The 57,671-nt window shown below is 62.4% G+C and carries 56 protein-coding genes (1 of these 56 only partly in view); 17 read left to right on the forward strand and 39 right to left on the reverse strand.

What is annotated here, in order from left to right:
* Positions 1–97 precede the first annotated feature (97 nt).
* The 8 genes from IE127_RS08460 to IE127_RS08495 all read right to left on the reverse strand — a co-directional run bounded on the left by IE127_RS08460 (position 98) and on the right by IE127_RS08495 (position 6,740).
* Positions 98–619, reverse strand: a complete 522-nt coding sequence (locus tag IE127_RS08460) for a CreA family protein (protein ID WP_189425223.1) — start codon at positions 617–619, stop codon at positions 98–100.
* 64 nt (positions 620–683) lie between these two features.
* The gene (locus IE127_RS08465) at positions 684–1,499 is read right to left on the reverse strand and encodes an amino acid ABC transporter permease (protein ID WP_189425225.1); all 816 of its coding nucleotides are present in this window, start codon (positions 1,497–1,499) and stop codon (positions 684–686) included.
* A 17-nt stretch (positions 1,500–1,516) separates the two neighbouring features.
* Positions 1,517–2,308 carry a transporter substrate-binding domain-containing protein gene (locus tag IE127_RS08470; protein WP_189425227.1) on the reverse strand — a complete coding sequence of 264 codons (792 nt, stop codon included), beginning with the start codon at positions 2,306–2,308 and terminating at the stop codon, positions 1,517–1,519.
* A gap of 96 nt (positions 2,309–2,404) precedes the next feature.
* Positions 2,405–2,680 carry an Rdx family protein gene (locus IE127_RS08475; protein WP_189425229.1) on the reverse strand — a complete coding sequence of 92 codons (276 nt, stop codon included), beginning with the start codon at positions 2,678–2,680 and terminating at the stop codon, positions 2,405–2,407.
* 64 nt (positions 2,681–2,744) lie between these two features.
* Positions 2,745–3,542: a glycosyltransferase family 32 protein gene (locus tag IE127_RS08480; RefSeq protein WP_189425230.1), complete on the reverse strand. Its 798-nt coding sequence runs from the start codon at positions 3,540–3,542 to the stop codon at positions 2,745–2,747.
* A 5-nt stretch (positions 3,543–3,547) separates the two neighbouring features.
* Positions 3,548–4,435 (reverse strand): glycosyltransferase family 8 protein, encoded by an 888-nt coding sequence (locus IE127_RS08485; RefSeq protein ID WP_189425232.1) that lies wholly within the window; start codon positions 4,433–4,435, stop codon positions 3,548–3,550.
* A 5-nt stretch (positions 4,436–4,440) separates the two neighbouring features.
* Positions 4,441–5,697 carry an O-antigen ligase family protein gene (locus IE127_RS08490; protein ID WP_189425234.1) on the reverse strand — a complete coding sequence of 419 codons (1,257 nt, stop codon included), beginning with the start codon at positions 5,695–5,697 and terminating at the stop codon, positions 4,441–4,443.
* 5 nt (positions 5,698–5,702) lie between these two features.
* Complete coding sequence (locus IE127_RS08495; protein ID WP_189425235.1) at positions 5,703–6,740, reverse strand: aldo/keto reductase; 1,038 nt, start codon at positions 6,738–6,740, stop codon at positions 5,703–5,705.
* 77 nt (positions 6,741–6,817) lie between these two features.
* Between IE127_RS08495 and trhO the strand changes: the two genes are divergently transcribed.
* On the forward strand, positions 6,818–7,864 hold the full coding sequence (trhO, locus tag IE127_RS08500; RefSeq protein WP_189425237.1) for an oxygen-dependent tRNA uridine(34) hydroxylase TrhO: 1,047 nt from the start codon (positions 6,818–6,820) through the stop codon (positions 7,862–7,864).
* Positions 7,865–7,866: 2 nt separating this feature from the next.
* Here trhO and IE127_RS08505 read toward each other — a convergent pair whose 3' ends face one another.
* The 4 genes from IE127_RS08505 to IE127_RS08520 are packed head-to-tail and all read right to left on the reverse strand — an operon-like array spanning position 7,867 to position 12,626.
* The gene (locus IE127_RS08505) at positions 7,867–9,129 is read right to left on the reverse strand and encodes an OpgC family protein (RefSeq protein ID WP_189425239.1); all 1,263 of its coding nucleotides are present in this window, start codon (positions 9,127–9,129) and stop codon (positions 7,867–7,869) included.
* On the reverse strand, positions 9,116–10,903 hold the full coding sequence (gene mdoH, locus IE127_RS08510; protein WP_244640159.1) for a glucans biosynthesis glucosyltransferase MdoH: 1,788 nt from the start codon (positions 10,901–10,903) through the stop codon (positions 9,116–9,118). The genes IE127_RS08505 and mdoH overlap by 14 nt, the downstream gene beginning before the upstream one ends.
* Positions 10,894–11,034, reverse strand: coding sequence for a hypothetical protein (locus IE127_RS08515; RefSeq protein ID WP_189425241.1), 141 nt, complete (start codon positions 11,032–11,034; stop codon positions 10,894–10,896). Before IE127_RS08515 ends, mdoH begins: the two co-directional genes overlap by 10 nt.
* Complete coding sequence (locus IE127_RS08520) at positions 11,031–12,626, reverse strand: OpgD/OpgG family glucan biosynthesis protein (protein WP_244640058.1); 1,596 nt, start codon at positions 12,624–12,626, stop codon at positions 11,031–11,033. The genes IE127_RS08515 and IE127_RS08520 overlap by 4 nt, the downstream gene beginning before the upstream one ends.
* A gap of 236 nt (positions 12,627–12,862) precedes the next feature.
* On the opposite strand from IE127_RS08520, the gene IE127_RS08525 reads away from it, so the two are divergent.
* Positions 12,863–13,276, forward strand: a complete 414-nt coding sequence (locus tag IE127_RS08525) for a DUF1810 domain-containing protein (RefSeq protein ID WP_189425244.1) — start codon at positions 12,863–12,865, stop codon at positions 13,274–13,276.
* Here the strand turns inward: IE127_RS08525 and tsaE are convergent.
* The 9 genes from tsaE to IE127_RS08570 all read right to left on the reverse strand — a co-directional run bounded on the left by tsaE (position 13,273) and on the right by IE127_RS08570 (position 23,901).
* A complete protein-coding gene (gene tsaE / locus IE127_RS08530) occupies positions 13,273–13,701 on the reverse strand; it encodes a tRNA (adenosine(37)-N6)-threonylcarbamoyltransferase complex ATPase subunit type 1 TsaE (protein WP_308430295.1) in 429 nt (142 codons plus the stop codon). The two genes, IE127_RS08525 and tsaE, sit on opposite strands and share 4 nt — an antisense overlap.
* A gap of 1 nt (position 13,702) precedes the next feature.
* Positions 13,703–16,087 carry a sensor histidine kinase gene (locus IE127_RS08535; RefSeq protein ID WP_189425246.1) on the reverse strand — a complete coding sequence of 795 codons (2,385 nt, stop codon included), beginning with the start codon at positions 16,085–16,087 and terminating at the stop codon, positions 13,703–13,705.
* 362 nt (positions 16,088–16,449) lie between these two features.
* On the reverse strand, positions 16,450–17,847 hold the full coding sequence (gene ahcY / locus IE127_RS08540) for an adenosylhomocysteinase (protein WP_189425248.1): 1,398 nt from the start codon (positions 17,845–17,847) through the stop codon (positions 16,450–16,452).
* A gap of 90 nt (positions 17,848–17,937) precedes the next feature.
* Complete coding sequence (locus IE127_RS08545; protein ID WP_189425250.1) at positions 17,938–18,243, reverse strand: HPr family phosphocarrier protein; 306 nt, start codon at positions 18,241–18,243, stop codon at positions 17,938–17,940.
* Positions 18,244–18,260: 17 nt separating this feature from the next.
* Positions 18,261–18,662, reverse strand: a complete 402-nt coding sequence (locus tag IE127_RS08550) for a PTS sugar transporter subunit IIA (RefSeq protein WP_189425252.1) — start codon at positions 18,660–18,662, stop codon at positions 18,261–18,263.
* A 127-nt stretch (positions 18,663–18,789) separates the two neighbouring features.
* The gene (locus IE127_RS08555; protein WP_189425254.1) at positions 18,790–19,254 is read right to left on the reverse strand and encodes an HPr kinase/phosphorylase; all 465 of its coding nucleotides are present in this window, start codon (positions 19,252–19,254) and stop codon (positions 18,790–18,792) included.
* 1 nt (position 19,255) lies between these two features.
* Entirely contained in the window at positions 19,256–20,953 is a 1,698-nt protein-coding gene (locus tag IE127_RS08560; protein ID WP_189426063.1) for a sensor histidine kinase, read from the reverse strand.
* A 121-nt stretch (positions 20,954–21,074) separates the two neighbouring features.
* Entirely contained in the window at positions 21,075–21,788 is a 714-nt protein-coding gene (locus tag IE127_RS08565; protein ID WP_189425256.1) for a response regulator transcription factor, read from the reverse strand.
* A gap of 169 nt (positions 21,789–21,957) precedes the next feature.
* A complete protein-coding gene (locus IE127_RS08570; RefSeq protein ID WP_189425258.1) occupies positions 21,958–23,901 on the reverse strand; it encodes a beta-N-acetylhexosaminidase in 1,944 nt (647 codons plus the stop codon).
* 125 nt (positions 23,902–24,026) lie between these two features.
* Between IE127_RS08570 and IE127_RS08575 the strand changes: the two genes are divergently transcribed.
* Positions 24,027–25,070 carry a DUF2793 domain-containing protein gene (locus IE127_RS08575; RefSeq protein ID WP_189425260.1) on the forward strand — a complete coding sequence of 348 codons (1,044 nt, stop codon included), beginning with the start codon at positions 24,027–24,029 and terminating at the stop codon, positions 25,068–25,070.
* Positions 25,071–25,112: 42 nt separating this feature from the next.
* A complete protein-coding gene (locus tag IE127_RS08580) occupies positions 25,113–26,213 on the forward strand; it encodes a Gfo/Idh/MocA family protein (protein ID WP_189425261.1) in 1,101 nt (366 codons plus the stop codon).
* A gap of 57 nt (positions 26,214–26,270) precedes the next feature.
* On the opposite strand, the gene pheT is transcribed toward IE127_RS08580, so the two are convergent.
* The 8 genes from pheT to IE127_RS08625 form a co-directional block, all read right to left on the reverse strand.
* Positions 26,271–28,688: a phenylalanine--tRNA ligase subunit beta gene (gene pheT, locus IE127_RS08585; RefSeq protein ID WP_189425263.1), complete on the reverse strand. Its 2,418-nt coding sequence runs from the start codon at positions 28,686–28,688 to the stop codon at positions 26,271–26,273.
* Positions 28,689–28,711: 23 nt separating this feature from the next.
* A complete protein-coding gene (locus tag IE127_RS19840) occupies positions 28,712–29,755 on the reverse strand; it encodes an ASCH domain-containing protein (protein ID WP_210310463.1) in 1,044 nt (347 codons plus the stop codon).
* A 4-nt stretch (positions 29,756–29,759) separates the two neighbouring features.
* A complete protein-coding gene (pheS, locus tag IE127_RS08600) occupies positions 29,760–30,890 on the reverse strand; it encodes a phenylalanine--tRNA ligase subunit alpha (RefSeq protein ID WP_189425265.1) in 1,131 nt (376 codons plus the stop codon).
* Positions 30,891–31,008: 118 nt separating this feature from the next.
* Positions 31,009–31,410 carry a 50S ribosomal protein L20 gene (gene rplT / locus IE127_RS08605; protein WP_189425267.1) on the reverse strand — a complete coding sequence of 134 codons (402 nt, stop codon included), beginning with the start codon at positions 31,408–31,410 and terminating at the stop codon, positions 31,009–31,011.
* An 18-nt stretch (positions 31,411–31,428) separates the two neighbouring features.
* On the reverse strand, positions 31,429–31,629 hold the full coding sequence (gene rpmI, locus IE127_RS08610; RefSeq protein ID WP_189425269.1) for a 50S ribosomal protein L35: 201 nt from the start codon (positions 31,627–31,629) through the stop codon (positions 31,429–31,431).
* A 132-nt stretch (positions 31,630–31,761) separates the two neighbouring features.
* Positions 31,762–32,133: a hypothetical protein gene (locus IE127_RS08615; RefSeq protein WP_189425271.1), complete on the reverse strand. Its 372-nt coding sequence runs from the start codon at positions 32,131–32,133 to the stop codon at positions 31,762–31,764.
* Between the two features lie 76 nt (positions 32,134–32,209).
* Positions 32,210–32,626, reverse strand: a complete 417-nt coding sequence (locus IE127_RS08620) for an Rrf2 family transcriptional regulator (protein WP_189425272.1) — start codon at positions 32,624–32,626, stop codon at positions 32,210–32,212.
* A 55-nt stretch (positions 32,627–32,681) separates the two neighbouring features.
* Entirely contained in the window at positions 32,682–33,845 is a 1,164-nt protein-coding gene (locus tag IE127_RS08625; RefSeq protein WP_244640060.1) for a hypothetical protein, read from the reverse strand.
* A 132-nt stretch (positions 33,846–33,977) separates the two neighbouring features.
* Here IE127_RS08625 and IE127_RS08630 point away from each other — a divergent pair, with 132 nt between their 5' ends.
* Entirely contained in the window at positions 33,978–34,418 is a 441-nt protein-coding gene (locus tag IE127_RS08630) for a DUF305 domain-containing protein (RefSeq protein ID WP_189425274.1), read from the forward strand.
* A gap of 12 nt (positions 34,419–34,430) precedes the next feature.
* Here IE127_RS08630 and IE127_RS08635 read toward each other — a convergent pair whose 3' ends face one another.
* The gene (locus IE127_RS08635; RefSeq protein ID WP_189425276.1) at positions 34,431–35,330 is read right to left on the reverse strand and encodes a glycosyltransferase family 2 protein; all 900 of its coding nucleotides are present in this window, start codon (positions 35,328–35,330) and stop codon (positions 34,431–34,433) included.
* A gap of 67 nt (positions 35,331–35,397) precedes the next feature.
* Between IE127_RS08635 and IE127_RS08640 the strand changes: the two genes are divergently transcribed.
* Entirely contained in the window at positions 35,398–35,817 is a 420-nt protein-coding gene (locus IE127_RS08640; RefSeq protein ID WP_189425278.1) for an Hsp20 family protein, read from the forward strand.
* A gap of 14 nt (positions 35,818–35,831) precedes the next feature.
* A complete protein-coding gene (locus IE127_RS08645; protein ID WP_189425279.1) occupies positions 35,832–36,122 on the forward strand; it encodes a DUF1150 family protein in 291 nt (96 codons plus the stop codon).
* A 71-nt stretch (positions 36,123–36,193) separates the two neighbouring features.
* Here IE127_RS08645 and IE127_RS08650 read toward each other — a convergent pair whose 3' ends face one another.
* From IE127_RS08650 to IE127_RS08690, 9 genes are all read right to left on the reverse strand, one after another.
* Entirely contained in the window at positions 36,194–36,661 is a 468-nt protein-coding gene (locus tag IE127_RS08650; RefSeq protein ID WP_189425281.1) for a PTS sugar transporter subunit IIA, read from the reverse strand.
* A gap of 46 nt (positions 36,662–36,707) precedes the next feature.
* Entirely contained in the window at positions 36,708–37,286 is a 579-nt protein-coding gene (gene hpf, locus IE127_RS08655; protein ID WP_189425283.1) for a ribosome hibernation-promoting factor, HPF/YfiA family, read from the reverse strand.
* 198 nt (positions 37,287–37,484) lie between these two features.
* On the reverse strand, positions 37,485–38,987 hold the full coding sequence (gene rpoN, locus IE127_RS08660) for an RNA polymerase factor sigma-54 (RefSeq protein WP_189425284.1): 1,503 nt from the start codon (positions 38,985–38,987) through the stop codon (positions 37,485–37,487).
* A gap of 142 nt (positions 38,988–39,129) precedes the next feature.
* A complete protein-coding gene (lptB, locus tag IE127_RS08665; RefSeq protein WP_308430297.1) occupies positions 39,130–39,903 on the reverse strand; it encodes an LPS export ABC transporter ATP-binding protein in 774 nt (257 codons plus the stop codon).
* A gap of 8 nt (positions 39,904–39,911) precedes the next feature.
* Entirely contained in the window at positions 39,912–40,367 is a 456-nt protein-coding gene (locus IE127_RS08670; protein WP_189425285.1) for an LptA/OstA family protein, read from the reverse strand.
* Entirely contained in the window at positions 40,364–41,023 is a 660-nt protein-coding gene (locus tag IE127_RS08675) for a hypothetical protein (RefSeq protein ID WP_189425286.1), read from the reverse strand. The genes IE127_RS08670 and IE127_RS08675 overlap by 4 nt, the downstream gene beginning before the upstream one ends.
* A gap of 7 nt (positions 41,024–41,030) precedes the next feature.
* Positions 41,031–41,648, reverse strand: a complete 618-nt coding sequence (locus IE127_RS08680; RefSeq protein ID WP_189425287.1) for a ribonuclease D — start codon at positions 41,646–41,648, stop codon at positions 41,031–41,033.
* Between the two features lie 89 nt (positions 41,649–41,737).
* The gene (locus IE127_RS08685) at positions 41,738–42,472 is read right to left on the reverse strand and encodes a helix-turn-helix transcriptional regulator (RefSeq protein WP_189425288.1); all 735 of its coding nucleotides are present in this window, start codon (positions 42,470–42,472) and stop codon (positions 41,738–41,740) included.
* A 30-nt stretch (positions 42,473–42,502) separates the two neighbouring features.
* Positions 42,503–43,528 carry an aldose epimerase family protein gene (locus IE127_RS08690; protein ID WP_189425289.1) on the reverse strand — a complete coding sequence of 342 codons (1,026 nt, stop codon included), beginning with the start codon at positions 43,526–43,528 and terminating at the stop codon, positions 42,503–42,505.
* A 117-nt stretch (positions 43,529–43,645) separates the two neighbouring features.
* Here IE127_RS08690 and IE127_RS08695 point away from each other — a divergent pair, with 117 nt between their 5' ends.
* The 10 genes from IE127_RS08695 to IE127_RS08740 form a co-directional block, all read left to right on the forward strand.
* Positions 43,646–44,707 (forward strand): LacI family DNA-binding transcriptional regulator, encoded by a 1,062-nt coding sequence (locus IE127_RS08695; protein ID WP_189425291.1) that lies wholly within the window; start codon positions 43,646–43,648, stop codon positions 44,705–44,707.
* A gap of 57 nt (positions 44,708–44,764) precedes the next feature.
* On the forward strand, positions 44,765–46,234 hold the full coding sequence (xylB, locus tag IE127_RS08700) for a xylulokinase (protein WP_189425293.1): 1,470 nt from the start codon (positions 44,765–44,767) through the stop codon (positions 46,232–46,234).
* Entirely contained in the window at positions 46,231–47,538 is a 1,308-nt protein-coding gene (xylA, locus tag IE127_RS08705) for a xylose isomerase (RefSeq protein ID WP_189425294.1), read from the forward strand. Before xylB ends, xylA begins: the two co-directional genes overlap by 4 nt.
* 158 nt (positions 47,539–47,696) lie before the next feature.
* Positions 47,697–48,437 (forward strand): ATP-binding cassette domain-containing protein, encoded by a 741-nt coding sequence (locus IE127_RS08710; RefSeq protein WP_244640062.1) that lies wholly within the window; start codon positions 47,697–47,699, stop codon positions 48,435–48,437.
* On the forward strand, positions 48,437–49,474 hold the full coding sequence (locus tag IE127_RS08715; RefSeq protein WP_189425295.1) for an ABC transporter permease: 1,038 nt from the start codon (positions 48,437–48,439) through the stop codon (positions 49,472–49,474). Before IE127_RS08710 ends, IE127_RS08715 begins: the two co-directional genes overlap by 1 nt.
* Positions 49,475–49,561: 87 nt before the next feature.
* On the forward strand, positions 49,562–50,509 hold the full coding sequence (locus tag IE127_RS08720; protein ID WP_189425296.1) for a sugar-binding protein: 948 nt from the start codon (positions 49,562–49,564) through the stop codon (positions 50,507–50,509).
* Between the two features lie 67 nt (positions 50,510–50,576).
* Positions 50,577–52,208, forward strand: coding sequence for a glycoside hydrolase family 43 protein (locus IE127_RS08725; RefSeq protein ID WP_189425297.1), 1,632 nt, complete (start codon positions 50,577–50,579; stop codon positions 52,206–52,208).
* Positions 52,209–52,323: 115 nt separating this feature from the next.
* A complete protein-coding gene (locus IE127_RS08730; protein WP_189425298.1) occupies positions 52,324–53,595 on the forward strand; it encodes an O-acetylhomoserine aminocarboxypropyltransferase/cysteine synthase family protein in 1,272 nt (423 codons plus the stop codon).
* Positions 53,596–53,743: 148 nt separating this feature from the next.
* A complete protein-coding gene (gene mutS / locus IE127_RS08735) occupies positions 53,744–56,452 on the forward strand; it encodes a DNA mismatch repair protein MutS (RefSeq protein ID WP_211198860.1) in 2,709 nt (902 codons plus the stop codon).
* Positions 56,433–57,671, forward strand: partial view of a [protein-PII] uridylyltransferase gene (locus IE127_RS08740; protein ID WP_189425299.1) — the 5' portion only. It continues 1,560 nt past the right edge of the window; the window shows 1,239 of its 2,799 coding nt (coding positions 1–1,239); its start codon is at positions 56,433–56,435; its stop codon lies off the right edge, out of view. The genes mutS and IE127_RS08740 overlap by 20 nt, the downstream gene beginning before the upstream one ends.

Genomic DNA, 57,671 nt, shown 5'->3' on the forward strand with positions numbered 1-57,671 from the left:
AATCGCCGAGATAAGCCGCTTTGGGCGGAATGATTTTACGTTTTGCGCCCTGCCTCCGGCAAAGGGTTGCCTGCTTGGCAGGGCAAGGCAAATACACCTATTCGGCTGCCACTGCGGGCTCCGGCGCGCCTTCGGTCCAGGTGACGTTCATTCCCTCAAGCGGGATGACCGAAAGCGACATTTTTCCCGAGCCCTGCTGCACCTCGCGTGCGTGCGCGAGATAGATCAGCGACTGGTTGCGGGAATCGTAAATGCGCGTCACGCGCAGGCTCTTCCAGATCAGAGAGCGGCCTTCGCGGAAGATCTCCTCGCCACCCGACCGCGTTTCGATATCACCGATGGTGATCGGGCCTGCAGCAGTGCAGTCGAGCGCTGAGTAGGACGGGTCCTCGAACCAGTTGCCCTGCTGCAGCCTGTCGATGAAAGAGCGAGAGAAATAGGCGAGATGGCAGACGACGCCCGCGACCTCGGGATCGGCAATGGCATCGACAACAACGTCGTTGCCGGTCCAGTCGACGCCCACGCTACCGACCTCCTCCTGTCGCGAGCAGCCCGCCACGGCAAGCAGGGCGACACACAGGGAAAGGACGACGCCGGCGCGCCGGAAGCGTTGGCTCATGATCGTGAGGCTCCGTTTGAATGGTGACCTAAAGATAGGCCGGCAGTGGCTGCAAACAAGCCGGTTAACGCTTTGATCGATCGAGATGGCGCTCGAACAGGCGTACCAGCAGCGACAGCGAAATGGTCATTGTCAGATAGAGGAACGCGACGACATTGTAGGTCTCGAAGAACTTGAAGGTTCCTGAGGAGTAGACCTTGCCGAGCTGGGTGATGTCCTGAACGCCCAGGGCGGAGACTAGCGCCGAGTCCTTGATCATCGAGACGAAATCATTGCCGAGCGGCGGCATCACCGTGCGTAGGGCCTGGGGCAAGATGATCAATCGGAAGGTGCGGATGGGCGACAAGCCGAGGGAGCGGGCCGCCTCAATCTGGCCCTTGTCCACCGCCTCGATACCGGCCCGAAAGATCTCGGCGATGAAGGCGGAATAGCAGATCGTCAGCGCAAAGATCGCGCGCCAGACGAAGTCGAACTGGCGCACCGTTACCGCTTCCATTGCACCAGCGCTGATGAGCGGCGTCAGCAGCCAGTTGATGCCGGCGATTGTCGCGGGTGCGCCAACGAATGCCACGTAAAACAGGAAGACGAGGATCGGTATGCCACGGATGAGTTCGACATAGAACGTCGCGATCTCGCGCAGCACGCGATTGCCGCCCGTGCGCATCAGGGCGAACAGCAGACCAAGCAGCGTTGCCGATACGAAGGCGACTATGGTTACCCACAAGGTGGTCACGACACCATCCGAAAGGCTTCGGAAAATGTTGCGATAGTCGGCGTCAGCGACGATCAGCCAAAGGCCGAGCACGAACAGCAGCGCCATGGCGACGAGCCACCAGGGCACGTCGCGCAGGGCGCGGCGGGTCGAAGAGTTTCGGGACATGCGGATGGAAGGCGGCGCTATTGCGCCGCGTTATAATCGTAGAACCATTTCTGCTCGAGCGTATCGAGCGTGCCGTCGGCCTTGATGGCTGCAAGCGCTGCGTTGACCGGCTCGACCAGATCTGACCCCGGCGGGAAGATGAAGCCGAACTCTTCGGTGCCGAGCGCTTCGCCGATGACTTTGAAGGCTCCCGGATTGGCGCCGATATAGCCTTCGGCCGAGGTCGCATCCATCAGCACCGTGTCCACATCACCGGCGGAAAGTGCCTGAACTGAAGCGCCAAAGGTCTCGAACAGCTTGATGCGCGGATTGGATTCGTCACCATCAAGAACGTCATAGACGGCCACGTAAAAATTCGTTGTGCCGGCCTGCGCCCCGACGAGGAACTCCTCGTCTGATGCGAAGGTCTCGGCGTTCTCGAACCGGTCTTCGTCGGCGCGAACGAGCATGAATTGCTGGCTGGTGAGGTAGGGATCGGAGAAATCGATCTGCTCGGCGCGCTCGGCGTTGATGGTGATGCCGTCCATGCCAACATCGAACTGGCCGTCACGAACTGCCTGGATCATCACATCCCAACTCGCCAGTTCCCAATCGACCTCTGCATTGAGCCGCTCGGCGATCTCGTTGAACAGATCGTACTCGAGCCCGACGCCTTCACCGGTCTCGGGATCAGTGAAGTTCAGCGGAACATAGGCGTTCTCGGTCACGGCCACGATGGTGCGGCCATCGAGATCGGGAAGATCCTGCGCGGCAGCCGGCGCGACCGAAGCCGCGAGCGCGACGACGAGGAACAGAACGGAGGATTTCATGAGGCGGCAGTCTCCTATGTCGCGATTGCGGCCGGAGCCGCGTTGGCGCCACATTAAACCAGGCTCTTGCGGTTTGGAACTCGTGATTGAGTGCCGTTAGCGGTCAAGATGGCCGAGGTCGCGGTCCGGGTCGAGATGATCGCGTACGCGCTGCTTGAGCGCCTTCACATCCGGAAAGCCGCCGTCGCGCTTGCGCTCCCAAATCAGCGCGTTGTCGACGTGAATTTCGAAGATGCCGCCAGTACCCGGTACCAGCGTCACCGATCCCAGGTCGGTGCCGAAAGTCGACAGCACTTCCTGCGCCATCCATGCGCTGCGCAAAAGCCAGTTGCATTGCGTGCAATAGGCGATGGTGATCTGCGGCTTGCTCATCGCATCAGCCTAGTCCGGCTTCGCGGCAAAGCAAAGCGCCGCCCCGTGGAGCGGCGCACTGTTATTAAACCCCGAGGCGTTCGATCTCGCGGGCAAAAAAGCTGCCGGGCTGCGGCGTCAGCATCTGGCCTGATCGCCGCCCGGTCAGGGCCGAGTGCCACATATGGATACCAAGCGTTTCAGCACCGATGCGGCCTGCGATATCGCTACCTGGTTCGAGCAAAGCCGTCGCGGTGCCATACGGCATCGGATAGAACGTCATGCGCGAGCGGATGAACGGTTCGAGCCCGAGCGTCCGCACGTAATAATTGAGCGGTGCCGGCCCGGTTGCGCCGAACTGCATGTGGTGAACCGGCAGGTCTTCGCCCAAAGCCTTGCGGATCCGGACTTCCAGCGCCCGCCACGGCGGAAGACCGGGCGGGATGGCGCCAGGGGCAAACACCGCCTTGAGCGCGTGCAGCAAATCGCATTCCGGCGGGCAGAGGAACACGGCATTGTTGATTTGCGCGGTGAAACCGTTCCGCCAGCTGGGCTCGGCTTCAATGCCGAATACGTATTCCGGCAGGTTTTCGAACGGGCGCACGCAGTAGACATCGCAGTCTGCCCAGATCCCCGTGCCGCGCTCCATCAGCACCAGCCGCATGTAATCCGCGAATACCGCCGGGGTGCGATTGCCCTTGTAAAAGAACATCTGGTCCTGCGGCACCAGTTCCGATGCATCGCGCAGTTCGGTGCCCTTTGGAACCGGGCCGACTTCATCATAGGCAAAAAGGATAAATCGGTGCCCCTTCTCAAGGAACGAGGCGATACACACGCGCTCGAGAAAGCTCAACTGGCCGTGCCAGAAGGAAACGATGGGCAACAGGCTCATTTGCCGGCAAACGGATTGAGGCGCTTGAAGCCGCGCAGCAGCCGCTCGCGCCAGAAGGCGTAGAACACCGCGTTGGTCATCACATGCCGGTAGAGCCGACCGAAGGCGACGCTTTGCAGCATGCCGGCGGTCAGGCTCCAGGGCCTCACCTCACCGGTGAAGTGCAACAGGAATGGGTCCATCGCCTGGTGCGCCATGCGCGGGTCGACGACATTGTAGCGCCAGTCGAGCCGCTTCCAGTTGCCCCGGAAAATCAGGTTGAGCATGTCCTGATCGTAATAGAGGCGATTGAGATAGCCCTTGCGCTCGAACTCGGCGAGATGGCCGGCAATATTGGCCCGGGCGAACTTTTCGAGATCGATCACCAGCATGCCCGAATTGAAATAGGGCAGCGCCGGATCGAAGATGTCGCGCTTCTCGCGCAAATCGCGCCCATTCATGTTGAACAGGCGCCACGGATCCTCGACCGCCGCCAGCGCCTTGCCGTCAAGATCCATCTGCCACAGACGCTCGATCGGGCCCATCATCATCGTGTCGCAGTCGAGATAGATGACACGCGGCGTACCCTCCGGCAGCAGCCGATCGAGCAGCAGGCGGGCATAGATCACCGGATGCAGCCGCCGCGCCACGGGAAGGCGCTCACGCATCGCCCTGAACCGGTCGCTTTCGGCCAGGCGGTGATGGACCAGCGTTGCGCCGAACTCCTCGGCGATCTTGTCGAGCGCGGCGTAGCGCTTTTCGGCAAGCCCCTCATGGCAGAGGTGAAAGACGAGGTCGCGGCGTCGCGTTGTGTTGAGACACACAGAGCGCATCACCGCAAACGCCGGCGCCCAAAAATTGTCGTCGAAGGCCAGAGCCACGTGGATGGCCTGAACCGGCTTCATCGCATTCATTCTTGCAGTGCCCCCGTCCCGGCCCGCGCGAGGTTGACGATGTAGGCGGCCATGAAACCGAACAACACCGTCTGGGTGATAATGCCGAAAACCGCGTTCGTGAGCCCCAGCGCCAGATAGGCGGTGGCGAGTACCAGAGCAAGATAGACCGCAGGTCCCCGATGGTGATGCGGTGCACGGGCGGCTTCAAACAGCGGCGCGAAGATAATCAGGAGATAGCTCACGAGGCCAACGAGCCCGCCAATGACTGCAAAATCGGCGATATCGTTGTGCAAATGGTCATAGGTCGGCATCTCAGTGCCAGCGGGCGCATAGCTTGCGGTGATGGCGATAAAATCAGCCATGCCGTGACCGAAGACCGGCGCGGCGAGAAAGGCATTGTAGGCCGACTGGTACATCAGCAGGCGTTGCGCCACGGAATCGTCGGGGGCTTCACCGCTGGTGATGATCGCCGCGACTTGATGCAGGGTGCCGCCGCCGGGCAGAACGCCAAGCCAGGCAAGTGTCAGCAGCAGTGCTACCGCCATGAGCCCGAGTGCCATCGCCAGCACCAGCCGCCGCACGCGCACCCCGATCATGAACAGATACCCAAAGATCGCGATGACCAGCACCGGCAGGATCGCAAGGATGGGCCCGCGTGAGCCGGAGAGAATGACGGCGCCAGCCCCGGCGGCCGGGGCGCAGAGCATGACGGTCCGACGCCATCCGGTGCTTCGCGGAATAGCTGCCGGCGGCAGGAAGCCGAGCGTCAGCGCGATCGCCGCAAAATGCAGCGGGTTGTTGACAGAAAAACCCGCCCGCTGATGTCCGGCGACCGTCACGTCAAACAGCGCCACGGCCAACGCAAAGAATGCCCCCGCCGATGCCGCCAGCGCCGCACGCTCCAGCGAAACCTGCCTGCCACCGGCACCCAGCAGCGCCGCCATCGGCGCCGTCAGGAACAGCGGCGTGAACAGATAGATGGCCAGAAGATCCTGCGGCCCCTCGGCAGACAGCGAGAAAGCCCCGAGCAGCAGAAGTGTTGCAACAAGCGGCAGGGTGATGCCCGGATGCTGCAACAATCCCTTCCAGGCAAACAGTGGTGCGCCGACGATGGCCAGGCCGCAGAACACAAAGAATGCGATATTGGCGGCTTCGGGCAACCCGGCAGGCGTTGCGAGCGCAACCGTCATCGCGGCAATGGCCAGCCAGCCGCGTGCCGCCACGAGCGTGACGGCACGATTATCAACATTCTTGACGTCGCCGGCGTTCACGGCTGTCAGCGCAGCCAGCCCGTGGGATTCGGGTGCAACTGCATCAGACCGTTCTTCGTCGCTTCGTCGATCCGGCGGATCTCGTCGTCGTCGAGATCGAGGTTGTTGAGGACGCCGAGATTGTCCTTGAGCTGCTCAAGATTGCGCACACCAATCAGCGCCGACGTCACTTCCTTGCGCCGCAACACCCAGCTCAGGGCAAGTTGAACCATGGACTGGCCGCGTGAGCGCGCAATTTCCTCGAGATTCTCGACTGCCTCAAGAACGTTCGGCTCCACATGGCTCTGGCGCAGCGACGAATTCTGGGCATCTGCGCGCGTGCCAGCCTTGTCGCCGCGGTTGTATTTTCCGGACAGCACACCCTGTGCCAACGGAGAAAATGCGATGATGCCGATGCCGAGCTCGTCGCAGGCATCGATGGTTCCATCATCCTCGATCCAGCGGTTGAGGATCGAGTAGCTCGGCTGGTGAATGGTTGTGGCGACGCCCATCTCCTTGAGGATCCGATAGGCCTCGCGGGTCTGCTTTTCCGGGTAGCTTGAAACGCCGACATAAAGCGCCTTGCCCGAGCGAACCGCGTGCGCAAGCGCGCCCATCGTTTCCTCGAGGGGCGTTTCGGCATCGTAGCGGTGCGAATAAAAGATATCGACGTAATCAAGGCCCATGCGCGACAGGCTCTGATCGAGGCTCGCAAGCAGATACTTGCGGCTGCCGAAGTCGCCGTAGGGGCCGGGCCACATACCGTAGCCGGCTTTGGTCGAGACGATCATCTCGTCCCGGTAGGGACGGAAATCGCGTGCCATCACTTGCCCGAAGAGTTCTTCGGCAGAGCCCGCCGGCGGCCCGTAATTGTTGGCAAGATCGAAATGGGTAATGCCGGCATCAAAGGCATGACCGAGGATCTCCATGGCGCTGGGGTAATCACGTGTCCCACCGAAATTCTGCCAGAGCCCAAGACTGACCAAAGGCAATTTGAGGCCTGAACGGCCCGAACGGCGGTATTGCATGGTGTCGTAGCGTGCCGGATCGGCCCGATAGGTCATGTTGTCTCCTCGCGATGATATGCTGCCGGATGCGGATAGGCTTGGCGCCGCCGGACCTGTGGTGATATTGGCGAGCCATGACAGCATCGCCCCCAAACGATTTGAGCGCCAATCTGCCCGATCGCCGTGGCCCGTTCAAGGTCATGGCGCTCTACAAGTTCGTCGCATTTCCCGATGCCGACGCAATTCAGCCGCAGCTGGCAAAGTTCTGCTGCGGGCACGGGATCAAGGGCACCCTCATCCTCGCGCCAGAGGGCATTAACGGCACTGTCGCGGGAACAGAGGCTGCGATCGATGCGCTTGCAGCGCTTCTGCTGCATTCCGAACTGTTCGGCGACAGGCTGGCGGGCGCCGAAATCAAGTACTCGAGCGCTGCCGAAATGCCGTTCCTGCGCATGAAGGTGCGTCTCAAGTCCGAGATCGTCACGCTTCGCGCCCCTGAGGCAAATCCGGTCGAACAGGTCGGGACCTATGTCGCGCCACAGGACTGGAACGCGCTGATCGAGCGCAACGACGTGGTGCTGGTCGATACACGCAACGATTATGAGGTTGGTCTCGGCAGCTTCCAGCGGGCGCTTGATCCGCACACGCAGAACTTCACGGAGTTCAAACAGTTCGTCGAGCAAAACCTCGATCCGCAGCGTGACAAGAAGGTCGCGATGTTCTGCACCGGAGGCATACGCTGCGAGAAGGCATCATCCTACCTTCTTAGCCGGGGCTTCGAGGAAGTCTATCACCTCAAGGGCGGCATCCTTGCTTATCTCGAAACTGTGCCGGAGACAGACAGCCGCTGGCACGGCGAGTGCTTCGTCTTCGATGAGAGGGTTTCTGTCGGCCATGGACTGGTAGAAGGCGAGGCGAGCCTTTGTCGGGCGTGCCGGCACCCGCTGAGTGCCGAGGATCGCGCGCATCCGGATTATCACGAAGGCGAAAGCTGCCCATATTGCGCCGGCAGCGGCTTGGCGGAGCGTGCTGCGGAACGTCAACGCCAGATGCAGCTCGCTGAACAGACCGGACGCGCGCATCTCGGCGACGAGGCGCGTCAGCATGCCGAGACGATAAAGGCCGAAAAGCGGGCGCGTCGCGAGGCCGACCGTCAGCGTGCGCGCAGCGCCCAGTCCTGAGCTTAGCCGTCTGTGGCTGCGGTTGCCGAGGCTTTCGCCGCGACACTCTCACGGCGCATCTGTGTCGTGATGTCGAGGCTCTTGGCCAGCGCCAGTAAGAGCAGAAGGCCGGTCGCCAGCAGGATACCATCGAATACCGGGTCCGGCTGGCGCTCGGATTTGAGGATCTGTCCGAACAGCGACAATAAGGTGCCTGTCGCGAAAACCGGCAGGCCGAACCGGCCCAGAAGCCGAAAGGGCGCAGCGTAGCGCGAAGCCGCAAAATGCCGGATCAGCGTGAGAGACGACAGCACGTAGAACAGCGCGAACGCATGCACCATGCGCGGCAGGTCGAGATAGCTCTTGTTGAACCAGGTAAAGTGATCCGGCAGGCCGAGATCGTTGATCTCCCCGAGCATGCTGCGGCCAGCAGCACCGATTGCGGGGATGCGCATCCACAAGGCGATGAATATCACCAAGGCCGCTGCAAAGCCGAAGAGCATCGGGTTGAATGGCACGAAGCTCCGCTTCTGCTTCATCGCAGCGCCGCACAAAAGCCCGACGACGAACAGAAGCTGCCAGGCGAACGGATTGAGGAACCAGCCGCCATTGCCGGGAAAGTTCGGGAAATTGACCTGAAGAACGCCAACAACTGCCCACACGACAAGCGAGCCGGCAACCAGCAGATAAGGGTGCCGCAGCCCGAGTGGCAGCAGGAGCGGCGTTACGGCCAGAAGCACGATGTAAAGCGGCAGGATATTGAGGTATCCGAGCTGGTAGGTCATCAGCGGCAGGCCAACCAGCGCCCCGGGCGTCTTGTCGAACAGCACGGAGATCCCATTGGTCTCGAGCACATCCGGCAGGCCAAACCACAACGCCGCGGCGGCAAACATCGCCAGCGCTATCGCCGTGATGGTGAGGTGAACGAAATAGAGTTGGCGTGCGCGCGCCAGAACCCGCGCTGCTGCAACCCAATAGCGCTCCTTCAGGAAGGCGGTGGAATAAGCGAGCCCCGCAGCCATGCCGGACATGAACACGAACGCCTCTGCGGCATCGGAAAAGCCGAAATTGCGGTTCGTGAAGTTTTCGTAGAGTGTGCCCGGCACGTGGTTGATGAAAATCATCACCAACGCCAGGCCGCGAAACATGTCGAGCCGCGCGTCGCGGCCAAGCGGGACGCCGGCAGTATCGCGGCTGAGTGGCAGGAAGCGGCCAAGAGCCTCCTTCAGGCTGCGGCGCGGCGGTGTCTCGCGTACCGCCACGGCCGCGGGATCACGCGGATACACGTGCGGCGTCCTTCAGCTGCCATCCCTGGGCAAAGTGATTGACGCCGGTCTTCGACCACGCCTCGAAAACCTCGAGATAGGTGCGCACGACACGCGGCGGATCAAGGCTTTCAGGTGTACCCAGAAGCCACGAGCGCTTCGCCAATGGCGCTGAGCTAAAGGCGATCAGAAAGGGGGCGAGCAGCAGCGGCAGCGCCACCGGCAACACCCACACCAGGCTATCAAACGTTAACACCGCGGTAACACCAATGGCGCTGATGCCGAGGGCGACGATCCACCAGCTGGCGGCGAACCCCTCCGACAGAGTTACCCTGCTGCCATCGCGCGCCGTTGCCGGCCACCCGCCATCCGTTCCGAGAAGGGTCTGGGCGATGGCGCGAGTCTGCAGCACCAGCATGACCGGCGCCATCACGGTAGAGAAGGCGATCTCGACCAGCACCGATATCAACACCGCTCCCGTGCCGCCAAAGCGCTTGTTGCGCCCATCGAGCAGGCCCCTGAGGACGATGAGTAGCTTCGGCAGTACGAGGATCGAAAACACTGCGATTGCCAGCGCCATCAGCCCGGCCTCGGCTTCGAGCATGACGGAATCGGCGAAGACGCGCTGCGGCATGACGCTGGCCAAGAGGCTAGTGAGGAGCAGTGCCAGCCATAGGGGCGAGGCGAGATAGGCCATGATGCCCTGCAACAACGTGAACCGGCTCCACCACAGCAGGCGCGGGGCGCCAAGAATGCGACGATGCTGGAGATTGCCCTGGCACCAGCGCCTGTCGCGCTTGGCATATTCGATCAGATTGTCCGGGCCTTCCTCGAAAGAGCCGCCAAGGCGGGGATCGACGTGTACCTGCCAGCCGCCACGCGCCAGAAGCGCCGCCTCGACATAATCGTGGCTGAGGATATGCCCGCCATGCGGCGCGGGACCCGACAGTTCGGGCAATCCACAGCAAGCGGCGAAAGCCGACATGCGCACGATCGCGTTGTGTCCCCAATAAGGCCCCTCGTCGCCCTGCAGCAGCGCGGCGCCACGGGCGAAGTGCGGTGAAAAGCACCCGGCGGAAAACTGCATGCAGCGCCCGAAGAACGAGCGCGCCGCGATGACCCGTGGGACCGTCTGCAAGAGACCAAGCCGAGAATTCTCGTCCATGCGCTGAGCCATTTCCACAATGGTCTCACCGGACATCAGGCTATCGGCATCGAGGATCAGAGCGTAATCGTAGGCGGCGCCTGAGCGAGACACGAAATCTTCGATATTGCCGGCCTTGCGTCCGATATTGCGCTCGCGGCGACGGTAGTACACCCGACCGGCGGCGCCTGGCTCGTCCAACAGCCTTGCGAACCAATCTGCTTCCTCAGCCGCCACCGCGTCACGCGTCGTGTCCGAGAGGATGATGAAGTCGAACCGGCTCTCAGCCCCCAAACGCACAAGGTCGCGGTTCATCGCGGCGATGCGCGCAAAGCTTGCCTGGGGATCCTCATTATAGACCGGCATCAATATTGCCGTGCGACCGCGAGGCGATGCTGCCATGGCAGCGGGTTTCCGGCCTGCGGGCAGAAGAGATCCCACCAGCCCGAAGGACGTTCCGAGCACCAGCCAGAACAAGGTGATGGCCAGCAACGCGGTTCGCGCCCAGTCTAGCCAACTCGCACCGCCAGCCGTCGCGGAGGCAAAAAACACATAGGCACCGCCGCCGCTTGCACCCAGCGCAAGGGTGACGAGGCAGACACGCGCAATGCTGGATGTCTTCATGACACAGCCATTGCGGCTTAACGCCAGCTGAGCGCGAACAGCGCTCGCTGCAACAGACCGATGCGCGGCTGCTGAGGGCGCTCTAGAACCTGCTTGGGCATAGCGAGCGGGGCATCAGGCAGTTCGCCATAAGCGGGGTAGAGCGGCTGATACTTCATTGATCATCTCTCCACTGATACAGCCAGGTTTCTGTCAATACGTGCCCGCCCGACACGAGATATGCTTTCAGTTCGATTGGTGCCGGCCCATCCGACGCGACGTCGATGACGAGACGCCAGACACCACTTGCCGGCACGTAGGAGAGCGTCGAAGTCTCGACCTTCCCACCCGACGCTGTTGCGAGAACATCGATCGTCGCCCCGCCCGGCAGCGACTCCAACGGACCGCCGGTGAAGTCGATGACGAATTTTCGCAGGTTGTCGGCATTCTCGACACCCGACACACCGCCCTGCCCGGCAAGCGTTTCGGTGACATACGCGTGATCGCCGTCCGGCTGGGGCTCAAGGTCGCCCCATATCAGCCGGTAGTTGAATTCACGCGCGTCGCCAGCTTTGACCGGCTCGGACGGAATCCAGAACGCAACGATATTGTCGTCGGTTTCCGTTCGTGTCGGAATTTCTATGAGCCTGACCAGCCCCGCCCCCCAATCGCCAAGAGGCTCCACCCGCAAGGAGGGACGGCGCTCGTAATGGGCGCCAGCATCCTGGTAGGATTCAAAGGCGCGGCCACGCTGGAACAGGCCGAAACTGCGCGGATCGGTTTCCCCGAAATAGGAGTTTCCGAGCGTCGCGGTGTTGTTCAGCGGCCGCCATAGCCGCTCACCGGTCGCCCGCTCGATCGCAAGCCCGTTGCTATCATGGACCTGGGGCCGATAGTCATCGAACCCGGACCGATTGACGTCGGAGAACACGAACATCGACGTTAACGGCGCAACGCCCAGTTCGCGCACGTCATGACGGAAGAACAGTCGCGCCGTCACCTCCATGCTGGTCTCCTGACGATCGGGACCAGCGGGCGTGATGACGAACCGGTAAGCACCGGTGACGCTCTCGCTCTCAAGCGCCGCATAGATGGTCAGCGGTTCGCCGGCAACCGGCCGCTCCAGATAGAATTCGCTGAAGCGCGGAAACTCTTCCGGCCCCTCGCCCCAGGAGTTGATGACGAGACCACGCGCGCTCAGCCCGTAAATATTGTCCCGCCCAAGCGCCCGGAAGTAACTGGCACCAAGGAACGAGACCAGCTCATCAAAGGCACCGTCACGGTTGAGTGGGTGATTGATCCGAAAGCCGGCGATACCGGGGAAATCGTCATGCCCGAGCTCTTCAACGAGTTCCGGGTCGTGGTAGTCGAAGTCATCGGCGGAAAACAGAAGCGGCGTGGCTTCGCCACCAGACACCTCATAAAGTTTCACCGGCTCAGGGTAGAGCCAGCCGGGATGAAACGCATGCAGGTGATACTGCGCGTCGTTGTCCTGCCATCTGGCATTTTCGGCTCGGAACTGAATCCGCCGATACCCATCATAATCGAGTTGCGCCAAAGGTGCCGGCAAGGCAGCAGGGGGCGCCGCATGTGCCGTTGTCGCACGCTGTCGCATGCGTTCGGCGAGGGCATCAAAATCGAAAGGCATGGATTGGGCGGAGGACTCATCCGCCGAGGCCGGCACCGCGAAGCCGGTACCGAGCAATCCCAAGGCAGCCATGCCGCCAAGAAGGGTTCTCCGGCTAAGCCGGGGAGCATCCGAGCTACTCAAGCAATAAATTCCTGTAACGCAATCAGGTCCATACCTTGCAGCAAGTTGTAACTTCAGTGACACGCGAAAAGTTGATGCATGGCTCCCTTGCATTTTCGGAATGGCGGGATTCGGGCAGCACCGTAGCTATTGTAAGGCCAAATGACAGGTCTTCAAACGGCCTGGCTGATTGCGGCGCGGAACGCATCGTCCCATGCGCTGTTCACTACCGACGCAGCGGCCAAGGAGACCCCACCATGTTCGAGCATTTCGTTGACGCACAGCGGGACGTTTTTCCGCAGGTGCTTGCGGAGCTGCGTCGCGGGCAAAAGACGTCGCACTGGATGTGGTTCGTATTTCCGCAGCTTGATGGCCTCGGCAGCAGTGACATGGCCAAACGCTATGCCCTCAAATCGGTACACGAGGCGGCGCAATATCTGCATCACCCGGTGCTCGGGTTGCGGCTGGAGCAGGCGACAGAGCTGGTGGAGGCTCACGCCGGCACACTCAGCGCTTACGATATCTTCTCAAGCCCCGACGACATGAAGTTTCACGCCTCAATGACGCTGTTCGCCAAGGCCAGCCCTTCACGCGAGATCTTCATGACAGCGCTTGCGGATTTCTTCGATGGCGAAGAGCACCAGAAGACGTTGGAACTGCTTCGGCGCTAGCCTGCCCGCACCAATGAATAATGACGCCCTTGCCTGTCAGCGGGCAAAGCGAGGCTGATCCGGATATCCGCTCGCTCAAGAAGCTCGGGCGCCCGTTCGGCCCACTCAACGAGAAGGATCGCACCCGGATCGTCGAACAGGCCGAGCTCAAGCAGTTCGTCGGGATCCCCGAGGCGATAAAGGTCGGCATGAAGGATGGTCTGTTCGCCCGCCACATAGGGCTGAACCAGTGCGAAGGTCGGCGAGGGCACTTCAAGGTTCGGATCGCCCGCCAGTGTCCTGATCATCGCCCGCGCGAGCGCAGATTTGCCGGCGCCGAGATCGCCTTCGAGGCTGACGATCTCGCCAGGCTTGAGCAGCGCAGCCAACTTGGCGCCGAGGGCATCGGTGGCGTCGGGATCTGCAAGCAGCCCTTCGGCGTCCATGCTACTCCGCCACGCCGGCGAGGGCCGCATCGCGCGGCAGATTGACGACAAGCCGGCTGCCATGGGGATCGCGGCGCTCGGCCGTTACCGTGCCGCCGTGAAGATTGACGAACGTACGCACGATGGTCAGCCCAAGCCCGGCACCACGCTGGCGCCCGCCAGCGGTCGGGGCATCGATATGGGCGTGAATGGCCTCACGCATCTCATCGGTCAGCCCCGGACCTTCGTCTTCGATGACGAAGAGCATGCGATCGCCGCGGGTCGAGATTTTCAAGGCAATCTCGCCGCCAGGCGGCGAGAAGCGCGCCGCGTTCGACAGCAGATTGTAAAGGATCTGAACCATGCGCGTTCCATCGGCGACGAAGGGCGGCATATCGTCCTCGATGTCGACGACAAGGTTCACCGGCTTTTCGCCGCCGACTTCGGGGAAGGTTGCCGAAAGCCCGGCCCGCGCCTTTTCAACAAGCGCGCTGATATCCTGCAGTTCCGGCTTCAGTTCAGCAATGCCGGCATCGACATTGGCAAGATCGAGAATGTTGTCGATCAAAACGCCCAGGGTTACCGAGGAGGCACGGATATAATCGGTATAGGAACGCTGACGCTCCGACAGCACCGCACCATCCGCGGCCAGCAGATCGGCGAAGCCAATAATGTTGGTCAGTGGCGAGCGCAGTTCGTAGGACACGTTCTGGATGAAGGCGTCCTTGAGTTGATCGGCGGCAATCAGCGCGTCATTGCGTTCCTTGAGGACGCGGCTGTAATTGGCGCTTTCGGTTACATCGAGGAAGGTCATCATGGTCTGCCCGTCGGGCAGCCTGGTGATGGCGTAATCGAGCAGCCGGCCGTCGGCCCGATTGATGCGGCCGGTGGTGTCGGTGCGGGTCGGATTGAGATCGATAATGCCGCGCTTGAGGTCGCGCCAGATCGGCTGACCATCCTCGGGCATCACGCGTCCGCAGGCCTCAGCGATCTGGTCGATATGCGGGTTCTGTCCGAGTTCGGAAATTGGCAGCTTCCACAGGGACATCAGCCGCGGGTTGCTGAGGGTGAGCCGCCCATTGGTGCCGAACACCGCCACCGCTTCCGACAGCGCGTTGAGCGATTCACGCTGAACGCTCGACAGCGCCCTGTTGGTCGATTCGAGTTCGAGCCGGGCGGTAATGTCCTCGAAAACATAGATGACGCCGCCCTTGGGGCCGGCCGGCGCCGCAATGGCGCGGATGGTGCGACCGTCCGGCAGGTGCCAGGGCTCGTCTTCGCGCGGCGCCTCGAGCTTGTAGGCCGTGAGGTGCTGCGAGCGCCATGCGTGATAATCGGGCACCGGCGGGAGCAGACCATCGGTGCGCAGCTTGTCGAGGATCGCCCGCTCGTCCAGCCCCGGCGTGAGGAAATCGCTCCCCAAGCCCCAGAACTCGGCATAGGCGCTGTTATACTGCACCAGTTCCTTGTCCGGACCGAAGATTGCGATCGGCGTCGCCAGCATATTGATGACGCGCCCCATATGCGCGATGCCGAGCGAGCCGCCGGTTTCGAGGTCGCGATCGAGGGGGACCAGATAGCCGGCAGTGCCGCCATCGAGGACGGTCTCGACCCATTTGTGGCGGCCTTGTGTGGCCAGATCGATCTCGAGCGTTACCGGCTCGCCGCCGTCGATCATGGCGCGGCGGCGCTGCACCTGTTCGCGATCGATGAGTTCTGGCGGGGCGGATTCACTGCCAGACAGCCCCAGCGCCTCGGCTAGACGCAAATATGCGCCGTTGGCAAAGATCAGGCGATCATTGCTGTCACGCAGGAACGCAGGCTTTGAGAGCAGCGACAGCAGATCACAGAATTCGGCGCGCATCGCAGCCGTTGAGCCGATCGCCGCAGGGTTTGGCGCTGCCTGGCCTGGCCGGAACCGTACGGCGGCGCTGCCGCCAAGCACCCAACCGGCGGCGCGCACCAGGCGATGGTCGCGTGTGGTGAGGCTGGTTTCGAACGCATGGCCGTCCGTGCGCAGCCCTTCGACCAGCCGGGCGAGCCGTTCGGCCTCGTCGAAATCGAGCCAGCTCGAGAATTTGAGAACGGCGTCGCTGCGCCGGCCGGCTGGCAGAATGGCGCTGGCCTGCCCAAGGATCTTCGGGGTGCCCTCGACGTTTTCGGGCCACAGGATGGTGACTTCCCGGCTGCCGGACAGCAACGCTTCGTATTCATCGACAAGCGCGCGCAGGCTGGCAATCTGCTCGAGCGCACGTCGGTCTCGCCTGCGGCTCTCCTGCATCACGGTGCGGATGATACCCACTGCGATAACGGCAAAGGCCCCGGCACCGATCGCGATGGCCAGCGGCGCCGCGCTCGACAGGGCACTGGCCTTGAGATCCTGAGCCACGACAACTGAGGGTGCCATAACGCTGAAACAACTCGCCCAAGAGACGAATCCAATACGTTTCCGGAAGCGTTCCGGCGCCATTGTCGGACCTCGCGATGCCATTGATACCGCAGAAATCGGCGGCTATGCCGACCGAACGCATACTCGAGCCGCCCGCCGACCATGCACATGCATAGCGCCGGAGCGCCCGACGGCCCGAACCCCTGACCGTCGAATCACACCAACATACCGGTCGCCGGAATCGCGTAGAAGAGTCTTCTTGCCTGTGCAAACCGGGTAAATCGGCGATTATTCGGGTTGACCAGAGAACGAAACAGCAACCTCGAAACAGAAAAGCCCGCCGGATGGCGGGCTTTCGCAAGTTCTTCGATTTGGCAAGTCTAGTAGCGATACTCGCCGGACTTGAAGGGTCCATCCTGCGGCACGCCGATATAATCGGCCTGGGCCTTGCTCAACTTCGTCAGCGTTGCGCCGAGTTTTGCAAGATGCAGTTCCGCCACCTTTTCGTCGAGATGCTTGGGGAGGACGTGCACCTTCTTTTCCAGCTTCTCGCCGTTGGTCCACAGCTCGATCTGCGCCAGCGTCTGATTGGCGAACGAGGCGCTCATCACAAACGAGGGATGGCCAGTGGCGTTGCCGAGGTTGACCAGGCGGCCTTCACTGAGCAGAAGGATGCGGCGCTCAGGCGCCATCTCGATCATATCGACCTGCGGCTTGATGTTGGTCCACTTGAAGTTGCGCAGCCCCGAGACCTGAATCTCGTTGTCGAAGTGCCCGATATTGCACACGATCGCCATGTCCTTGAGCTGGCGCATGGCATCGACCGTCAAGACGTCCTTGTTGCCGGTGGCGGTGACGACGATATCGGCGCGCGGTGCAGCGTCCTCGAGGGTGACGACCTCGAAGCCGTCCATCGCCGCCTGCAGCGCGCAGATCGGATCGATCTCGGTGACGAGGACGCGAGCGCCGGCGCCGCGCAGCGACTGCGCCGAACCCTTGCCGACATCGCCATAGCCGCACACGATCGCGACCTTGCCGGCCATCATCACATCGGTACCGCGGCGAATGGCGTCGACCAGCGATTCGCGGGTGCCGTACTTGTTGTCGAATTTCGACTTGGTGACGCTGTCATTGACGTTGATGGCCGGGAACGGCAGTTCACCGCGCTGGTGCAGCTGATACAGCCGCATCACGCCGGTGGTGGTTTCCTCGGAGACGCCACGGATTGCTTCGCGGATCTTCGAATAAAAGTTCGGGTTCTTGGCCAAGCGCTTCTTGATGGTTGCGAAGAAAACTTCCTCTTCCTCGTTACCGGGATTGTCGAGGATCGATGGATCAGTCTCCGCCTTGGCGCCATTGAGAATGAGCATGGTGGCATCGCCGCCATCATCGAGGATCATGTTGGGGGTGCCACCATCGCCCCATTCCATCATCCGGTCGGTGAAGGCCCAATATTCCTCGAGCGTCTCGCCCTTGTGCGCGAAGACCGGAATGCCGGCTGCAGCGATTGCCGCGGCAGCATGATCCTGGGTCGAGAAGATGTTGCAGCTTACCCAGCGGACATCGGCGCCTAGCGCCACCAGCGTTTCAATCAGCACTGCCGTCTGGATTGTCATGTGCAGCGAGCCGGCGATGCGCGCGCCCTTGAGCGGCTGGGCCGCCGCATATTCTTCCCGGATCGCCATCAGGCCCGGCATTTCGATCTGGGCGATCTCGATCTCGCGCCGTCCGTATTCGGCCAACGAGATATCGCGGATCGCGTAATCGGTGGTGCTCATGAGGTGCTCCGGTCAATTGAATTTTGCCGGACTTATACGCGCGGGCAGAAGCCCGATCAACTGGGGATATAAAGAAAGGTTTATATCTTGCTAGTTCTGGTCGTCGTCTTCATCGAAGCCGTTCTCGACCAGTTCGACAAGCGCCTCCAGCGCCTCGCGCGCCTGCTTGCCGCTCGATTGCACCAGGATCACTGAGCCGGTACCAGCGCCCAGCATCATCAGGCCCATAATCGAGTTGCCGGCAACGGTCTGGCCATCCTTGACGACACTGATCGTGGCGTCATAGCACTCGGCCATGCGCACGAAACGCGCCGAGGCGCGCGCATGAAGGCCCTTGCGATTGACTATGGTCACTTGTTGGGCGAGTGCCCGTCCCGAATTGGCGGCAGTCTCCATGGCGATCCTTGCCGGACCTATCCGGTCCCCAGAATTGAATTGGCCACGTTGATGTATTTGCGCCCTGCCTCTTGGGCAAGGTCGACAGCCTGCTTGATCGGCATTTCAGAGCGGACGCGCGCCAATTTGACCAGCATCGGCAGATTGACGCCGGCAATCACTTCGACGGGGCGGTTCTGCATCACCGAAATCGCAAGGTTCGAAGGCGTGCCACCGAACATGTCGGTAAGGATGACGACGCCATCACCGGTATCGGCATTGTCGACAGCCGCAAGGATGTCGTCGCGGCGCGACTCCATGTTGTCCTCCGGGCCGATCGCGATCGTTTCGACTTGCTCTTGAGGACCGACGACGTGCTCCAGCGCCGACTTGAACTCGTTCGCGAGCGCTCCGTGCGTTACCAGCACCATACCGATCATGCACAAACCCCACCACACTGCGGACATCGCCCGTCATCGGGGCCGATGCGGCGTAGTATACCTTTACCCCCGGTGGCGTCCACCGAATGCGGGAGAAACACGGGGGGTGCTGTGAAGAACCCGGTTTTTAGAGGAGATCGAGGTCCAGACCCCTAACGGCCTCGTCTACCAGAAGAATCTGGTGCTCGAGCGGGATCAGTCCGGCCCGGGGCACGGGGCAGCGTGCCAGCGCAGCACCGCCGAGATTGGTGCGAAATGACGCAGGCTCCGGCATGCGAATGGTCTCTTCGACGAGATCGACGACAAGATGCAATGGGGCATGAGGGCGAAACGGACGCTCAATAATGCCGCGCCCACGCAGCTCGACGCGACCGGCAATCGAGGCCGGAGTATGCATGATCAGCTGCCGGCCCTCTTGGGTGAGTGCGATACTGTCGTCAGCGACAAGCATCGCATCGTCACCGCGCAGGCTCCATCGCTCAAGCAGCGCCAATGCCAGCAGCGACTTGCCGGCGCCCGAAGGCCCGCGCACCAGAACGCCGGCACCGCCGAGCACGATGCCCGTTGCATGAATTGTCTGAAGCGGGTTCACGCTAATGCCGTGCCCGCGGAAGAATTACGGTGAACAGCGCGCCAGTGCGGTCCTCTCGGTTTTCCGCACTGATCGTGCCCTTGTGCGCCTCGACGATCTGGCGCGATATCGACAGCCCGAGCCCGGAATGGTCGCCGAAATGCTCGGCCTCCGGGCGGTCGGTATAAAAGCGCTGGAAGATCCGGCTTGTGTCGCCCTGAATGCCGGGCCCCTCGTCCATGACTGTCAGAACGATATTTTCTGCATCGCTCGACAGTCCGACCTCCACCGTGCCACCGGCAGGCGAGAAGGACACGGCATTGTCGATCAGATTGGCGATGACCTGAGCGAGACGGCTGTCATGGCCGTTGACGACGGCCGGCACGCGCGGATTGCGCCGCTTGAAGGTCACGGCAACATCGCGTTCGCCGGCAATATCCTTCTGGATCGACACCATTGTATCGGCGAGCTGCGAAATATCGACCTTTTCGGCGCTTTCGCGTGCCAGCTCTGCATCGAGCCGGCTGGCATTGGAAATATCAGAGATCAGCCTGTCGAGGCGGCGCACATCGTGCTGGATAATCGCCGCGAGACGCTCGCGATCCTCTTCGCGCTTGGCACGCGGGAGGGTTTCGACCGCCGAGCGCAGCGAAGTGAGCGGATTCTTGAGTTCGTGCGCAACATCCGCTGCGAACCGCTCGATGGCTTCGATGCGGTTATAGAGCGCGGCGGTCATGCGGCTGAGCGCGCGGCTCAAATGGCCGATCTCGTCGGTGCGGTCCGGCATGTCGGGAATTTCGGCGCGGGCATTGCCAGCGGTCTGGACGCGCTCCGCCGCCTCAGAGAGGCGCCGCATCGGCCCGGCTATGGTGCCGGCAAGCAGCAGCGACAACACGATTTGGACACCTGTTGCGATCAAGGCGATGCGCAGAATGCTCCAGCGTTCCTGGCTGACGACGGCATCGATTTCGCCCGGTTCGGTCGACAACAGCAACGCACCGACAATGGCGCGCAGGCGCTGGATCGGCACTGCCACCGAGACGACAAGCTGGCCCTGATTGTTCACGCGCACGAAATCTGCCGGCGCACCCGACAGCGCCGAGGTCACTTCCGGGTAGCGACGGCCCTCGTCTGCCGGATAGTCCTGGTAGATGGGGAAATTGTCGCCTGGCATCCAGGAGAGAAAATTGTTCCACCAATCAATGAGAAAGAATGGCTCGTCAGCAGGCTCGTTGCCCGAAAGCACACGCAAGACCTCTCCGCGAGCATAAATGTTCTCGGAATCTACGATCAGCAATCCTTCCTGATCGTAGATCCGGGCTCTCGTGCGGGTTGGCGTGATGAGATTGCGCATCAGCGGGGCGACGCGTTCGGGGCTGATCGGAAACTCGAGGCTCGGATCGAAAAAGCTCAGCGGCGAAAAACTATTGCCGCTTTGAAGCTCCAGCAGCCTGTCGGGGTTGATGGAGATCACGTCGCTGTCGACGGTCGCCGAGGCGGCGATGGCGGCGGCGATGATTTCCCCCTGCACGCGCAGCGACTGCACACGCGCATCGATCAGGCCGGCACGCCACTGATTGAGGTAAAGAATACCCACCACCAGCACTGCTAGGCCGGCGAGATTAAGCACAATGATGCGGCGCGTCAGACTCGAGAAAATCGTGAAATCGAGAAACCGCCGGATCGTGCCATTGGCGCGGTGAAAGGGCCGCGCCCACATGCGCCAGCGACGCCGGCCACGCCGTGCAGAACGTGCCGGCTCAAGCGTTGCAGGATCGATCTGCTCGCTCGAGACGGTTTGATCCTGCTTGCTGCCGGCGTCGATGCTGGCCACTTGGCGCTTATTGCTCCTTGAACCGGTAGCCGACGCCGTAGAGCGTCTCGATCATCTCGAAATCGTCGTCGACCGCCTTGAACTTCTTGCGCAGCCGTTTGATGTGGCTGTCAATCGTGCGATCATCGACATAGACCTGATCGTCATAGGCGGCATCCATCAGCGCGTTGCGGGATTTGACGACGCCGGGTCGCAAGGCAAGCGATTGCAGGATCAGGAATTCGGTGACGGTCAGCGTTACCCGCTGGCCTTTCCAGGTGCAGGTGTGGCGTTCTTCATCCATCACCAGATGGCCGCGCTCGATCAGTGCCCGGCTCGGCGTCGCCTCGGATCCGGTGCCGCCGGTGCCAGCCTCACGGGCGGCGGAGCGGCGAAGGATCGCCCGAACTCGCTCGACCAGCAGGCGCTGACTGAACGGCTTGGTGATAAAGTCGTCTGCGCCCATCTTGAGCCCGAACAGCTCATCGATCTCTTCGTCCTTCGATGTGAGGAAGATCACCGGCACATCGGATTTCTGGCGCAGGCGCCGCAGCAGTTCCATGCCGTCCATGCGCGGCATCTTGATATCGAGGATGGCCAGGTCCGGCTTGTCGCTGGTCAGCCCGTCAAGGCCCGACACACCGTCGGTATAGGTGGCCACCTGGTATCCTTCGGCCTCCAGCGTCAGTGACACGGAGGTCAGGATATTGCGGTCGTCGTCCACCAGCGCAATCTTGGGCATTGATCTGCCTTTCTTGGTTCATGGCGCTTCACAGCGTCTGCCGACATGCGTCGACGGCGTGCACCCCGCTTGTGATCACAAATACGCACTAAATGAGGCAGGGCCAAGGGCACACGCATCGGCGCTAGCGCTATTGCTGGGTCGCGGCGTCAGCCAGAACCGCACTCACTCACGAAGACTCACAAGAGCCGAACAACGAAGGCAGCAGGCTGGTTGCACTGGCAAACCGATCCCAATCCTTGAGATCGGCTCGGGTCCAGCCGGTTTCGGCAATGGCCGACAGGCGCGGATAGACCAGCCGATCGAATACAGCCCTTTCGGTCATCGGCTCGCACCAGATGCACCCCTGAACGCCCAGGAGCTTGTCGGTATCGGTTTCATTCCAGCCTTCGAGCGGGTCGAAGCGATAGGTCTTTTCGGGCGAGGACCACCCGGCCCATCCGGCACCGGGTTCCTGCCAGTCAGGCCCGTTGGCCATATCGAGATAATAGGCCTGGCCCGGCGCGACGACGACGCGATAGCCCTCGCGGGCGAGATCGCGCGCTGCCGCGACTGCACGCCAGCCGACCAGATAGCTGTTGGCCTTGTCGATGCCGCCACCGAACGCCGCTTCTTCCCAGGCCCCGGTGATCTTGCCGTGTTCGGTCAGACACTTTTGCACCCGGCGCAAGAAATGCGCCTGCAATTCCGCAGCGCCATCACCGCCGATTTCGGCGAGCAGCGCCTGCGCTTTCGGAGAGCTGTGCCAGGCGTCGTGCGGCACTTCGTCGGCGCCGATGTGGAAATACTGCGAGGGAAACAGATCGATCATCTCGGAAAAGATGGTTTCGATCACATCGTAGCTCGCCTCGACTGCCGGATTGAGGCTGTTATTGGGGAACCACTGTATCGACTTGTAGATGCCGTTTTCACCAGGATCCTTGAGCTGCGGCAAGGCTTCTATGAGGGCATAGGAATGCCCCGGCACGTCGATTTCGGGGATCGTCTCGATGCCGAGCCCATCGGCGAGGGCGACGAGGCTTCGCACCTCGTCCTTGGTGTAATACCCACCATGCGGCTCCGGCCCGGAGCCAAGCAGCGGTGGAATTTCGAGGCCGTGACCGCGCCAGGCGGCCCTCGCCGTCAGTTCCGGGAAGGCATCGATTTCGATGCGCCAGCCTTCGTCTTCGCTGAGGTGCCAATGGAAGCGGTTGAGCTTGCTCCAGGCCATGGTCCGCACGAACTGCGCCACCTCGTCCGGCGCATAGAACCGCCGGGACACATCGAAATGGCAGCCGCGCCAGTCCATCGCCGGAGAATCCACGATCACGCCGCCTGTCGGAAAGCCGTAGCTCTGGCGATGATGGCGGGCGCCACGGGCGATCTGGCCAAGTGTTATGAGGCCATAAAGATGCCCGGTACGGGTGGTTGCGCGAATTTCGACGCTGTCGGGCCCGAACCGCAATTCGTAGGCTTCATGCGCATATCCGGCAGCGGTGCGGCACATTACCGGGTAGCCGCCGGCGTGTTGCCCGCGAACGAGACCTTCGCCCGGGAACAGCTTTGCGGTGAGGTCCTCAAACACGTTGAGCGCGTCGCTGCCGGCCATGTCGGTGGTCGAGACCGCGAACCCATCAGGCGCAGTACGATAGCCGGTGGCGCGCATATCATTGGGCCAGGGCACGATGGAATAAGGCGCAGGGGCCGGCACGGGCACGCCGAACCGGGTGACGCCGGAGCGGTTCGGGACCGACACGATGGAATTGCGTGTCGGGGTGGTGCGCGCCAGGACCGCCTGCCCGTCGCGGATGACCATTGCCGTCACCACCCCGTCGGTCCAGTGCCGGAAGGGGAAGTTGAACTTCGTCAGTGTCACAGACCAGCTTTCGCCGGGCGCCAACTCCAGGCCTTTTGGAGGCGCAATTTCAGCGTAGGTCGATAACAGTTTGACGAAACTGGCGTTTTCGATCTCACAGCCATCAAAAACGCAGGCCGGACCGGACACGCCGAGCCGGAACTGCGACAGCACCGTATCGGAGTGATTGGTGAGGGTGATTGTGTAGAAATTGCCCTCGAGGCTGTCGCTGGGGCTCCACAGACTTTCAACGTGGTAGTCGGGCACGGTGTTCGGCATTCGGGTCTCCCATGATGCCGGCTGGCTTAAACTCTGAGAGGGCGCGTCTCAATCCCGTTTGTTCGGTTTGTCGGCGCCCGGCCGGCACTTCCTAGAGTAGGCGGACCAGCATTGAGGAGTTCACGATGGACAGCACCTACCGGCTCGACCTGCCGATCCTTGCCGCGCAGCAGGCGCAAAAGCACATCACCCACAACGAAGCGCTGCTGCGGCTCGATGCCCTGGTTCAGCCCGTTGTGCGCGATCGCGACCGGACAACCCCGCCGGCGGCCCCGGTGCTCGGCGATGCCCATATCGTCGGCGATAGTGCCAGCGGTGGCTGGGCAGGGCATGATCGCGAAATCGCCATGTGGCAGGCCGGCGCATGGGCGTTTCTCGATCCGGCTGAGGGCTGGCAGGCATATTGCGCTACCAGCCAGCAGTGGCTGGTGTTTCAGGATGGTGACTGGGTGGTGCTGGCCGGCAACGGGCCGGCAGGCGTGCCGCAGATCGGCATCAACGCCGCATCTGACGCGACGAACCGACTGAGTATTGCGGCCGAGGCAAGCCTTTTCAGCCATGATGGCGCCGGACACCAGCTCAAGCTCAACAAGGCCGATGCCAGCGAGACCGCATCGCTGTTGTATCAATCGGACTTTGTCGGCCACGCCGAAATGGGGCTTGCCGGGGATACCGACTGGCAGCTGAAGGTTTCAAGCGATGGCGCGAGCTGGGTCGAGGCTTTGCGGGTTGCGGCGGCAAGCGGCGCTATCACGATCGCCGCGGACCTTGCGCCGGCCAGTGACGATAGCGCTTCGCTTGGACATAGCGGCGCACGCTGGCACGAGATCTGGGCGGCGACCGGCACCATCCAGACCTCTGATAAACGGGCCAAGTGTGATATCGCCGACAGCGAGCTCGGGCTGTCTTTCATTCTTGGGCTGCGCCCGGTCAGCTATCGCATCGTTGCAGATGGACCGCGTCATCACGGACTGATTGCGCAGGAGGTCGGCGCCCTGCTCGAGCGCATGGGCGTCGGTGATTTTGCGGGACACGTGAAGCCCGCCGCCAAGGATGCAAACGGGCATGAAGGGCTGCGCTACGAGAGCTTTATCGCGCCCCTCATCAGTGCCATACAAACCCTCAATACGCGTATCGCCACGCTGGAATCGGAGCGCAAACCCCTCTAGACTATGGGGTGAGGTACGTACATCAATTTGGAGGAGACCACGATGGACGCGAGCCAAACTCTCGGCATCGGCATAATCGGCACCGGCAATATTTCGTCGGCCTACCTGAAAGCGATTCTCGGGCGCGATGGCCTGCCGGGCTTTCCGGTTCTCGACATCAAGGCCCTCGCCGACATGCGCCCGGAAGCAGCTTCGGCCCGTGCCGAGGAATTCGGGCTGGCTTCGAAAAGCGTCGAGGACCTGCTCGCCGACCCCGAGATTTCGCTGGTCATCAATCTGACGATCCCGCGCGCGCATGTCGAAGTCGGCAAGCGGGTGCTGGCAGCGGGCAAGCATGTCTACTCGGAAAAGCCGCTTGGCATCAGTTTCAGCGAAGGCCAGGACCTCTTGAAGACTGCCAATGAGGCGGGTCTTCGGATCGGCTCCGCGCCGGACACCTTTCTCGGTGGTTCGCACCAGCAGGCGCGCGCGGTCGTTGAATCCGGCGCGCTCGGACAGATCGTTGGCGGCACCGCCTACATGATGGCGCCGGGGCACGAGAGCTGGCACCCGGATCCGGCATTCTACTACGACATTGGCGGCGGTCCGATGTTCGATATGGGGCCATACTACCTAACGGATCTGGTCAATCTGCTGGGGCCAGCCACGAAAGTTATGGCAATGAGCTCGATGAGCCGCTCGGAGCGCGTCATCACCAGCGAACCGAAGCGTGGCCAGGTTATGCCGGTAAAGGTCCTCACCCACGTAACCGGATCGCTTGGGTTCGCAAGCGGCGCCATCGTCCAGATCGCAATGAGCTTCGATGTTGCCGGGCACCGGCACAACCCGATCGAGATTTATGGCACCGAAGCTTCGCTGTCTGTGCCGGACCCCAATCATTTCGGCGGCGATGTCGAGGTGAAAAAGATCGGGCGCGAAGAGAGCTGGACGTCGGTTGCCGTCGAAAAGGACTACGCCCAGGGCAATTATCGCTCTCTGGGTGTTGCCGACATGGCGTCGGCGATCATCGAGAACCGGCCACACCGCGCCAATGGCGATCTGGCTCTGCATGTTCTCGAAATCATGGAAGCGTTCGATATCTCGGCGCGCGAAGAGCGCGTCGTATCGCTGACCAGCACTGTCGAGCGGCCAGCGGCGCTCTAGTTCGCAACAAGGAAAAAAAGCCCCGGGCGGTCATCAGCCCGGGGCTTTTTCGTTTGATCAGGCGCGCAATGTGCCGCCAGTGGACTTGGTAACGGCGGCGACGACCGCCTGTGAGACCTGCTCGATCTCCTCGTCGGTCAATGTCTGCTGACGCGGCTGCAGCGTCACTTCGATCGCGACGGACTTTCGCCCTTCGCCGACATGGCTGCCTTCGAACACATCGAACACCGTGGCATTGGTGATCAGCGATTTGTCGGCACCGCGCGCGGCCCGCAGGATCGTTGCGGCCTCAACCGCGCTGTCGACGACAAAGGCAAAGTCACGACGCACCGGCTGCAACGCCGAGGTGTCGAGCGCGCCCTTCGAGCGCGTTGCCTTCTTGCGGGGTTTCGGCAGAGCATCGAGGTCGATCTCGAACGCAGCAATCGGCCCGTCAATGTCCAGCGCCTCAGTCCAGGCGGGATGCAGCTCACCGAACCAGCCGAGAATCAGCTTAGGGCCAAGCTGGACTCGACCGCCGCGGCCGGGATGGCTCCAGGCGGCAGGCTCGGCCACCACTTGCGCCTTGTCGATATCGACACCAAGCGCGTCGAGTGCTGCAGCGAGATCGGCCTTGGCGTCAAACACGCCAACGGGCGTTGCCTTGCGCGACCAATGCCGGCCACCACCATCGACGCTGGCGGTGCCGCAGCGCAGGCCGGATGCATAGGTATGCTGGCCCTCGGGCATATCGGACAGGAACACCTGACCGACTTCGAACAGCGCAACATCGGCAAAGCCGCGATTGGCGTTGCGGCGCGCCGCCGCTATCAGGCCGGGCAGCAACGAGGGCCGCATATCGGTCATGTCCGATGCAATGGCGTTGGCCAGTTGCAGGGTCTCGTCGCCACCGCCAAAACGGACCGCCTCGTCATGCGAGATGAACGACCACGTCACCGCCTCATCGAGACCACGTGCCGCCAGCGCCCGACGGACAATCCGGCGCCGGTTCTGGATCGGGGTGAGCATTTGCGGGGCGACGTGATGGAGGCGCGGTAACGGCGCGACGGGAATCTCGTCAACGCCATAAATGCGCATCACCTCTTCCACCAGATCGGCGCTCTGGGTCACATCGGGCCGCCAGGACGGCACGGTGACGCTGCGACGCTCGCCGCTGCCTTCAACCGTGAACCCGAGGCTCTCGAGGATTTCGGCGATCCGGTCGGCCTCGATTTCGAGCCCGGTGAGGCGCTTGACCTCGGAGAAGGCAAAATCGACGACGGTGCCCGGCGCAGAGACCTCCCCTGCCACTTCGGTGTCATGCGCCGTGCCACCGCACAGATCCTGCACCAGCCGCGTTGCCAGTTCGATGCCCGGCATGACCGATTCCGGATCGACGGTGCGCTCGAAGCGATAGCGCGCATCGGAATTGATGCCGAGCTTGCGTCCTGCGGATGCAATCTCGGTTGGCTCGAACCAGGCGCACTCGATGAAGACATTGGTTGTTTCATCAGTTGCGCCGGTATCCTCGCCGCCCATGATGCCGCCAATGCTCTGTGCGCCAGCGTCGTCGGCAATGACGCAGATCGTCTCGTCGAGTTCATAGCTGCGCCCGTCGAGCGCCAGAAGCGTTTCGCCGGGCTTTGCCATTCGGGCCGTGATGTTGCCGGTCAGCTTGTCGGCATCGAAGACGTGCAGCGGCCGGCCGCGGTCGTACGAGACGAAATTGGTGATATCCACCAAGGCGTTGATCGGGCGCAGCCCGATGGCGCGCAGGCGCTGCTGCAGCCATTCGGGAGACGGGCCGTTCTTGACGCCCGTTACCAGACGGCCGGCGAACATCTTGCACACGGGCGCGCCCGCGAACTCGAGGCTGACGCCGACCTTGCCTTTGCCACCGGTTGCCTCGACCGGCTCGATCGGTTGCGACTTGAGCGTACCAAGCCCTGCGGCGGCGAGATCACGTGCTACGCCGTAAACGGCTGTACAATCGCCGCGGTTCGGGGTGATGGCGATATCGAACACGACACCGTCCATGCCGGCATATTTCGGATACGGCACGCCAATCGGCGCATCGTCGGGCAAATCGAGAATACCGTCGTGATCGTTGCCAAGGCCCAGTTCCATGGCCGAGCACAGCATGCCGTTCGATACCTGGCCGCGGATCACGCCCTTCTGGATGGTGATTTCTTTGCCCGGAATGTGGGTGCCTGGGAATGCGAAGACTGATGTGAGTCCAGCGCGCGCATTCGGGGCGCCACACACCACGTCCAGCAGTTCGCCAGTGCCGGCATCGACCTTGCAGAGCCGCAGCTTGTCGGCATTTGGGTGCTGTTCGGCGGAAACCACCTTGGCGATGACAAACGGTTCGAGTGCCTTGGCCTGATCCTCAACGCCTTCGACCTCGAGCCCGATCATGGTCAGGGTGCGCGCGATCTCATCGGCGGTGGCAGTGGTCTCGAGATGTTCCTTGAGCCAGTCGAGCGTGAACTTCATCGTTGGGCCTTCGGGGTCAAAATTTAGCGGAAGTCGGCGACGCTGCCGGAAATCGGCGGCAGCGTGCGGGAAAGCTTGAACAGTTCGACGAGGACGTTGGCAAAGCCACGGGCATCGTCGATTGCCTTATGCGTGTGAGCGATGTCGCCATAAAATTCCGAGGGGAGCTTGCTCATGCCCCAATCGAGATAGGGAGCGCCGCGCAGGGTTCCGGCCATGGTGTAAAGACACACCCCGCCGCCCCTGAAGATCTGCCGGCCCTTGAACGGGCCTGACAGCACGCGGGTGCCGGCGAACTCGTCGAGGTAGTGGTCCATCCACAGCCCGTCGAAAATCATCGGCGCGGCAACGAAGACGTGCGGCCCCGGCAGCGCCTCCACCCAATCGGCATAGCGCGGCATGACGACATCCGGCGCTTCCGGGTTGTGCGTGGCCGCCGCCCAGGCCTCGGGCTGGGTCTGCCACCACGCCATGGTGGTTTCATTCTGCATACGGTCCGGGCGCGGCTTAAGGACGGCCTCGAACTCGCCGCGCGGCGTTCCATCGGCATCGATCGCAACCGAAGCAAAGCTGAGCATCGAATTGTGCAGCGGCGTTGGCCCATCGCTTTCAATGTCGGTGACGACAAAGGTCGGGCGCGCCACCTGATTGTAGACGGGCCGGCCCGCGGGCAGCACATCCACCAGCCTGAAAGTTTCGCACACAAGCTGCATATCGGGCGAAAACCCGCCATTGCGCGCGAAATAGGCCTCGTGGCCCTCGCGCCAGGCGCGATAGTCGCCCTCGCCTTCCTGATCGGTGAAGGCCGGCGTAAGAGCATCGAAACGAGCGATTTCGACGCTCGTTGTCTCGATGACGGCGGCAGGCTCACCGGCGCCGTTCAGCACCACGTCGCGCCGCCCGACCTCAGGCATCGGTTCGCCGTCAGCGCCGAAATCACGCAAGGCGCCGCAGCTTGCCGTCTTGTCGCCCGCCAGAACACGCCGCAACAGATCGTCCGCCAGTTCCGGGGAATCCCCGAAGCTGAAGGCTATGGCGTTTTCGTATGGGGCGGGCAGCACTGGCATGGTGTCAGCTCGACAGGCCGCCAAACAGCGTCGGCATATCGAGGGGGCGGAAGCCGTAATGATCGAGCCAGCGCGTATCGGCGTCAAAGAAGGCGCGCAGATCCGCCATTCCGTATTTCAGCATGGCAATGCGGTCGATGCCGATGCCCCAGGCAAAGCCCTGGTAGACATCCGGGTCGAGCCCGGCATTGCGGATGACATTGGGATGCACCATGCCGCAGCCGAGAATTTCGAGCCAGTCGCTGCCTTCGCCGATACGCACCTCGTTACCCGAGCGGTCGCACTGTACGTCGACTTCCATCGACGGCTCGGTGAACGGGAAAAAGCTCGGGCGGAAGCGCAGCGTAACGTTCGGCACCTCGAAATAGGCCTTGAGGAATTCCTCGAGCACCCAGCGCAGCTGGCCGATATGACTCGACTTGTCGATCACCAGCCCCTCGACCTGATGAAACATCGGGGTATGGGTCTGGTCGGAATCGTTGCGATAGGTGCGTCCGGGAATGACGACGCGGATCGGCGGGTCCATCGGCGGCGTCACGTAATCGGCGCGCGGCGGCTTGTTGGACTTTTGCATGACGCGCATCTGCACCGGCGAGGTGTGGGTGCGCAAAAGCTTCTTTTCACCGTCAACCGATGGCTTCATGAAGAAGGTATCGTGCATCTCGCGGGCCGGGTGGCCCTCGGGGAAGTTCAGCGCCGTGAAGTTGAAGTAGTCAGTCTCGATATCCGGACCTTCGGCGATCGAGAAGCCCATGTCAGAGAAGATCGCGGCGATCTCGTCCATGGTCTGGCTGATCGGGTGGATGCGGCCACGTGCGGTCGGCGCCGGTTGCAGCGGCAGGGTCACGTCGAGAGTTTCGGCAGCCAGCCGGCGCTCCAGCGCCTCGGCGCGCAGGGTTTCGGCGCGCGCTTCGATCAGCGTGGCCACCTCACCCTTGAGCCCGTTGATCGCGGGACCGGCGGTCTTGCGCTCTTCGGGGGCCATCTTGCCGAGCGTTGCCAAAAGCGCCGAGACCCTGCCCTTCTTGCCGAGCGCGCCGACACGCACCGTATCTAGGCTCTGCTCGGTTTCGGCGGCATCGATTGCACCGATGATTTCGGCCCGCAATTCGCTGATCTGGTTCTCGAGAGACATGGTCACTTCCGGTCGGATGGTAGCGGTTGTGCTTGTGACAAAACAAAACGCCCTGCGCCAGCCCTGAGGGCGGCGCAAGGCGCAATATTCGCCTCAGCAATGACTGAGAAGTCGGGTCTTAGGCGTTCACACGGGCGTGGGTGGTTTCTTCCACGTCCTTGAGATACCCGAGAGCCGCCTTGGCCTGATCGACCAGGACGCCGAACGCTGCGGGCTCGTGGATCGCGAGATCCGAGAGCACCTTGCGGTCGACAGCAATCTCGGCCTTGCTGAGGCCGTCGATAAATCGGCCGTATGTCAAACCATGCTCGCGCACGGCGGCATTGATCCGCTGGATCCAGAGAGCGCGGAAGTTGCGCTTCTTCACGCGGCGGTCGCGGTAGGCGTACTGGCCTGCCTTGTCGACTGCCTGCTTGGCAATGCGGATGGTGTTCTTGCGGCGGCCGTAGTAGCCCTCGGCTGCCTTCAAGACCTTCTTGTGACGTGCGTGGGCGGTAACGCCCCTCTTAACGCGTGCCATTGTTCAGGTTCCTTTCAGCTAGCGGTTGTACGGCATGTACCACTTCACCAAGCCCTCATCGCCCTTCGAGAGCACCTTGGTGCCGCGATTGGAGCGGATGTACTTGGCGTTGTGGGAGATCAGGCGGTGGCGCTTGCCGGCGACACCGGACTTGACCTTGCCGGTCGCAGTGAACCTGAAGCGCTTCTTAGCGCCAGATTTCGTCTTCATCTTGGGCATTTTGCGGGTCCTTATTCTTGAGACGGGCTTTTTTAGGGCCGTCGCATTCAAAGACCGCCACGGCATGCCTTTCGGCCGGGCGGTCCGTCAGAAGGCGCCTCTATAGGGGCAAAGCGCCGATTAGGCAAGGGCTCAACCGGCATCCGCCTCGCGCGACTGGAACGACATGCGCAAGCCACCCGCCAGGGTCAGAAAATAGATCCTCTCGCCGTGTGCATCGACCGGACCTTCGACCGCAAGACCCTTGGCCTTGGCTTCCGCCGCATGCGCATCGGCATCATCGACGACCAGTTGCAGCATGGTGCCCGCAGGCATGCCCTCGCCCGCCGGCCAGATCTCGATCCAGCTGGCGTCGGACGCCGGGAACACCGCGCCCTGAAAGCCTGGCGTGGGGCTTTGCATTTCGAGTTGCTCGATGCCGAGACCTTCGCCGAGCTGCTCGGCCATTTGTTCGGCAGTGGCGCTTTCGGCAACGTGGCAAAAGCGAATCCCAAGAACTGTCATACCGTCTCTCACCCCGTCTGGTCTGGCGCTCAGGCATCCTGCCTCTCGCCCCCGCACGATGGCAAGTGCCGGAGCATTATGGCGCCTCGATGCGCGGGGGCGCGACAACGAAGCTCGACAGGCGCTGCGTATCGGCGACCTGCATGAACGCCAGGAGCGCCGCATTAAGCGCGCGCGGCAGCCGGCAGTTTGCTGCGATCGCGCAATCCTGGCCGGCCATGCAGCCGACAAGGGCGAAATCGGGTTCCGTTACCCGCAGCACCTCGCCGAGCGAAATCTCCTCGGCATCGCGCGCCAAAGCGAGACCGCCGCGCCGGCCCCTGCTTGGCCGCACAAGGCCGGCATGGGCCAGCCTGTTCGCCACCTTCATCATGTGATTGCGCGAAACGCCATAGGTCTTCGCGACCTCGGCAATGGTGATCTGTCGCGTCGGATCAGCGGCCATCAGGATCAGCAGCCGCAATGCAAAATCGCTGAACTGGGTTAGGCGCATCTGCCTGTCCTTCTGATTGAAAAAGCGGCGGCGCCTTTAGCGCCGCCGCATATGATCATGGTTGCTGGACCGGCGGCTGCGTCATGCCGTGCGGGTGCTCGGCATTGGGAACGTGGGTCAGCAACTCGCCGCCTGCGGCCGCCGGGGGTTCTGCCGTGTAGTCGTAGAACATCGCGTGGAGTCCCCAGTATGCACCGGCGATGATGACCATGGCGGTCAGCAATCCCGCCGGGACACTGCCGATCGCGGGCATCGGGCGCTTGAGCCAAAGGCCCGTCGGTGTTGGATCAGCCGCGATCAGGAACAGCGTGCCCATGATCAGGGCGTGCCCGACGAGGTCGATACGTCCGAAGGGATAGACGGCGGCCGTGAAGATGATGATCAGCGCCAATGCCGAGAGCCTGCGGATCAGCGGCGTCCACAACAGCCCAAAGCCCATGGTGAATTCAGCTACGCCCGCCATCGGGATAAAGGTGTCGCGCGGCATGCCAAAGGTCAGGAAGGGACGCTCTTCGACCAGCGGATAGAACCACTCGGCATAGGCGAATTTTTCAAGGCTCGACCACATCAGCGCGATCGCGACGCCCCACCGCAGCACTGCGAAACGATGCTGGTACCATTTGCCTTCGGGATTTGCCGCAAGGGCGAGATAGCCGGCCACGCCGACGCCAAGCGCCAGATAGTCGAGCAGGTGGAAGAAGTCATAGTCGCGCAAGGCAATCACCCAAAGCCCGATGATGCCGGCGGCCGCCAGGGGCATGGTCCGGCGCGAAAACACCAGCAGTGCGATCAGCAATTGCAGCCACGACACCCATTCGTTCGGCGTCTGCAGATCAGGTGTGAGATAAACGCCGCCGACCGCGAAGATGGCGACGAAGAAAGCGCCGATAATCGCCCGCATGAAGTCGTCATTGCGCACCCAGAGCGGGTTGCTGACGCGATCGAGCCCGCCGCTGATCGTGGTGCCGGCGGTGCCGCGCTCAACGAGCACGGTCGCCGCGAAGAACGCCAGGACGAGCGCGATACCGAGCCAGAACCAGCCATTGAACAGCGTGTCAGTCAGCGGGGCCGGTGCCGCGCCGACAACATAGGGGGCAAACCATTTGACGTGGGCCTCTGCCGGCCCGACGGCCAGAAGGCTCGACAGCATTGTGACGGCAGCAATGCCGAGACCGGTCCGCAGTCCGGTACGGCGGCGAGGCAGTGTTTGAGGGGTCACTTTCAACTCCATCAGTAAGCATGGATCATGGCCCGCTTCTTAAAGATGCATCGGCGATGCATCTTTGATCTCGATCAAAGGCTCTGCGCTTGCCGATGGCATAGTCCGGGCGAACACACTGAGGATATTGTCATGGACATGATGAAACTGGGGGCGGCCGGCATTCTGGCCGTCGCATTCGCCGGCGCACTTGTCGTACGCGAACAGCCGGCGAGCGAAGTCGCGATCCTGCCACTTCCGCCAATCTGCGGGGACGTGCTGGCTGAACACGGTGGCGCTTCGATGCAGGCACATATCGACATGATGGCTGAAGGCGCCGGTGAAGCGCACGCCGCGCTACTGCAGACGATGGAGCCTATGCATTCTGACATGATGCGCGGCATGACCGCTGAGGATTTCCAGACCGCCTTTGTCTGCTCGATGATCCCGCACCATCAGGGGGCGGTCGAGATGGCCCAGGTTGCTCAGCAATATGGCGATGATCCGTGGGTGCAGATGTTTGCGCAGGAAATCATCACTGCGCAGCAGGCCGAAATCAAAGAGATGCAGGCCTGGCTCGCACGCGGGGAATGAGCGGCAGCACGCTTAGCGCGCTGCCCTGAGGCGGGGCTCGAGATGATCCTCGAACAGCAATCCGGGCTGGTGCGCCACGGCCTCGGGATAGAGCCGCTCGGCTTCGAGGGAAATCTCGAGAAAGCGGCAAAGCCCCTCAACGCCTGCGGGGTCGGCAAGATTGTAGTAGCCCGATTGCAAGCGCTCCAGGAGCGTGATTTTGGAAGCGATCATGCCGGCGGTTACCTTTTCGCCGGCATTGCTCATCGATCCGGCCCGCTTGACATAGTCGTGCAGCGGCGTGCCGAGATGAAACGAGCGCGGCACGGTCCGATAGAGCTGAAGCAGGAATTCGAGATCGGTCATGTTGCTCATCGCGAGATCGTAGCGGCCATCGGCCTGTCGCCGTTCCCAGACGATCATCGAATCCATCGACAGGTTCACCCATTTGTGTGCGCCGGGGCCGAGCAGACCATCGGCCTGCACACCGACATGGCGCAGGTGATTAAAGCGCTCGTCCATGACATCGAGCCCGCAACTGACGATTCCGGCGTGTTCGAGCGCTGCCACAGCCAGTTCCAGCTTTTTCGGCTTCAGCCGATCATCGGCGTCTAGGATTGCCGCAAACGGCTCACTGATCGACTCGAGGGCGACATTGCGGGCAGCAGACGCGCCGCGCCCGATGCCGCCGCTTGCGTGAAAGACCAGGCGGCTATCGCTAAGACCGTGCCCTGCGAGCTCGGCTTGATAGTCCACGCCGTCATCGGCCACGATGTGCATCCGCCAGTCGGCATAGCTTTGGGCCAGAACGCTGCGGACGGTTTCCGCAAGCGTATCCTGCGCCCTGAATGCCGGGGTTATCACCGCCACTGTCCTGTCCATTTCCCGCCCCTCGCCACTCTTGAAGCCCTTGGCGCGTCCACCCATATCCATTGCAACGGTCGGGTGCCACTGTCTGGGCCCGGCAACGAACGTTGCTTGATGACAAGGACGCTTGTGCATGTCGCGTATTTCGGTTTTCTCCGCACCATTCCTGCTGGGCTTCGATGCACTCGAGGAGCGGGCTGACCGGCTTGCCAAAACGTCCGACGGCTATCCCCCATACAATATCGAGCGGCGCGTTACCGGCGACGGAGCTGAACAGTTCCTCGTGTCGGTTGCCGTCGCCGGTTTCGGGGCGAGCGATCTCGAGGTGACGGTCGAGGACAATCAGATGCTGGTGCGCGGCCGCCAGAAGGACGGCACGGAACGCGAATATCTGCACCGCGGCATCGCGATGCGGCAGTTCCAGCGCTGTTTTCTGTTGGCGGAGGGCATGTTGGTCAAAGATGCAACTTTGAGCCATGGTATGCTCGTTGTTACAGTTGAACGCCCGCCAACCGAAAAGATCGCGCGCCGCATCGAAATCCGCTCCGTTTGAAGAAGGACACGGACATGATCGAAAAACGCACTGCTTATCCAGACCTGCAGGATGGAACGCCCAACCCGCTCAAGACACTGACGGCCGAACAATTTGCCGCGCTCGGCGGCAACGCCGTGGCATTCGTGCGCCCGATCACCGGCACAGACCTTTCGGACATGATCACCGATGCCGATTTCGAGGATGAATCGATCTATCAGTTGGTGATGTCAGCGGATGGCACACCGTTGCTTGTCACCGACACCGATGAAGCCGTGGATGATTGGCTGACCGAACACAAGTTGGGGCTTGTGTCGCTGCACTAAGCTGGATCGCAACACAGATATGAAAAGGCCCGGCGCTCTTGAGACGCCGGGCTTTTTGTTTGCCAAAAAGTTTAGGCGGCGTGCGGTGTTTCGCGCTGCGTCGTCAGAATGGCGTAGAGCCGCTTGGGATCGCTGCTGCGGCGCAGGCCCTCGCGAACATCTTCCGTCCGCAACAGGCGCGCGACGCGCGACAGGGCCTTGAGGTGATCGGCACCGGCGCCCTGCGGCGCCAGCAGCATCATCACCATGTCGACGGGTTGATCGTCCACGGCATCGAAGTCGATCGGCGACTCGAGGCGTGCAAACACTGCTGTGACGCCGTTGAGCCCGGCAACCTTGCCGTGCGGTATGGCAATGCCATCGCCCAGCCCCGTGGAGCCGAGCGATTCGCGTTGTTCGAGGGCTTCGCGGATCGCATGAAAATCGTGGCCGCACGCCTCGGCGGCGGTGTGAGCCAGTGTTTCAAACAATTCAGTCTTGCTAAGGGGCTCGGCGCAAACAAGCACCGAGCTCTCAGCCAGTATATTGGCCAATTCCATTAAAAGCCCTGATCGAATGTGGTCTCGCGGGGGCAGCTGGCGCCAGCTAGTTGGCGCCGAGGGCCGGATCAATCCAGCCAATGTTGCCGTCGGCCCGGCGATAGACCACATTTAGACCACCGTGTCCAGCATGCCGGAACATCACCACGCCGGACTGGCTGAGATCGAGCTCCATCACCGCCTCCTCGACGCTCATCGAGCGAAGATCGCGCGTCTGCTCGGCGATCACTGGCGGGGCATAGTCCTCCTCAAGCTCATCGATTGAATCCGAAGAGCCGAGAACCGTGTACTGGGCAGGAATCGACTGTCCATTGGCCGGCGGCGTACCCCGGCGATGCGATTTGAGCTTACGGTTATACCGGCGCAAACGCTTCTCGATATGGGTCGACATCCCCTCGAAGGCGGAGACGGCATCCCCGGCCTGGGCGCTCGCCTGGAGCGTCGCGCCGGTATCGAGATGCACCACGCAATCGGCTCGGAATCCGCCGCCTTCATGCGTCATCGTCAGATGCCCGTCATAGCCGCCGTCGAAATACTTTCCGAGAACGGCTTCGAGCTGCTCCTCCGCCTTGCCCCGCAGGGCGTCGCCAACGTCCATGTTCTTGCCGGAAACACGTAAGGTCATTGTTCCCTCTTTCGGTTACGTGCGATGTGCGCGCCGGCCCGGAACGGTCCGACTACGCCGGTGCGCCCACTATCTGATATGGTGAGCTCACCTGGTCGATGCTAGCCTTCGGCTACACTGAGCACAATGCGCACAGGCATTGAGGGTTGCTGCGACATCAACGCACCCAAGCCCCTGAAACTCATGAGGAATGACGCCTCAGGCGATTGCTTCGAGGCTCTTTTTCTGGCGCCGGCGCACCACCGAAGAGGGGATATTCATGCCCTCGCGATATTTTGCCACGGTGCGCCGCGCAACGTCGATTCCCTGCTCGCGCTTGAGCATTTCGGCGATGGTATCGTCGGATAGAACGCTCTTGGCGGTTTCGGCCTCGATCAGTTCGCGGATACGGTGGCGGACGGCTTCGGCGGAGTGATCGCTGCCGCCGGCGCTCGAGGCGATGGCGGTGGTGAAGAAGTACTTCATCTCGAACAGACCGCGCGGGGTCATGAGATATTTGTTGGCGGTGACGCGCGACACGGTCGATTCGTGCATATCTATTGCCTCGGCGACCATTCTGAGCGTCATCGGGCGAAGATGGGCCACGCCGTTGACGAGAAACGCGTCCTGCTGACGCACGATCTCGGTCGCGACTTTGAGGATGGTCTGCGCCCGCTGATCGAGGCTCTTGGCCAGCCAGTTTGCGGTCTGCAGGCAATCGGTGAGGAAAGCTTTCTCCGAACGATCGCGGGTGCGCTTGCTGACACTGGCATAATAGACCCGGTTGACAAGAACCCGCGGCAGTACCTCGGTATTGAGTTCGAGCTGCCAGCCGCCATCGGAACCCGGCCGCACGAAGACATCGGGCACCACGGCCTCAAGCGGCCCGGTTTCATAGGCGCGTGCCGGGCGCGGATCGAGCGCCCTGATCTCGGCGATCATCTCGGCGAGATCCTCGCGATCGCAGGCCAGAAGCCGCATCAGCCCCGCAAGATCGTGCGCCGCAAGCAGATCGAGGTGCTGCAAGAGGCGCTGCATCACCGGGTCCAGCCGATCGCGCTCGCGCAATTGCATGGCAAGGCATTCGGCGAGGTCGCGGGCGTAAACGCCGACGGGATCGCAGCCCTGAACGGCAAGGAGGACAGCCTCGATATCCTCGATCTCGCAGCCAAGCTGCGCCGCGCCCTGATCGAGAGGCACGGCGAGATAGCCGTTTTCATCGAGATTGTCGGTCAGATAGCGGGCAATCAGGCGATCCGACTGCGTTTTCAGCAGCAGATTTGTCTGCGCTTCGAGGTGGTCCGAAAGCGTTTCGCCGGAGGCGACATACTGGTCGAGATCGGGGGCTTCGCCACCCTGCAGAGCCTTGATGCCGATATCGCGCAAAGGCCCGCCGGGCTCAGCCGCCGGTTGTTCGGGGAAGACGTTCTCGACAGACGTGTCGTAGCCATCGGCAATTGCCTCAGCGCTCGGCAACTGGCTCGACTGGCTGAACGTATCCGAAAACGAGGCATCGAGGGTCTCGACAGCCGCTTGCGCCTCGCCCGGCGCGTCGTCTCCAGCCTCGTCGCGCTCCAGCAACGGGTTGCGCAACAGTTCCGCCTCGACAAAGCCGTTGAGTTCGAGATGACCGAGTTGCAGCAGCCGGATCGACTGCATCAATTGCGGTGTAAGAGACAGGCTTTGCGCCTGACGCACCTCAAGACGCGGCGACAACGCCATACCGTCCGCCCCCACAAACACTTAAAACCTTCGGCCGAAGCCGCTTCCCGTCAAAAGCTTTGCAAATTTGTCAGGGCTGGGCAAGTGGGCTTGCGGTGTCTCGGCAAAATTCATGCCATGGACATGAATTCGCAATCATTGCCTAGATTTCGAAGGTGTCTCCGAGATAGACCCGGCGAGCATCCGGATCAGCCGATATGGTCTCGGGGCGCCCCTGTATCATCACCCGCCCCTCGTAGATGAGATAGGCGCGATCAACGAGGCTGAGGGTTTCGCGTACTGCGTGGTCGGTGATCAGCACACCGATGCCGCGATTGGTCAATTGCCGCACCAGCCCCTTGACTTCGGCGACGGCGATCGGGTCGACACCGGCAAACGGTTCATCGAGCAGCATGAAGGCAGGATTGGCGGCCAGAGCCCTCGCGATTTCCACACGACGGCGTTCGCCGCCGGAGAGCGCCAATGCGTTCGATGACGCGAGATGCGCGATCGAAAACTCTTCAAGCAGTTCCGCAAGCCTTTGCTTTCGCGCTGCGCGCCCGCGCACATGGCTCTCGAGAATGGCAAGGATATTGTCGGCAACGCTCAGACCGCGAAAGATCGATGGCTCCTGCGGCAGGTAGCCGATCCCCAGGCGGCCGCGCTGAAACAGCGGCAGATGCGTGATCGGATGTCCATCGAGGCGGATCTCGCCATGATCGGGTTTGACGAGCCCCATGATCATCGTAAAGCACGTGGTCTTGCCGGCACCGTTCGGGCCCAAAAGGCCCACCGCCTCGCCCCGCCTTACGGCAAGCGAGACGTCATGCACCACGGTTCGCTTGCCGAAGCGTTTGGCCAGCGCATGCGCCACCAGCCAGCCGGTCTGGTCGATACGCCCGCGCGCGGCGTTGTCCTCGGCACTCGTTTCGGTCACGCGCGGTCTCAGGGCGAGCTGAAGATGCCGGTCACGCGGCCACCGCCGGAACTGGTAAAGGTCGAGGTGTTGGTTGCAAGGTCCATCAGCAACTCGGGTCCGGTAACCGTGCCCGAGGCGTTGGTCACCCGCACATTGCCGGACAGCCTGAGCGTCTGCGCCGCCGGGTCGAACACGGCGCTGTCACCGGTCGCCGTCTGGTCTTCGGTTTCGAGTTCGACATCACCCGACGCCTCAAAGCTTTGAATATCGGAGGTGCCGCCTTCGCCATAACGCACGAGGACTGTCGGTGCCCGCACTGTCACCGATGGATGCACCACGACGACGTTGCCGGTGAAGGTCGCGCTCTGGTTCATTTCCTCGACGGTAAACGTGTCGGCGGTGATCTCCACCGGATTCTGGGCGGCAGCCGGAAGCGCAAAGGCAAAAAGGGCTGCAGCGAGCACCAGGGCTTGGCGGATCATGGTCTGGCTCCGGCATCATCCCGCGGCGACGCGCCGGGGGTATCTGGAAGGGTGACGCGCACGTCGCGGAATGTCCAGACACCCGCGCCGAGATCGTAATCCAACGCGCCAGCCTCGAGTTTGGTGCCATCGGCATAATCGATGTTGACCGGCCCCTCGCTGACGAGATGGCGCTGTGACCAGGCGAAGCGCGACTGCTCGAGGATGCCGGTGGTGCCGGTGGCATCCGAAACGCGCGCAATGCCCTCGATATCTACCACTTCGGTCGAGGTATCGAGCGTCGCCTCGGGAGCGCTGACAGACATTGTGGGGCTTGCCGGACGGATCAGCTCCATGCCCGCCTCTGCAAGGGCGATACGATCGGTATCATCGAGCTGCATGAAGGCTTCGCCGGCCCAGACGCTATAATGCCCGCCATCTTCAAGAACGCCGCGATATTCCGGGGTTTCGACCCGAACGGTATCCGGCACCTCCGTGACATGTTCGAGGATAAAGCCGGAGCCCGCATTGCTGATCGAGATCTGGATGGCGAGAAAAACGAAAATGACGATGCCGCACACAGGCAGGGCGATACGAAAGACGTCGACGGCGCGGTTGCGCCGTTGCAGCCGGCGGAAGATTGCCGCGCGGGCTCTCGTATCGTCCGTTAGCGCCATCGCGTCCTCAGCTATGCGCGAAAATGTCGGTTTCAGGCCACCCGAGCAGATCGAGTTCGCAGCGGCTCGGGAGGAAATCGAAGCAGCTCTGCGCCAGTTCCATACGTCCTTCGCGGCGTAACATGCGGTCGAGATGACGCTTGAGGTCGTGCAGGTACAACACGTCCGAGGCGGCATAATCGAGCTGCGCATCGCTGAGCTTTTCGCCGCCCCAATCCGAACTCTGCTGCTGCTTGGAAAGGTCTACATTGAGCAGTTCGCGGCACAGATCCTTGAGCCCGTGTCGATCGGTATAGGTGCGGACGAGCTTCGAGGCGATCTTGGTGCAATAGATCGGCCCGGTCATCACCCCGAACCGATGCTTGAGCACCGCCACGTCGAACCGCGCGTAGTGGAACAGCTTGGTGATCGCAGGATCCGCGAGCAGCTGCTGAAGGTTCGGCGCCTCGCTTGCGTCGGCCGGGATCTGGACGACGTCAGCATTGCCGTCGCCCGCCGAAAGCTGAACCACGCAGAGCCGGTCGCGATGCGGGTTGAGGCCCATGGTTTCGGTGTCGATCGCCACTTCGCGGCCGGTATAGTTGGACAGGTTGGGTAGATCGCCGCGATGCAGTCTGACAGTCATGGTGGGCCTCGTCTTGTGGTTGGGCGGTGATGCCACAGCGCAATCATTATGGAAAGCGCCGGCACAAAAAAGGCCGTGATCGGGCGATCTCAAGCTGTGCCGGGATCCTCGTTGTCCGGCGGTTCTGGACGCCAGCGGCGCATCTGCGCCTGCCAGCCCTCCGCCCATTCGCGCTCGAGGCTGGCGCGGCGGCGGCCGAAGCGCGTGTCGAGCGGGGTGAGCATTTCGATGCGATCGATGCGGAAATGCCTGAAATCCTCGCGCAGGCAGCACCAGGCCGCGATAATCTGCTTGCCTTCGTAATAGGCGAGTTGCACCGGCCAGATCTCGCGCTGGGTGCGCTGACCGGTCTCGTCCGCATAGCCGACAAGCACCGCGCGCTCGCGGCGCATCGCCTGGCGCAGATCCTTGAGCCACGGCTGCGGGGTCGAGGCCGCAGGCGTGATCGAAGGCCATAGTCCAGTATCGGCAATGCGGTCTCGCAGATCCTCGGGCGAGGCAGTGGCAATCTTGGCAAGTGCATTCTCGGCGGCTTCGGCCAACCCCTCATCCGGCTGCCTGCCGACCCATCGCGCCCCCAGAACGAGCGCTTCGAGCTCATCGACGCTGAACATCAGCGGCGGCAGGAAAAAGCCGGAGCGCAGCATATAGCCGAGCCCGGCTTCGCCCTCGATCGGCGCCCCGAGGCCGATCAGCGTCTGGATATCGCGGTAGAGCGTGCGCACCGACACACCCTGTTCCTCGGCAAGGTGCGCCGCCGTCACCGGCTTACGGTGACGGCGCAGCGCATCCATGATCGCAAACAGGCGCTCGGTCTTGTCCATGCTCTGACCTCATAGACCGCCCGTTCCGATTCAGCCGGCCGGCGCGATCTCGATTTCGCACCAGTGGCTATAGGGGCGATCGGGGCCATAGATGATGTTCGGGAAGTGCGGGTTGTGCAGCGCGTCGGCCAGCGCCTGGTCCTCAAGGCAAAGCCCGGCGTGCCGGCCATAGTGCTTGCCGTAGTTTCCGGGCACCGGTGTGTCGGTCCACACGCTGTTGTACAGCTGAAGGCCCGGCCGGTCGGTCCACAGTTTCAACGTCAGCGCGCCGTCGGGCCCCGTGACCTCCGCCACCGGTTTGTCGAACGCGCGGCCATCGTCGAGAACGAGACCGATGTCATAGTCGATCGGGTTGCCATCGGCATCACGCTGCACGCGTCCGGCGCGCAATTCGTAGGGCGTGCCGGCGGATGGCAGGATGGCGCCGGTGGGGCACAGATCCGCGCCCAATTCGGTATAGGCGCTCGAATCGATCTGTACCTTGTGGTCGAGCACGTCATCGCCGGTGCCGAGATTAAAGTACTGGTGCTGGACGAGACTGATCGGGGTACGCTTGTCGCTCGTCGCCGACAGTTCCAGCCGCAGGGTGTTGCCGGTCAGCGTATAGACGGCGGTGAAGGTGACGGTTCCGGGATAGCCCATCGCGCCATCCGGGCTGACATGGGTGAAGCGGACGGCATTTGCCGGCTCGTCGGCCTCGGCCTCCCACACCTGATGCCCTAAGCCTTCCTCGCCGCCATGCAGCTGCAGCTGTTCGCCCGGCACGTTGGGCGGCAGGTCATATGTCTTGCCATCGAGGTCGAACGAGGCGCCCTTCACCCGGTTGGCCACACGGCCGGCAAGCGAGCCGAAGTGCGGGCTATGCTCGGGGTAGTGCTCGAACGTGTCGAAGCCGAGAACAACGCTGCGCAGTTCATCGCCCACTGGCACCCGCCAGTCGCGCACGACGACACCATAGGTGATGATGTCGACTTCGACGCCGGTTTCGCTTTTTAGGTGATACTGATCGACCTGCTTGCCCTTGAAGCTGCCGAACTGCGAAACCGCTATCGCCATGGTGTGTCTCCCCTCATTGGTGATTTCGTTTAGCCCAGCCAAAGCCCGCGAGGCAATCGCACTCTTGACCGCGCGCCAGTTCATGGAAACTGTTGGCCAGCATTACGGAGACCAGCCTTGACCCCGCCCGACCGCAAACGCCGCGCAACCGTTCATGATGTGGCGCAGGCAGCCGGGGTCTCGCTCGCGACCGTCGACCGCGTGCTTAACGGACGCGCAGGCGTGCGCCCGCGCACTGCCGAGCGCGTCACCGAAGCGATCGAAAGCCTTGGCTTCCGGCGCGACCTCGGCGCTTCGCTTTTGGCGCGGGCACGGGCGTTTCATCTGGTGTTTCTGATCCCGGACGGTGACAACGCCTTCATGGACAGTCTCGCGGCGGCTGTCGCGCGGCAGGCCGCCATGGTGCGTACCGACCGCATGAGCCTGACGACGCAGCGCTTTCATGCTCTCGATGCCACGGCACTGGCCGAGGCACTCGATCGGCTGAGCACGCGCAATTGCGACGCCGTGGCGGTCGTGGCGACCGACGAACCGGTGGTGCAGGCCGCGATCGATGCTGCGGTTGCGCGCGGCCTCGTCGTCGTCACGCTGGTCTCGGATCTTCCACAGGCGCGTCGGCACCGCTTCATCGGCATCGACAATCTGGCGGCAGGACGCACGGCGGCAAGCTTGTTGGGACGGTTTTGCCCCGGCGGAGGGACGGTTGGCGTTGTTGTCGGTTCTTTGCGGCTGCGGGATCATGCCGAAAGGCTCGAAGGGTTTCGCGCTGTCATCGCATCGGACTTTGACGGCCTCGAGCTGCTTGAGCCGCGCGAAGGGCACGATGATTCGAGCGAGACCGAAGGCGTGACGGCGCAGCTTTTTGCCGACAATCCGCAGTTGACGGGGCTGTACAATATCGGTGCCGGCAATACCGGGCTGATGGCTGCGCTCGAAAAGATCAACGGGCCGCTGCCGCGTACCATCGTTCACGAGCTGACGCCGCCGACGCGTGAGGGGGTGATGCGCGGGCTGGTGGATGTAGTGCTCGACCAGAATCCCACTGCCGAGATTCGCGCCGCAATTCTGGCCGCTCGCGCGCAACTTCTGGGGGCTGCGGGACCGGATCTCATCGACCCCATTGAAATTGGGCTCTTCCTGCGCGACAATCTGCGCCGAGGAGACTACCAGACAGACTAGAGCCCTACGGAGAGCATGCGTGCGCGACGTCATAACCGGATTTGAGGTACGTACCTCATGACGGCATCCTATCTCGGAATCGATATCGGAACATCAGGCGTCAAGGCGCTGCTGATCGATGAGGCCGGCCGCGTGATCGGCGATGCAACCGCAGCCAGCGCCGAGCCGGTGCGGCCACAACCCGGCTGGTCAGAACAGGATCCGGCGGATTGGTGGCGGGCAACGCTCGAGGCGATCGATGCCCTGGCGAAGCTGCATCCGCAGGCTGTTGCCGGTGTTCGCGGCATCGGGTTGTCAGGCCACATGCACGGCGCAACGCTGCTCGGCGGCGGCGACGAAGTGCTGCGCCCGTGCATCTTGTGGAACGATGGTCGCTCGGCAGCCGAATGCGCCGAACTCGAAGCGGCGGTGCCGGACCTTCATCAGATTGCCGGTAATCTGGCCATGCCGGGTTTTACCGGCCCTAAGATCGCGTGGGTCAGAAAGCATGAGCCGGACATTTTCGAAAAGATCGAAAAGGTCCTGCTGCCGAAGGCCTATATTCGCCTGCTGCTGACCGGCGAGTATGCCGAGGACATGTCGGACGCCGCCGGCACGCTGTGGCTCGATGTGGCCAAGCGTGACTGGTCGGACACGTTGCTGAAGGCAACAGGCCTCGATCGCGCGAAGATGCCGCGGCTTGTCGAGGGCTCTGAGGTTTCCGGCTCGCTCAAGGGTGAACTGGCCGAGCGCTGGGGCATGTCAGGGTCGGTCGTCGTTGCAGGTGGCGCCGGCGACAATGCGGCCTCGGCCTGCGGCATCGGCGCGATCCGGCCGGGCGAGGGGTTCGTTTCACTCGGCACATCGGGCGTGCTGTTCGTCTCCAATGACCGGTTCCGGCCCAATACCGAGGGTGCGGTGCATGCATTCTGTCACGCCGTTCCGGGCACCTGGCACCAGATGGGCGTGATCCTGTCGGCAACCGACAGCCTCAACTGGCTGGGGCACATTACCGGGCAAAAGCCCGCCGATCTCGCTGGCGCGGCCGAAGCACAATATTCTGGTCCGGGCGAAGAGATCTTCCTGCCGTACCTTTCGGGTGAGCGTACCCCGCACAACAACGCGGCAGCGCGCGGCAGCTTTGTCGGGCTGAGCCACAACTCCAACCCCGCCCGGCTGGCCCAGGCGGTGATGGAAGGCGTCAGCTTTGCGGTGCGTGATTGCCAGCGCGTTCTCGCGGACGCCGGCACCAGCATCGGGCGGCTGCTCGCGGTCGGCGGTGGCTCGCGCTCCAATCTGTGGCTGCGCATGCTCGCCACCAATCTCGATACCGAAATTGCTCTCCCCGAGGATGGCGATTTCGGCGGTGCGCTTGGTGCGGCGCGGCTCGGCCTGTGTGCCGCAACCGGTGCCGACCCATCCGAGGTGATGACCATGCCAGCCATCAAGACAGTGATCGCGCCAGAGCGCGACCTGCAGCAAGCCTATTCCGACCACTATGCGCGCTATCGCGCGCTTTATACCGCAATTGAGGAGACTCGCCGGTGACCGACTTCTACAAAGGCCTCTCGCCCGTCAAGTTCGAGGGTGAACAGAGCACCAATGCCCTCGCCTATCGGCATTACAACAAGGACGAGATCGTCGCCGGAAAGCGGATGGAAGACCATATCCGTCCCGCCGTTGCCTATTGGCACAGCTTTGCCGCAGAGGGCGGCGACCCGTTCGGCGGGCGCACTTTCGACCGGCCGTGGTATGACAAGGGCATGGATGGGGCGCGGATGAAGGCCGATGTTGCCTTCGAGACCTTCGACATGCTGGACGTGCCGTTCTTTTGTTTCCATGACGTCGATATCGCCCCGGAAGGCGACAGCCTTGCCGAGAGCAACAAGAATGTCCGCGAGATCGGCGAGATCTTTGCCAAGAAGATGGAAACCAGCCGCACCCGGCTGCTCTGGGGCACGGCGAACCTGTTCTCGAATCGCCGCTATATGGGCGGGGCCGCGACCAATCCTGACCCCGACGTGTTCACCTATGCCGCCGCGCAGGTGAAGAACGTTCTCGAACTCACCCACGAGCTGGGTGGTGAGAACTACGTGCTGTGGGGCGGACGTGAAGGCTACGAGACGCTGCTCAACACCAAGATCGGCCAGGAATCGGACCAGATGGCGCGCTTCCTGACGCTCGTCATCGAACATGCAGACAAGATCGGCTTCAAGGGCCAGATCCTGATCGAGCCGAAACCGCAGGAGCCGACAAAGCATCAGTACGACTATGACGTTGCGACTGTTTACGGCTTCCTGCAGCGCTACGGGCTCGAAAAGCGGGTGAAGTGCAACATCGAAGTCGGCCACGCCTTCCTTGCCGGTCACTCGTTCGAGCACGAGCTGGCGGTTGCCTCCTCGCTCGGCATGCTGGGCTCGGTCGACGCCAATCGCAACGATCTGCAGTCGGGCTGGGATACCGACCATTTCCCCAACAATCCTGGCGAAATGGCACTGGCGTTCTACTACATCCTGAAGCAGGGCGGCCTCGGCAAGGGCGGCTTCAATTTCGACGCCAAGCTGCGCCGCCAGTCGCTCGACCCGGCCGATCTGCTCTATGGTCACGTCGGCGGGCTCGATGTTCTTGCACGCGGCCTCAAGGCTGCCGCCGCAATGATCGAGGATGGCGAGTTCGACCGTCTGCTTGATGAGCGCTATGCCGGCTGGCAGAGCGGTGAAGGCAAGGCCATTCTCAATGGCGAACGCAGCCTCGAGAACCTCGCCGAGCGCGTCGAACGCGAGAACCTGCAGCCGCAGCCGCGTTCGGGCCGGCAGGAATATCTCGAGAATCTGGTCAACCGTTTCGTTTGACCACTCAGTCTTGGGGAGCCGGGCACCGGCTCCCCTCTACTTTTTTGTACGGTGTCTGGCAAAAATACAGTCTTTGCGAACCGTATTATTTCGCGCAATAGTGCGAACGCGGATTGGGAGGTCCGCGACACGCAGCCGAAATCTTGGGAGGGAACTCGGTGGCACTTTTAGAATTGAAATCTATATCGAAGCATTTTGGCGCTATTCAGGCCTTGAACAGCGTCAGCTTCAGCATCGCACCGGGTGAAGTCGTCGGTCTGATGGGTGACAATGGCGCCGGCAAGTCGACCCTCGTCAAGATCATTTCCGGCATCTACCACCCAAGCAGTGGCGAACTGCGCTACGAAGACAAGGCGATCTCGATTCCCAATCCGGGCGCCGCACGCGCGCTCGGCATAGAAACCGTGCACCAGGATCTGGCGCTCGCCAACAACCTCACCGCCACCGCCAACATTTTTCTCGGGCGCGAGCTCAAGCACAAGTTCGGGCCGCTGCGCCTGCTCCGGCACAACGCCATGCGCGCGCGCGCCAACGAATTGTTCAACGAACTCAAGTCCGAAACCCGCGCCGACGATCTCGTCAAGGATATGTCTGGCGGGCAGCGCCAGGCAGTCGCGATCGCCCGCACCCGCCTTGCCGATGCCAAGCTGATCCTGATGGACGAGCCAACCGCCGCAATCTCGGTGCGTCAGGTCGCCGAGGTGCTCGGGTTGATCCATCGCCTGCGCGATGCCGGCATCGCCGTTATGCTGATCTCGCACCGCATGCCGGACGTGTTCACGGCCTGCGACCGGGTGGTCGTCATGCGCCGCGGCTCGAAAGTCGCGGACAAGCCAATCGCCGACTCCTCGCCCGAGGAAGTCACTGCCCTCATCACTGGCGCCAAGGAGGCTGCGTGATGGCATCGGGCAATGATTTCGCTACCGGGTTCACCAATGTCGGACGAACCCGCTTCTGGCAGCGCGGATTTCTCGCCACGCAATCCGCCTATGTGCTTGCCGCGCTGATCGTTCTGATCTTCATCATGAGCCTTTTGTCGGAGAATTTCCTCACAGCGGGCAACATCTCGAACATTACCCGCAACTTCTCGTTCATCGCGGTTGCCACCCTTGGCATGACGCTGGTGATCATCACCGGCGGCATCGATCTGTCGGTCGGCTCGACCATGGCGCTGAGTGCGACGATTACAGCGCTGGTGATGGGCGGACTGGTCGCGGCAGGGTTCACGCCGTTTCCCGGCGCGACGATGATCCTTGCGATACTTGCCGGGCTCGGCACAGGCTTTGCCGTCGGGCTGTTCAACGGGTTCGCCATCGCCAAGCTCAAGCTCGCCCCGTTCGTCACGACCCTCGGCACGCTCTCGATCGTGCGCGGCCTCACCTATGTCGCAACCTATGGGCGTGGCGCCTATCCGTCGGGACCAGACAAGGATTTCTTCATCGCGGTAACGGCCGGACGCTTGTTCGACCTCGTGCCAGTCTCGTTTCTCTACCTGCTGGTGGCGGCTGTCGCGATGTATGTGGCGTTGCATCACACCGCCTGGGGCCGGCATGTCTTCGCCATTGGCGGCAATGAGGCCGCGGGCCGGCTCACCGGCGTCAATGTCGATCGCGTCAAGATCCAGGTCTATGTGCTCTCGGGGCTTGCGGCCGCCTTTAACGGCATCATCATTTCCGGCTGGCTCGGCTCGGCGCCCGCTAATCTGGCACAGGCGTACGAACTCACGATCATCGCCGCCGCCGTCATTGGCGGCGCCAATCTCGCAGGCGGCGTCGGCGGAGCGGCGGGCGCGATCATCGGGTGCGTGCTGATCGAGGTCATCCGCAACGGGCTGGTCCTGGCCCGTGTCGATCCATACTGGCAGCAGACGCTTGTCGGCTGCATCATCGTTGCTGCGGTCCTTGTCGACCGCGTCAGATCGGCGCGATCCGGTTGAGGGAGTAATCGGATCACGCTGTATGGAGCGCGTGGAATGGTCCGCCGCTCCGCAACCGGGCTCAGCCCGGATATTGGGAGGACTACAATGACTTTTGGAAAACTTCTCAGCCTTGCCGGCATGGCCGCCGTCATGATGACGGGAACGGCGATCGCGCAGGATGACAATCTGCAGTTTGCCGTGGTGCCGAAGGCGATGAACAACCCGTTCTTCGACCTCGCCCGCGACGGCTGCATGGCCAAGGCGGAAGAACTGGGCAATGTCGAGTGCATCTATATCGGGCCGGTCGAGCACGAAACGGCAACGCAGGCCCAGATCATCACCGACCTGATCACCCAGGGCGTCGATGGTCTCGCGATCTCGGTGTCCGACACTGCTGCCGCAACGACCCTGATCGATCGTGCGGTTGAAGCCGGCATTGCCGTCATCACCTTCGACAGCGATGCACCGGACAGCCAGCGTACCGCCTATGTCGGCACCAATAACCGCGAGTTCGGTACAGCACTCGGGGAAATGCTGCTTGAAGTCGGCCCTGACGGGGGCTCATACGGCATGATCTCGGGCGGCGCTGCCGCACCGAACCTTGCCGAGCGCGTCGATGGCGTGCGCAGCGCACTCGAGGGTTCCAACTGGACTGAGGTGCCCGGTTCGCCGACCTTCTCGAACGACGACAGCGCCCTTGCCATCCAGCAGGCTGGCGATCTGCGCACCGCCAATCCGGACATGAACGCGCTGGTGCCGGTCGGTGGCTGGCCGATGTTCGCGCCGGATGGCTGGCGCAACTTTGTCGACGGCTTCAAGGACCAGGTGGATTCCGGTGAATTCGCGCTTGTCGTCGCCGACACGCTTCCGGTTCAGCTGGAACTTCTCGAGGAAGGCTATGCCCACGCCCTGGTTGGCCAGCGCCCCTATGAAATGGGTGAAGTCGCCATCGAGACGCTGATGTCGATCGTCAACGGCGAAGAAGTCGACGAGATCATCTATACCGGCGTTGATCGCGTCACCGCCGACAATGTCGAAGAGTTCATGAACTGATCATACCGATCACCAACCGGGTGTCGCCGCCAAGGCGGCGGCACCCATTTTACTGCAAGCGAGTATCATGGCACGCCTGACCAATCCCATCCTGCCCGGCTTCAACCCGGATCCGTCGATCTGCCGCGTCGGCGACGATTACTATATCGCCACCTCCACCTTCGAGTGGTTCCCCGGCGTTCAGATCCACCATTCCAAGGATCTCGCCAACTGGGACCTGGTGTGCCGACCGCTCGATCGGGCCAGCCAGCTCGATATGCGCGGCGATCCGGATTCGTGCGGCGTGTGGGCGCCGTGCCTGACCTATGCCGACAACCAGTTCTGGCTGATCTATACCGACGTCAAGCGCAAGGACGGCTCATTCAAGGACGCGCACAACTACCTGGTCACCGCCCCCTCGATCGACGGGCCGTGGTCCGATCCGATCTACATGAATTCGTCAGGGTTCGATCCATCGCTGTTCCACGACGAGGACGGCCGCAAATGGTTCGTCAACATGATGTGGGACCACCGGGCGCGCCCGCTGCTGTTTGCCGGCATCGCGCTGCAGGAATACGACCACGAGCAGAAAAAGCTCGTCGGTCCGATCAAGAACATCTTTACCGGCACGGATCTCAAGCTCGTCGAAGGCCCGCATCTTTACCGCCGCAATGGCAAGGATGGCACGCCCTGGTACTATCTGATGACCGCGGAGGGCGGTACCGGATACGAGCACGCCATCACCTTCGCGCGGTCGCGCTCGATCGACGGGCCGTACGAACTGCACCCTGAAAAATACATCGTCACCTCGAAGGACACGCCGCTCAATCCGCTGCAGCGCGCCGGGCACGGCGATTGGGTCGAAACCCCGGATGGCCGGCACTATATCGTCCATTTGACAGGCCGCCCGACGACGCAGAAGCGGCGCTGCGTGCTGGGCCGCGAAACCGCGATCCAGGAAGCCGAGTGGCGTGATGACGACTGGCTGTGGCTCAAGCACGGCACCAATGTGCCGGCGCTGCATGTCGACGTCCCGGGCGAGCGCGACGACACCGACTACTGGTCGGAGCAGCGCTACGATTTCACCACTGGCGACCTGCACAAGGATTTCCAGTGGCTGCGCACGCCCGAGCCGGAGCGGATCTTCAATCTCGATAATGGCGCCCTGACTCTGATCGGGCGGGAATCGATTGGCTCATGGTTCGAGCAGGCGCTGGTGGCACGCCGGCAGACGCATTTTTCCTACGATGCGGAAACCGTCATCGACTTCCAGCCTGTCGACGAGCGCCAGTTCGCCGGGCTCACCGCCTATTACTCGCGCTACAATTTCTTCTACCTGACACTGACGGCGCATTCGGACGGTAACCGCGAATTGCTGATCATGAGTTCGGAAAAGAGCTTTCCCGACGGCAAGCTCGACTATCCGGGCGGGCCGGTATCGATCCCCAACCAAGGCAAGGTACGCCTCGCGCTCACCATTCGCGGGCCAGAACTGCAGTTCTATTTTGCGCTCGAGAACGAGCAGCTGCAGCCGATCGGCCCGGTGCTCGATGCCTCGATCGTCTCCGACGAATGCGGCGGCCACGCTGAGCACGGCAGCTTTACCGGCGCTTTTGTCGGCGTTGCCGCGAGCGATCTCAACGGTACCGCACGACAAGCGCGATTCGATTACCTCACCTATCGTCCGGTCCACGATAAGACGGATCGTTACGAGGTTTAGGCAAGCTGGTTCGGCCTGAAGCCGAGCCGTAAAAATTCATGCCCCGTTCCGCGCTTGCCGCGCGGGCGGGGCTTTGCTCTTTTGCCGCACACTTGGGCTCAAGCGGAGGAACACCATGAAGCTCGAATCGATCGCCTTGCACCACGGCTACAGCTCGGAGGCCACCACAAAGGCCGCCGCCGTGCCAATCTACCAGACGACGTCCTATACGTTCGATGACACCCAACACGGTGCCGACCTGTTCGACCTGAAGGTCGAGGGCAATATCTATACGCGCATCATGAACCCGACGACGGCGGTGCTCGAGCAGCGCGTCGCCGAAATGGAAGGCGGCATTGCCGGTCTCGGCCTCGCCTCCGGCATGGCAGCGATCACTTATGCGATCGAGACAATCGCCGGCGTCGGCGACAACATCGTGTCGATCTCGCAGCTTTATGGCGGCACCTATAATCTGTTCGTTCACAGCTTCCCGCGCCGCGGCATCGAAGCCCGACTCGTCGGACACGACGACTTCGAGGGCTTCGAGCGGCTGATTGACGACAAGACCAAGGCCGTGTTTCTCGAGTCGATCGGCAACCCGGCCGGCAATGTCGTCGATATCGAACGCATCGCCGAGATTGCGCATCGTCACGGTGTGCCGGTGATCGTCGACAATACCGTCGCCACGCCCTATCTCTGCCGCCCGATCGATTTCGGGGCTGATATCGTCGTGCACTCGCTCACCAAATATATTGGCGGGCACGGCACGTCGGTCGGCGGCATCATCGTTGATTCGGGCAAGTTCGACTGGGCTGCGAACAAGGAGCGCTTCCCGATCCTTAACGAGCCCGATCCGTCCTATCACGGGGTCGTCTATACCGAGGCGCTCGGGCCCGCAGCGTTTATCGGGCGAGCCCGCGTCGCCCCGCTGCGCAATACCGGCGCGGCCCTGTCGCCGATGAACGCGTTCCTGATCCTGCAGGGCCTCGAGACGCTGGGCCTGCGTATGGAACGGCATTGCGAGAACGCTACCAAGGTCGCGCAGTATCTCGAAAACCACCCGAAGGTTGAATGGGTCAACTACGCCGCTCTTGGGTCCAGCCCTTACAGCGATGTGGCAAAGCGCATCACGGGGGGCAAGGCGTCGGGCATTCTCAGCTTCGGCATTACCGGCGGCCGTGAGGCCGGCGGGCGGTTCATTGATGCGCTGCAGATGATCCTTCGGCTCGTCAATATCGGCGACGCCAAGTCGCTGGCCTGCCATCCGGCGACCACGACGCACCGCCAGCTCGGGGCAGAAGAACTGAAATCCGCGGGCGTTTCCGAAGACCTGGTGCGCATTTCGGTGGGCATCGAGCATGTCGAGGATATCATCGCCGATATCGAGCAGGCGCTCGACAAGGTCTGAGCCTATTGGGGAGCGGTGTGAAACGCCGCTCCCCGCCAATGCTTGAGCCCCGCGCCATCAACGCCCTTGGGGATGGCGCGACGGCACGGTTGGATTTTTCGACACGACAGCCTAAGTTCCCGGCTTTCCTGTCGTTGCCGAGCAGTTGATGGCCTCAACACCAGCCCAGTCCGAATCCGCCCTACCGGCCCTGACGCCGATGATGGCGCAGTTCTTCGAGATCAAGGCGGCGAACCCGGGCTATCTGCTGTTCTATCGGATGGGCGATTTTTACGAGCTGTTCTTCGAGGACGCCGAAATCGCCGCCGAGGCCCTCGGCATCGTTCTTACCAAGCGCGGCAAGCACCTCGGCCAGGACATTGCCATGTGCGGCGTGCCAATTCACGCGGCGCAGGACTACCTCAAGCGCCTGATCGGTCTCGGGCACCGCGTCGCTGTCTGCGAACAAATGGAGGACCCGGCGGAAGCGCGCAAACGTGGCAGCAAGTCCGTGGTGCGTCGCGACGTGGTGCGGCTCGTCACCGCCGGCACCCTCACCGAAGATGATCTGCTGCCGCAGCGCGGCGCCAATTATCTGGCGACAGTCAGCCTGGTGCGGCACGGAGAGCTGGAGTTCGGGCTTGCCTGGGCTGATATCTCCACCGGCGATACGCATGTCGCCTGTCTTTCGGCTGAGGCCGTCGGGAACGAACTTGCGCGGATCGATCCGGCAGAACTCGTTCTCAGCGAGGCGACGCGCCTGGCGCTTGTCGAGGCGCATGCGCTTGGCAGCGGTCTCAACGAGCGGCTTTCGCTCGTTGATGCCGCATTGTTCGAAAGCGACGAGGCGACGCGCCAGCTGCGCCAGAGCTATCCCGGCCCCGACACCGACGCCTCGGCGTTTCCACGCGTCGTGCGCTCGGCACTCGGCGCCTTGTGCGGCTATGTCGCCGATAGCCAGAAGGGCGTCGCGCCGGCGCTGCGCTGGCCAGAAACCGAGGCCACCGATGGCCTGCTGCTGATCGACCAGGCAACCCGCGGTTCGCTCGAACTGCTCGAAACACAGCGTGGCAGCGAGATCGGTTCGCTGCGCCACACCATCGACAGGACGGTGACGGCGGCGGGCGCGCGTCTGTTTTCGCAGCGCCTGGCCGCGCCGTTGGCACGCGCCGATCTGATCAATGCGCGGCTCGATATGGTGGCGCGCAGTGCTAAAGATTTGCTGCTGACTGACCGGCTGCGTGCCGACCTCAAGGCCACGCCGGATCTGGCGCGGGCCCTGACCCGGCTGGCGCTTGAGCGCGGGGGGCCGCGCGATCTGCGATCCGTCGGCAAGGCAGTCGCCTCGGCGATTGTCCTCGCCGAACGGCTGCATCAGGCCGGCGACCTGCCGCAGGGCCTTGCGAGCGTGGCCGAAAAACTTGCAGCGGCACCGCGTCAGCTCGCCGAAGATCTATTGGCCGCGCTGGTCGAAGAGCCGCCGATGATGACGCGCGATGGCGGGTTCATCGCCAAAGGACATGACGAGGCGCTCGATGCCGAACGCGCCCTCGGCAGCGAAACCCGTGCCGTCATCGCCTCGCTGCAGGCCCGGCTTGCCAGCGAGACCGACACAAAGGCACTCAAGATCAAACATAATGGCGTTCTCGGCTTTTTCGTCGAAGTCCCCTCGGCGCAGGGCCAGAAGCTCTTGGAGGAGCCCCACCGCGACAGCTTCGTTCACCGCCAGACGATGGCGAACGCCATGCGGTTCACGACGCGCGAACTGGCCGATCTCGAATCGCGCATCGCCAACGCCCAGCACAATGCGCTCGAGATCGAGCTGCGGATTTTCGCGGAGCTGCGCAAGGCCGTTCTCGGTGGTCTCGATCAGCTGCGCGGCCTTGCCGATGCGCTGGCTGAACTTGATGTGACGACCGCCCTCGGGCGGCTCGCGGCCAACGAATCGCATGTGCGCCCGAAAGTCGATGACAGCCTGAGCTTCGAGATCTCGGCGGGGCGGCACCCTGTGGTCGAGGCGATGGTGCGCAAGGACGGACACGCATTCGTTGCCAACGATGTCGACCTCAGCGGCTCGGAGTCGGAGGGCGGCGGACGGCTGTGGCTGGTGACCGGACCCAATATGGGCGGCAAGTCGACATTCCTCAGACAAAACGCGCTGATCGCGATCATGGCGCAGATGGGTGCCTTCGTGCCGGCGGATTCCGCTCATATCGGCGTGATCGACCGGGTGTTTTCACGCGTTGGCGCGTCCGACGATATCGCCCATGGCCGCTCGACGTTCATGGTGGAAATGGTCGAGACCGCCGCCATTCTCAATCGCGCAACGCGCCGCTCGCTGGTCATTCTCGATGAGATCGGGCGCGGCACCGCCACCTTCGATGGCCTGTCAATCGCTTGGGCGACGGTCGAATCGCTCCATGAAACAACTGGTTGCCGGGCTTTGTTCGCCACACATTTCCATGAGTTGACGGCGCTGCACAAATCGCTGTCGAGAATCGTTAACGTCACCATGAAAGTGCGTGAGTGGGAAGGTGAGGTGGTGTTTCTGCACGAAGTCGGGCGCGGCGCCGCCGATCGCTCCTATGGCGTCCAGGTGGCGCGGCTTGCCGGACTTCCCGAGCCGGTCTTGACACGGGCCAGACAGGTTCTAGATTTCCTTGAGCAGCGCGCCGCCGGGGCAACTCTTTCCGAAGGGACCGGCACCGTGCTAGATGATTTGCCGCTTTTTGCGCATCAGCCGCCTCCGGCCCCTGTAAAAACCGACCCCGTTTACACCCTGCTCGATTCCATCCGGCCAGACGACGTGACCCCGAAGATGGCGATCGACCTGCTATATGAATTGAAGAAAACGCGTGATGCCGCTCGCCGAAGCTGAAACGAGACCGCGCCGGACCGAATTCGCCCTCAAATCGCCCGAGGTCCTTCTCAAGGACCTCGATGCTGCGATCGGCGACAACGATCCCAAGGGCACCGACGCGCGCGCCACCGTTCTACAGCACATGCGTACGCTTCTGGCGGACTCGCGCGCCGCTGCCGAAGAGACCCTGATCGAGACCGGCAAGGGTACGCGCTGCGCCCAGGCGATCTGCGCCGCCGAGGACGCGATTATCGGCGCCATCCATCTGTTTGCCACCCGGCGCGTCTATCCGGTGCAGAACCCCTCCGAGGCCGAAACCATCGCCATCGCAGCCGTCGGCGGCTATGGCCGCGGCACCCTCGCACCAGGCTCCGATATCGATCTGCTGTTCATCCTGCCCTATAAGCAGACGCCGTGGGGCGAGCAGGTCACCGAGTACATTCTCTACATGCTGTGGGATCTCGGCCAGAAGGTCGGCCACGCCGTCCGCTCGGTCGACGAGTGCCTGCGCATGGCAAAATCCGATATGACGGTGCGCACCGCCACCCTCGAGGCGCGTTATCTCGCGGGCGAAAAAACGCTCTACGAGCGCCTCTCGGAGCGCTTCGAAACCGAAGTGATGGCGCGCACAGGCCCCGAATTCATCGCCGCCAAGATGGCCGAGCGTGACGAGCGCCACCGGCAAATGGGCAATACACGCTACGTGGTCGAGCCGAACATCAAGGATGGCAAGGGGGGGCTACGCGACCTCAATACGCTGTTCTGGATCGGCAAGTACTTCTACCGCGTTCGCACCAGCCAGGAGCTGGTCGGCAAGGGCGTCTTCGCGCAATCCGAATTCCGCCTGTTCCAGCGCGCCGAGGATTTCCTGTGGGCGGTGCGCTGCCATCTGCACTTCATGACCGGACGCTCGGAGGAAAAGCTGACCTTCGACATGCAGCCGGAATTGGCCGAGCGCATGGGCTACAACAAGCGCATCGGCATGCTCGGCGTCGAGCGCTTCATGAAGCGCTATTTCCTCGTCGCCAAGGATGTCGGCGATCTCACGCGCATCTTCTGCACCAGTCTCGAATTCGCCCACGCCAAGGATATGGACCTTGTCGGGCGCGTGCTTGCCCCGTTCCGGCGCGGCCGCCAGAAAATCCGCGGCGAGAAAGACTTCATCGTTGATTCCGGCCGGCTCAACGTCGCCTACCCCGAGGCCTTCGAAAGCGATCCGGTCAATCTCATCCGCTTG

This window comes from Devosia pacifica (genome assembly GCF_014652635.1).
Lineage (GTDB): Bacteria > Pseudomonadota > Alphaproteobacteria > Rhizobiales > Devosiaceae > Devosia > Devosia pacifica.

Bases quoted from the DNA above. Each gene is read 5' to 3' on its own strand.
- IE127_RS08460 (WP_189425223.1), bottom strand. From the start codon at position 619: ATGAGCCAACGCTTCCGGCGCGCCGGCGTCGTCCTTTCCCTGTGTGTC.
- IE127_RS08465 (WP_189425225.1), bottom strand. From the start codon at position 1,499: ATGTCCCGAAACTCTTCGACCCGCCGCGCCCTGCGCGACGTGCCCTGG.
- IE127_RS08470 (WP_189425227.1), bottom strand. From the start codon at position 2,308: ATGAAATCCTCCGTTCTGTTCCTCGTCGTCGCGCTCGCGGCTTCGGTC.
- IE127_RS08475 (WP_189425229.1), bottom strand. From the start codon at position 2,680: ATGAGCAAGCCGCAGATCACCATCGCCTATTGCACGCAATGCAACTGG.
- IE127_RS08485 (WP_189425232.1), bottom strand. From the start codon at position 4,435: ATGAAGCCGGTTCAGGCCATCCACGTGGCTCTGGCCTTCGACGACAAT.
- IE127_RS08495 (WP_189425235.1), bottom strand. From the start codon at position 6,740: ATGACCTATCGGGCCGATCCGGCACGCTACGACACCATGCAATACCGC.
- trhO (WP_189425237.1), top strand. From the start codon at position 6,818: ATGACAGCATCGCCCCCAAACGATTTGAGCGCCAATCTGCCCGATCGC.
- IE127_RS08515 (WP_189425241.1), bottom strand. From the start codon at position 11,034: ATGAAGTATCAGCCGCTCTACCCCGCTTATGGCGAACTGCCTGATGCC.
- IE127_RS08525 (WP_189425244.1), top strand. From the start codon at position 12,863: ATGTTCGAGCATTTCGTTGACGCACAGCGGGACGTTTTTCCGCAGGTG.
- tsaE (WP_308430295.1), bottom strand. From the start codon at position 13,701: ATGGACGCCGAAGGGCTGCTTGCAGATCCCGACGCCACCGATGCCCTC.
- IE127_RS08535 (WP_189425246.1), bottom strand. From the start codon at position 16,087: ATGGCACCCTCAGTTGTCGTGGCTCAGGATCTCAAGGCCAGTGCCCTG.
- ahcY (WP_189425248.1), bottom strand. From the start codon at position 17,847: ATGAGCACCACCGATTACGCGATCCGCGATATCTCGTTGGCCGAATAC.
- IE127_RS08545 (WP_189425250.1), bottom strand. From the start codon at position 18,243: ATGGAGACTGCCGCCAATTCGGGACGGGCACTCGCCCAACAAGTGACC.
- IE127_RS08550 (WP_189425252.1), bottom strand. From the start codon at position 18,662: ATGATCGGTATGGTGCTGGTAACGCACGGAGCGCTCGCGAACGAGTTC.
- IE127_RS08560 (WP_189426063.1), bottom strand. From the start codon at position 20,953: ATGTGGGCGCGGCCCTTTCACCGCGCCAATGGCACGATCCGGCGGTTT.
- IE127_RS08565 (WP_189425256.1), bottom strand. From the start codon at position 21,788: ATGCCCAAGATTGCGCTGGTGGACGACGACCGCAATATCCTGACCTCC.
- IE127_RS08570 (WP_189425258.1), bottom strand. From the start codon at position 23,901: ATGCCGAACACCGTGCCCGACTACCACGTTGAAAGTCTGTGGAGCCCC.
- IE127_RS08575 (WP_189425260.1), top strand. From the start codon at position 24,027: ATGGACAGCACCTACCGGCTCGACCTGCCGATCCTTGCCGCGCAGCAG.
- IE127_RS08580 (WP_189425261.1), top strand. From the start codon at position 25,113: ATGGACGCGAGCCAAACTCTCGGCATCGGCATAATCGGCACCGGCAAT.
- pheT (WP_189425263.1), bottom strand. From the start codon at position 28,688: ATGAAGTTCACGCTCGACTGGCTCAAGGAACATCTCGAGACCACTGCC.
- IE127_RS19840 (WP_210310463.1), bottom strand. From the start codon at position 29,755: ATGCCAGTGCTGCCCGCCCCATACGAAAACGCCATAGCCTTCAGCTTC.
- pheS (WP_189425265.1), bottom strand. From the start codon at position 30,890: ATGTCTCTCGAGAACCAGATCAGCGAATTGCGGGCCGAAATCATCGGT.
- rplT (WP_189425267.1), bottom strand. From the start codon at position 31,410: ATGGCACGCGTTAAGAGGGGCGTTACCGCCCACGCACGTCACAAGAAG.
- rpmI (WP_189425269.1), bottom strand. From the start codon at position 31,629: ATGCCCAAGATGAAGACGAAATCTGGCGCTAAGAAGCGCTTCAGGTTC.
- IE127_RS08615 (WP_189425271.1), bottom strand. From the start codon at position 32,133: ATGACAGTTCTTGGGATTCGCTTTTGCCACGTTGCCGAAAGCGCCACT.
- IE127_RS08620 (WP_189425272.1), bottom strand. From the start codon at position 32,626: ATGCGCCTAACCCAGTTCAGCGATTTTGCATTGCGGCTGCTGATCCTG.
- IE127_RS08630 (WP_189425274.1), top strand. From the start codon at position 33,978: ATGGACATGATGAAACTGGGGGCGGCCGGCATTCTGGCCGTCGCATTC.
- IE127_RS08635 (WP_189425276.1), bottom strand. From the start codon at position 35,330: ATGGATATGGGTGGACGCGCCAAGGGCTTCAAGAGTGGCGAGGGGCGG.
- IE127_RS08640 (WP_189425278.1), top strand. From the start codon at position 35,398: ATGTCGCGTATTTCGGTTTTCTCCGCACCATTCCTGCTGGGCTTCGAT.
- IE127_RS08645 (WP_189425279.1), top strand. From the start codon at position 35,832: ATGATCGAAAAACGCACTGCTTATCCAGACCTGCAGGATGGAACGCCC.
- IE127_RS08650 (WP_189425281.1), bottom strand. From the start codon at position 36,661: ATGGAATTGGCCAATATACTGGCTGAGAGCTCGGTGCTTGTTTGCGCC.
- hpf (WP_189425283.1), bottom strand. From the start codon at position 37,286: ATGACCTTACGTGTTTCCGGCAAGAACATGGACGTTGGCGACGCCCTG.
- rpoN (WP_189425284.1), bottom strand. From the start codon at position 38,987: ATGGCGTTGTCGCCGCGTCTTGAGGTGCGTCAGGCGCAAAGCCTGTCT.
- IE127_RS08670 (WP_189425285.1), bottom strand. From the start codon at position 40,367: ATGATCCGCCAAGCCCTGGTGCTCGCTGCAGCCCTTTTTGCCTTTGCG.
- IE127_RS08675 (WP_189425286.1), bottom strand. From the start codon at position 41,023: ATGGCGCTAACGGACGATACGAGAGCCCGCGCGGCAATCTTCCGCCGG.
- IE127_RS08680 (WP_189425287.1), bottom strand. From the start codon at position 41,648: ATGACTGTCAGACTGCATCGCGGCGATCTACCCAACCTGTCCAACTAT.
- IE127_RS08685 (WP_189425288.1), bottom strand. From the start codon at position 42,472: ATGGACAAGACCGAGCGCCTGTTTGCGATCATGGATGCGCTGCGCCGT.
- IE127_RS08690 (WP_189425289.1), bottom strand. From the start codon at position 43,528: ATGGCGATAGCGGTTTCGCAGTTCGGCAGCTTCAAGGGCAAGCAGGTC.
- xylB (WP_189425293.1), top strand. From the start codon at position 44,765: ATGACGGCATCCTATCTCGGAATCGATATCGGAACATCAGGCGTCAAG.
- IE127_RS08715 (WP_189425295.1), top strand. From the start codon at position 48,437: ATGGCATCGGGCAATGATTTCGCTACCGGGTTCACCAATGTCGGACGA.
- IE127_RS08720 (WP_189425296.1), top strand. From the start codon at position 49,562: ATGACTTTTGGAAAACTTCTCAGCCTTGCCGGCATGGCCGCCGTCATG.
- IE127_RS08725 (WP_189425297.1), top strand. From the start codon at position 50,577: ATGGCACGCCTGACCAATCCCATCCTGCCCGGCTTCAACCCGGATCCG.
- IE127_RS08730 (WP_189425298.1), top strand. From the start codon at position 52,324: ATGAAGCTCGAATCGATCGCCTTGCACCACGGCTACAGCTCGGAGGCC.
- mutS (WP_211198860.1), top strand. From the start codon at position 53,744: ATGGCCTCAACACCAGCCCAGTCCGAATCCGCCCTACCGGCCCTGACG.